The 56,799-nt window shown below is 70.7% G+C and carries 49 protein-coding genes, 2 tRNA genes and 1 pseudogene (1 of these 52 only partly in view); 21 read left to right on the top strand and 31 right to left on the bottom strand.

What is annotated here, in order from left to right; translation table 11 throughout:
* The 6 genes from A9O67_RS03520 to A9O67_RS03545 all read left to right on the top strand — a co-directional run.
* Nucleotides 1-2,285 (top strand): TonB-dependent receptor (locus A9O67_RS03520; protein ID WP_331711350.1); only part of this gene is annotated, 2,285 nt, incomplete at its 5' end.
* An 18-nt stretch (nucleotides 2,286-2,303) separates the two neighbouring features.
* Entirely contained in the window at nucleotides 2,304-2,990 is a 687-nt protein-coding gene (locus A9O67_RS03525; RefSeq protein WP_068607411.1) for a Fe2+-dependent dioxygenase, read from the top strand.
* Nucleotides 2,987-4,057, top strand: coding sequence for an alpha-hydroxy acid oxidase (locus A9O67_RS03530; RefSeq protein WP_068607413.1), 1,071 nt, complete (start codon nucleotides 2,987-2,989; stop codon nucleotides 4,055-4,057). Before A9O67_RS03525 ends, A9O67_RS03530 begins: the two co-directional genes overlap by 4 nt.
* Before the next feature lie 52 nt (nucleotides 4,058-4,109).
* Complete coding sequence (locus A9O67_RS03535; protein WP_231960195.1) at nucleotides 4,110-4,940, top strand: energy transducer TonB; 831 nt, start codon at nucleotides 4,110-4,112, stop codon at nucleotides 4,938-4,940.
* A gap of 6 nt (nucleotides 4,941-4,946) precedes the next feature.
* Nucleotides 4,947-5,696 carry a MotA/TolQ/ExbB proton channel family protein gene (locus A9O67_RS03540; RefSeq protein ID WP_068607415.1) on the top strand — a complete coding sequence of 250 codons (750 nt, stop codon included), beginning with the start codon at nucleotides 4,947-4,949 and terminating at the stop codon, nucleotides 5,694-5,696.
* 24 nt (nucleotides 5,697-5,720) lie between these two features.
* Nucleotides 5,721-6,131, top strand: a complete 411-nt coding sequence (locus A9O67_RS03545; RefSeq protein ID WP_068607417.1) for an ExbD/TolR family protein — start codon at nucleotides 5,721-5,723, stop codon at nucleotides 6,129-6,131.
* Nucleotides 6,132-6,165: 34 nt separating this feature from the next.
* Here the strand turns inward: A9O67_RS03545 and A9O67_RS03550 are convergent, their stop codons facing one another.
* Complete coding sequence (locus A9O67_RS03550; RefSeq protein ID WP_068607419.1) at nucleotides 6,166-6,573, bottom strand: GlcG/HbpS family heme-binding protein; 408 nt, start codon at nucleotides 6,571-6,573, stop codon at nucleotides 6,166-6,168.
* Nucleotides 6,574-6,658: 85 nt separating this feature from the next.
* Between A9O67_RS03550 and A9O67_RS03555 the strand changes: the two genes are divergently transcribed.
* Together A9O67_RS03555 and A9O67_RS13540 are read left to right on the top strand one after the other, a co-directional pair.
* A complete protein-coding gene (locus tag A9O67_RS03555) occupies nucleotides 6,659-7,348 on the top strand; it encodes a Bax inhibitor-1 family protein (protein ID WP_068607420.1) in 690 nt (229 codons plus the stop codon).
* Between the two features lie 187 nt (nucleotides 7,349-7,535).
* On the top strand, nucleotides 7,536-8,051 hold the full coding sequence (locus tag A9O67_RS13540; protein WP_197484422.1) for a hypothetical protein: 516 nt from the start codon (nucleotides 7,536-7,538) through the stop codon (nucleotides 8,049-8,051).
* A 57-nt stretch (nucleotides 8,052-8,108) separates the two neighbouring features.
* Here the strand turns inward: A9O67_RS13540 and rlmD are convergent, their stop codons facing one another.
* The 4 genes from rlmD to surE are packed head-to-tail and all read right to left on the bottom strand — an operon-like array spanning nucleotide 8,109 to nucleotide 12,318.
* Complete coding sequence (gene rlmD / locus A9O67_RS03565; RefSeq protein WP_082955330.1) at nucleotides 8,109-9,617, bottom strand: 23S rRNA (uracil(1939)-C(5))-methyltransferase RlmD; 1,509 nt, start codon at nucleotides 9,615-9,617, stop codon at nucleotides 8,109-8,111.
* Nucleotides 9,617-10,576: a peptidoglycan DD-metalloendopeptidase family protein gene (locus tag A9O67_RS03570; protein WP_068607424.1), complete on the bottom strand. Its 960-nt coding sequence runs from the start codon at nucleotides 10,574-10,576 to the stop codon at nucleotides 9,617-9,619. Before A9O67_RS03570 ends, rlmD begins: the two co-directional genes overlap by 1 nt.
* A gap of 18 nt (nucleotides 10,577-10,594) precedes the next feature.
* Nucleotides 10,595-11,431 carry a protein-L-isoaspartate(D-aspartate) O-methyltransferase gene (locus A9O67_RS03575; protein ID WP_068607427.1) on the bottom strand — a complete coding sequence of 279 codons (837 nt, stop codon included), beginning with the start codon at nucleotides 11,429-11,431 and terminating at the stop codon, nucleotides 10,595-10,597.
* Nucleotides 11,425-12,318, bottom strand: a complete 894-nt coding sequence (surE, locus tag A9O67_RS03580) for a 5'/3'-nucleotidase SurE (protein WP_068607428.1) — start codon at nucleotides 12,316-12,318, stop codon at nucleotides 11,425-11,427. The genes A9O67_RS03575 and surE overlap by 7 nt, the downstream gene beginning before the upstream one ends.
* Before the next feature lie 115 nt (nucleotides 12,319-12,433).
* On the opposite strand from surE, the gene A9O67_RS03585 reads away from it, so the two are divergent.
* Together A9O67_RS03585 and A9O67_RS13930 are read left to right on the top strand one after the other, a co-directional pair.
* Nucleotides 12,434-13,426: an NADPH:quinone oxidoreductase family protein gene (locus A9O67_RS03585; RefSeq protein WP_068607430.1), complete on the top strand. Its 993-nt coding sequence runs from the start codon at nucleotides 12,434-12,436 to the stop codon at nucleotides 13,424-13,426.
* A gap of 142 nt (nucleotides 13,427-13,568) precedes the next feature.
* Complete coding sequence (locus A9O67_RS13930) at nucleotides 13,569-14,969, top strand: sodium:solute symporter family transporter (protein WP_068607432.1); 1,401 nt, start codon at nucleotides 13,569-13,571, stop codon at nucleotides 14,967-14,969.
* Between the two features lie 46 nt (nucleotides 14,970-15,015).
* Here A9O67_RS13930 and A9O67_RS03595 read toward each other — a convergent pair whose 3' ends face one another.
* The 12 genes from A9O67_RS03595 to A9O67_RS03650 form a co-directional block, all read right to left on the bottom strand.
* Nucleotides 15,016-16,107 (bottom strand): sugar phosphate nucleotidyltransferase, encoded by a 1,092-nt coding sequence (locus A9O67_RS03595; protein ID WP_197484423.1) that lies wholly within the window; start codon nucleotides 16,105-16,107, stop codon nucleotides 15,016-15,018.
* 79 nt (nucleotides 16,108-16,186) lie between these two features.
* On the bottom strand, nucleotides 16,187-17,413 hold the full coding sequence (locus A9O67_RS03600) for an efflux RND transporter periplasmic adaptor subunit (RefSeq protein WP_068607435.1): 1,227 nt from the start codon (nucleotides 17,411-17,413) through the stop codon (nucleotides 16,187-16,189).
* Nucleotides 17,410-19,782, bottom strand: coding sequence for an ABC transporter permease (locus A9O67_RS03605; protein ID WP_231960196.1), 2,373 nt, complete (start codon nucleotides 19,780-19,782; stop codon nucleotides 17,410-17,412). Before A9O67_RS03605 ends, A9O67_RS03600 begins: the two co-directional genes overlap by 4 nt.
* Before the next feature lie 9 nt (nucleotides 19,783-19,791).
* Nucleotides 19,792-20,550 carry an ABC transporter ATP-binding protein gene (locus A9O67_RS03610; RefSeq protein ID WP_068607437.1) on the bottom strand — a complete coding sequence of 253 codons (759 nt, stop codon included), beginning with the start codon at nucleotides 20,548-20,550 and terminating at the stop codon, nucleotides 19,792-19,794.
* Nucleotides 20,551-20,640: 90 nt separating this feature from the next.
* Nucleotides 20,641-20,716 (bottom strand) — tRNA-His (locus A9O67_RS03615).
* 54 nt (nucleotides 20,717-20,770) lie between these two features.
* On the bottom strand, nucleotides 20,771-22,672 hold the full coding sequence (locus A9O67_RS03620; protein ID WP_068607439.1) for a SurA N-terminal domain-containing protein: 1,902 nt from the start codon (nucleotides 22,670-22,672) through the stop codon (nucleotides 20,771-20,773).
* A gap of 23 nt (nucleotides 22,673-22,695) precedes the next feature.
* Nucleotides 22,696-22,771, bottom strand: a tRNA-Val gene (locus A9O67_RS03625).
* A gap of 43 nt (nucleotides 22,772-22,814) precedes the next feature.
* Nucleotides 22,815-23,090, bottom strand: coding sequence for an HU family DNA-binding protein (locus A9O67_RS03630; RefSeq protein ID WP_068607441.1), 276 nt, complete (start codon nucleotides 23,088-23,090; stop codon nucleotides 22,815-22,817).
* Between the two features lie 77 nt (nucleotides 23,091-23,167).
* Complete coding sequence (locus tag A9O67_RS03635; protein ID WP_068607442.1) at nucleotides 23,168-24,298, bottom strand: tartrate dehydrogenase; 1,131 nt, start codon at nucleotides 24,296-24,298, stop codon at nucleotides 23,168-23,170.
* A gap of 38 nt (nucleotides 24,299-24,336) precedes the next feature.
* Nucleotides 24,337-25,230, bottom strand: a complete 894-nt coding sequence (locus A9O67_RS03640; RefSeq protein ID WP_068607444.1) for a DMT family transporter — start codon at nucleotides 25,228-25,230, stop codon at nucleotides 24,337-24,339.
* Nucleotides 25,227-25,793 (bottom strand): CDP-diacylglycerol--glycerol-3-phosphate 3-phosphatidyltransferase, encoded by a 567-nt coding sequence (gene pgsA / locus A9O67_RS03645; RefSeq protein ID WP_068607446.1) that lies wholly within the window; start codon nucleotides 25,791-25,793, stop codon nucleotides 25,227-25,229. The genes A9O67_RS03640 and pgsA overlap by 4 nt, the downstream gene beginning before the upstream one ends.
* Before the next feature lie 19 nt (nucleotides 25,794-25,812).
* Complete coding sequence (locus tag A9O67_RS03650) at nucleotides 25,813-27,819, bottom strand: excinuclease ABC subunit UvrC (RefSeq protein ID WP_068607448.1); 2,007 nt, start codon at nucleotides 27,817-27,819, stop codon at nucleotides 25,813-25,815.
* Between A9O67_RS03650 and earP the strand changes: the two genes are divergently transcribed.
* The 3 genes from earP to A9O67_RS03665 all read left to right on the top strand — a co-directional run bounded on the left by earP (nucleotide 27,818) and on the right by A9O67_RS03665 (nucleotide 30,627).
* Entirely contained in the window at nucleotides 27,818-29,008 is a 1,191-nt protein-coding gene (earP, locus tag A9O67_RS03655) for an elongation factor P maturation arginine rhamnosyltransferase EarP (protein WP_082955331.1), read from the top strand. The two genes, A9O67_RS03650 and earP, sit on opposite strands and share 2 nt — an antisense overlap.
* A 38-nt stretch (nucleotides 29,009-29,046) precedes the next feature.
* Entirely contained in the window at nucleotides 29,047-29,601 is a 555-nt protein-coding gene (gene efp, locus A9O67_RS03660; RefSeq protein ID WP_068607450.1) for an elongation factor P, read from the top strand.
* 96 nt (nucleotides 29,602-29,697) lie between these two features.
* On the top strand, nucleotides 29,698-30,627 hold the full coding sequence (locus tag A9O67_RS03665; RefSeq protein WP_068607452.1) for an LOG family protein: 930 nt from the start codon (nucleotides 29,698-29,700) through the stop codon (nucleotides 30,625-30,627).
* A 30-nt stretch (nucleotides 30,628-30,657) separates the two neighbouring features.
* On the opposite strand, the gene A9O67_RS03670 is transcribed toward A9O67_RS03665, so the two are convergent.
* The 12 genes and pseudogenes from A9O67_RS03670 to A9O67_RS03720 all read right to left on the bottom strand — a co-directional run bounded on the left by A9O67_RS03670 (nucleotide 30,658) and on the right by A9O67_RS03720 (nucleotide 41,772).
* Nucleotides 30,658-31,005, bottom strand: coding sequence for a Na+/H+ antiporter subunit G (locus A9O67_RS03670; RefSeq protein WP_068607454.1), 348 nt, complete (start codon nucleotides 31,003-31,005; stop codon nucleotides 30,658-30,660).
* Nucleotides 31,006-31,018: 13 nt separating this feature from the next.
* Entirely contained in the window at nucleotides 31,019-31,300 is a 282-nt protein-coding gene (locus A9O67_RS03675; protein ID WP_082955332.1) for a K+/H+ antiporter subunit F, read from the bottom strand.
* Nucleotides 31,297-31,875: a Na+/H+ antiporter subunit E gene (locus A9O67_RS03680; RefSeq protein WP_082955333.1), complete on the bottom strand. Its 579-nt coding sequence runs from the start codon at nucleotides 31,873-31,875 to the stop codon at nucleotides 31,297-31,299. Before A9O67_RS03680 ends, A9O67_RS03675 begins: the two co-directional genes overlap by 4 nt.
* Entirely contained in the window at nucleotides 31,872-33,542 is a 1,671-nt protein-coding gene (locus A9O67_RS03685; protein WP_068607456.1) for a monovalent cation/H+ antiporter subunit D, read from the bottom strand. The genes A9O67_RS03680 and A9O67_RS03685 overlap by 4 nt, the downstream gene beginning before the upstream one ends.
* Nucleotides 33,542-33,913, bottom strand: a complete 372-nt coding sequence (locus tag A9O67_RS03690) for a Na+/H+ antiporter subunit C (RefSeq protein ID WP_197484428.1) — start codon at nucleotides 33,911-33,913, stop codon at nucleotides 33,542-33,544. Before A9O67_RS03690 ends, A9O67_RS03685 begins: the two co-directional genes overlap by 1 nt.
* Before the next feature lie 2 nt (nucleotides 33,914-33,915).
* Complete coding sequence (locus tag A9O67_RS03695) at nucleotides 33,916-36,747, bottom strand: monovalent cation/H+ antiporter subunit A (RefSeq protein ID WP_068607460.1); 2,832 nt, start codon at nucleotides 36,745-36,747, stop codon at nucleotides 33,916-33,918.
* Complete coding sequence (locus A9O67_RS03700; RefSeq protein WP_068607462.1) at nucleotides 36,735-38,057, bottom strand: proton-conducting transporter transmembrane domain-containing protein; 1,323 nt, start codon at nucleotides 38,055-38,057, stop codon at nucleotides 36,735-36,737. The genes A9O67_RS03695 and A9O67_RS03700 overlap by 13 nt, the downstream gene beginning before the upstream one ends.
* 52 nt (nucleotides 38,058-38,109) lie before the next feature.
* Nucleotides 38,110-38,388, bottom strand: a pseudogene (locus tag A9O67_RS14030) (hypothetical protein); the annotation flags it as partial.
* Between the two features lie 170 nt (nucleotides 38,389-38,558).
* Entirely contained in the window at nucleotides 38,559-39,560 is a 1,002-nt protein-coding gene (locus A9O67_RS03705; protein ID WP_068607464.1) for a 2-hydroxyacid dehydrogenase, read from the bottom strand.
* Between the two features lie 24 nt (nucleotides 39,561-39,584).
* Nucleotides 39,585-40,349 (bottom strand): nitroreductase, encoded by a 765-nt coding sequence (locus A9O67_RS03710; protein ID WP_082955336.1) that lies wholly within the window; start codon nucleotides 40,347-40,349, stop codon nucleotides 39,585-39,587.
* Nucleotides 40,346-40,801, bottom strand: coding sequence for an acyl-CoA thioesterase (locus A9O67_RS03715; RefSeq protein WP_068607466.1), 456 nt, complete (start codon nucleotides 40,799-40,801; stop codon nucleotides 40,346-40,348). The genes A9O67_RS03710 and A9O67_RS03715 overlap by 4 nt, the downstream gene beginning before the upstream one ends.
* On the bottom strand, nucleotides 40,798-41,772 hold the full coding sequence (locus A9O67_RS03720) for a histone deacetylase family protein (RefSeq protein ID WP_068607634.1): 975 nt from the start codon (nucleotides 41,770-41,772) through the stop codon (nucleotides 40,798-40,800). Before A9O67_RS03720 ends, A9O67_RS03715 begins: the two co-directional genes overlap by 4 nt.
* A gap of 201 nt (nucleotides 41,773-41,973) precedes the next feature.
* Between A9O67_RS03720 and phaP the strand changes: the two genes are divergently transcribed.
* Nucleotides 41,974-42,552, top strand: a complete 579-nt coding sequence (gene phaP / locus A9O67_RS03725; protein ID WP_068607468.1) for a TIGR01841 family phasin — start codon at nucleotides 41,974-41,976, stop codon at nucleotides 42,550-42,552.
* 107 nt (nucleotides 42,553-42,659) lie between these two features.
* On the opposite strand, the gene A9O67_RS03730 is transcribed toward phaP, so the two are convergent.
* Nucleotides 42,660-43,679: a patatin-like phospholipase family protein gene (locus A9O67_RS03730; RefSeq protein WP_082955338.1), complete on the bottom strand. Its 1,020-nt coding sequence runs from the start codon at nucleotides 43,677-43,679 to the stop codon at nucleotides 42,660-42,662.
* A 181-nt stretch (nucleotides 43,680-43,860) separates the two neighbouring features.
* Here A9O67_RS03730 and A9O67_RS03735 point away from each other — a divergent pair, with 181 nt between their 5' ends.
* From A9O67_RS03735 to rpoD, 7 genes are all read left to right on the top strand, one after another.
* On the top strand, nucleotides 43,861-44,865 hold the full coding sequence (locus tag A9O67_RS03735) for an extracellular solute-binding protein (RefSeq protein ID WP_156682245.1): 1,005 nt from the start codon (nucleotides 43,861-43,863) through the stop codon (nucleotides 44,863-44,865).
* Between the two features lie 144 nt (nucleotides 44,866-45,009).
* Nucleotides 45,010-45,768, top strand: coding sequence for a 3-hydroxyacyl-CoA dehydrogenase (locus A9O67_RS03740; RefSeq protein WP_068607475.1), 759 nt, complete (start codon nucleotides 45,010-45,012; stop codon nucleotides 45,766-45,768).
* 88 nt (nucleotides 45,769-45,856) lie between these two features.
* On the top strand, nucleotides 45,857-47,422 hold the full coding sequence (locus tag A9O67_RS03745; protein ID WP_068607477.1) for a GGDEF domain-containing protein: 1,566 nt from the start codon (nucleotides 45,857-45,859) through the stop codon (nucleotides 47,420-47,422).
* Nucleotides 47,419-48,408, top strand: a complete 990-nt coding sequence (locus tag A9O67_RS03750; RefSeq protein ID WP_068607479.1) for an ABC transporter substrate-binding protein — start codon at nucleotides 47,419-47,421, stop codon at nucleotides 48,406-48,408. Before A9O67_RS03745 ends, A9O67_RS03750 begins: the two co-directional genes overlap by 4 nt.
* Nucleotides 48,408-51,185 (top strand): EAL domain-containing protein, encoded by a 2,778-nt coding sequence (locus A9O67_RS12955; RefSeq protein WP_231960202.1) that lies wholly within the window; start codon nucleotides 48,408-48,410, stop codon nucleotides 51,183-51,185. The genes A9O67_RS03750 and A9O67_RS12955 overlap by 1 nt, the downstream gene beginning before the upstream one ends.
* A 73-nt stretch (nucleotides 51,186-51,258) precedes the next feature.
* Complete coding sequence (gene dnaG, locus A9O67_RS03760) at nucleotides 51,259-53,211, top strand: DNA primase (RefSeq protein ID WP_068607638.1); 1,953 nt, start codon at nucleotides 51,259-51,261, stop codon at nucleotides 53,209-53,211.
* 358 nt (nucleotides 53,212-53,569) lie between these two features.
* Nucleotides 53,570-55,876 carry an RNA polymerase sigma factor RpoD gene (gene rpoD, locus A9O67_RS03765; protein ID WP_231960197.1) on the top strand — a complete coding sequence of 769 codons (2,307 nt, stop codon included), beginning with the start codon at nucleotides 53,570-53,572 and terminating at the stop codon, nucleotides 55,874-55,876.
* 2 nt (nucleotides 55,877-55,878) lie between these two features.
* Here the strand turns inward: rpoD and A9O67_RS03770 are convergent, their stop codons facing one another.
* On the bottom strand, nucleotides 55,879-56,799 hold the 3' portion of the coding sequence (locus A9O67_RS03770; protein WP_068607483.1) for a methyl-accepting chemotaxis protein. 663 nt of this gene lie beyond the right edge of the window; only the last 921 of its 1,584 coding nucleotides appear in the window; the start codon falls outside the window, past its right edge; the stop codon is at nucleotides 55,879-55,881.

Consider the following 56,799-nt stretch of genomic DNA (forward strand, 5'->3'; position numbering starts at 1 on the left):
GCCCCACCCACCCCTCGCCCGCTCCCCGCCGCGCCACCCCGCCCACCCCTGCGCGCAGCACGGCCGCGCTGCCGCTGGGGGCGCTGCTGCTCGCCAGCGGTCTGCAGGCCGCCGCCCAGACCGCCATGCCCGCCGGCGAAGGCGTGGCTGGCAGCCTGGACACCGTCACCGTGCGCGACGCGGGCGACCCGACCGAAATCCGCGCCAAAAGCACCCTGCGCGCCACCGACACCCGGCTGGGCAAAGGCCAGCAGGCCCTGCGCGACATCCCTCAGCATGTGACGGTGATGACCGAGCAACTGCTGGACGACCGCAACCTCGACGACTTTCGCGAGGTGCTCAAGGCGACCGCCGGCGTGACCTTCCTGGCCGGCGAAACCGGCGAGGAGGATATGCGCCTGCGCGGCTTCTCGCTCGGACAAGCGGGCGACATCTACCGCGACGGCCTGCGCGAGGGCCAGCTCATCACCCGCGACACCTTCGCGACCGAACGGGTCGAGGTGCTCAAAGGGTCGGCGTCGATGCTGTTCGGCAAGGGCTCGACCGGCGGCGTCGTCAACCAAGTCACCAAGCAGCCGTTCCTGATGGACCGGTACGAGGCAGAACTCACGCTCGGCAGCGGCGGCCACCGCCGCGTGCAGGCCGATCTGAACCGGCCCCTCGGCCCCGACAGCGCGGTGCGCCTGAATGCCATGGCCCAAAACAACGACAACTGGGGGGCGAAGGACGACCGCCGCGGCCTTGCCGCCAGTTGGCGCACTGGCATCGGCGGACGCGACGAGTTCCAGATCGACCTGTACCACCTGCAGACCGAGGGTCGCCCCAACTACAACCACCCCTGGCTGCTGACGGGCAGCGCCACCGACCCCACCCGAACCATCGTGCCGGTGCTGCCCGCCAAGAACTACTATGGCTTGGCCAGCGACTACCAAAATACCGAACAAACGGCGCTCACCCTGACCCACACCCACCGCTTCGGCCCGCAGGAGGAGCTGCGCACCACCGTGCGCCATGGCCGCTACGAGCGCGACCTGTGGGTAAGCGCCATCGTCTTCGCCCCCGCCGCGCAGCAGCCAGGGGGACAGGCGGTCTCGCTTGCCAACCCGCCCACGGACGCCACGCGGCTCAACCGCAATCCCAAAGGGCGCTATGGCCTAAGCGACATCACCCAGATCCAAAGCGACTACAGCCACCGCTTCCAGGCTGGGGGGCTGGCCCACCACCTGACGGCCGGGGTCGATCTGACCGTCGAGGACGCGCGGCGCAACAACAGCTTTGGCGGTGCCGCCTCCGGCCTGGGCACCACGGTGGGCACGCCCAACGACGGCGCCTGGCGGGCCGACACCCGGGGGGCGCCCCCGCTCAACACCTTCGACGCCGACAGCCTGGGTCTGTATGTCCAGGATGTGGTGGCCTTGACGCCGCACTGGAAGCTGGTGGGCGGGCTGCGCTTCGACCGCTTCCGCGCGACCTACCGCGACACCGCGGGCAACACCGGATCGGTCACCGAAAACCTGTGGAGCCCGCGCATCGGCGCGCTGTACCAACCGAGCGAGACGGCGTCCTACTACGTGTCGCTGGGCCAGTCGTACAACACCTCGGGGGACACCTACCAGTTTGCCCTGGGCACCTTCGCCCCGGGTGGCAGCAACGCCAAGCTGGCCAACACCCCGCCCGAAAAGAGCCGCAACGCCGAAATCGGCGCCAAGTGGGAGCTCTTCCAGCAGCGCGCCAGCCTGGGCGTCGCGCTGTTCCGCGCCGAAAAGTTCAACGAGCGCAACACCGACCCCGACAGCGCCGCCCAGCAAATGCTGCTGTCGGGCAAACGCCACGCCACCGGGGTGGAAATCAGCGCGGCGGGGCGCCTGACCCCGAAGTGGGAGGTGTTCTACAACCACACCTGGATTCCGAGCGCGCGCATCGACCGCAGCAACCAGGCCTTGTCGGCCAACGGCACCGGCGCCCAGGTCGAGGGCGACCGCCCCGCCCTCACCCCCCGGCACAGCCTGAGCGCCTGGACCACCTATCGCCTCGCCCCCCAATGGCGCGTCGGCATCGGGTGGACGCACCGGGGCGCCCAAAACCCCGAGGGCCAGCGCACCTATGTGGCGCCGTCCTTCACCGTCTGGGACGGCATGGTGGAGTACACGGTCGACGAGCGGACCACGGTCAAGCTCAACGTCACCAACCTGACCGACAAGCGGTATGCCGATGCGCTGTACCGCGGGTTCTACACCCCCGGGGCGCCGCGCAAGGTCATGCTGAGCGTCAAAACGGTGTTCTGAGTCCGCCGGAGCCCTGCCATGCTGCTGCACCTGAAAGGCGTGCTGACGCCCGAGGAGCTGGCCACCGCGCGCGGGCTGCTGGCCGACGAAGCCCTCTGGCTCGACGGCCGCACCAGCGCCGGCGCCCAGGCCTCGGCGGTCAAACGCAACGAGCAACTGGCGCAGGACAGCGAGGCCGCCCGCCGTCTGCAGGCCCTGGTGCGGGCGGCGGTCGGGCGCGATCCGCTGTTCTTCTCGGCGGCGCTGCCGCGGCGCCTGTACAACCCGCTGTTCAACCGCTACCGTCCCGACGCCCCTGCCTACGGCCCCCATGTGGACGGCGCGGTGCTGCATTCGCACGCCGACGACGCCTGGGTGCGGACCGACCTGTCGTGCACGCTGTTCCTCAGCGATCCGCAGGACTACGACGGCGGAGAGCTGACCATCCACGACACCTACGGCACGCACCGCATCAAGCTACCGGCCGGCGACGCCGTGCTCTACCCCGGCACCAGCGTGCACGAGGTGACGCCAGTGACGCGCGGCGCACGCCTGGCCAGTTTTTTCTGGATCGAGAGCATGGTGCGCAGCGACGAACAACGCCGTTTGCTCTTCGAGCTGGACATGAACCTGCTGCGGCTGCGCCAGCAGTTGGGCGAAACGCGCGAGACCCTGGCGCTCAGCGGGGTTTATCACAACCTGCTGCGACTCTGGGCCACGCCATGACCGCCAGCCCCCCCGACACCACACCCGCCGCGCCGCTGGCAGCGGCCGCCATCCGCGCCTACTTCGAGGGCGGCGCGGGCGACGAGGTGACGCTGCGCGCCAACGCCGCGGCCTGGCGCGCGATCGGCCTGCGTCCACGGGTGCTCGCCACCCCCCGGCAGGTGGACACCCAGGTCACGCTGCTGGGCCGGCGCTGGCCAACCCCCTGGCTGGCCGCGCCCATGGCCCACCTGGCGCTGGCCCATCCGGACGCCGAACGGGGCCTGGCCCTCGCCTGCGCCGCCCAAGGGGCGGGGCTGGTGCTGTCCACCCAGGCGAGCACGGCGCTGGAGTCGGTGGCCCGGGCGGTGTTGCCCGAGCCGCAGCGCGGGCCGTTGTGGTTCCAGCTCTACCCGTACGGCGAACGGGAGGACTGGCTGCGCCTCGTGCAACGGGCCCACCGCGCGGGCTACGAGGCGGTCGTGCTCACCGTGGACGCCCCGGTGCAGTGGGCGGGCGAGCGCGAGCGCGCCAGCGGCTTTGCGCTGCCCGCGGACTGGCCGCAACCCAACCTGCCCGCCCGCCCCGAAACCGGCACGCTGGAAGCCCTGCTGGCGCGTGCGCCCGACTGGGACGACGTCGCCTGGCTGCGGTCGCACAGCCCGCTGCCACTGCTGCTCAAGGGCATCACCCACCCGGCCGACGCGGACCGCGCGGCCGATCTGTGCGACGGGCTCGTCGTGTCCAACCACGGCGGGCGCGTGCTCGACGGCCTGCCCCCGACCGCCGCGCTGCTGCCGGCCGTGGTGGAGGCCGTGCAGGGCCGCTGCCCCGTGCTGGTCGATGGCGGCCTGCGCCGGGCGACGGATGTCCTGAAGGCCCTCGCCCTGGGTGCCAACGCCGTGCTGGTCGGCCGGCCGCTGGTGGCCGCCCTGGCCCAGGGTGGCGCCCCTGGCGTGGCCGCGTTGTGGCGGCGCTGGCACGACGAACTGCGCGGCGCCATGGCGCTGTGCGGGGCGGCGACCATCGACGCGCTGACGCCGGCCCTGCTGTGCCACGGCGCTTTCCACCCGTTGGAGTGTCTATGATCCCGATTGCGGTCCTCTTGGCCAGCCTGGTCCTCGTGCTGCTGGCGACGACATGGATTCTGAAGGCATGATGCGCGCCGCATTCGTCCCCCCGGCCCCTGCGCCGGCCCCCCCAACGCCGGGCCGCGCGACGATCCACCGTGCCCGGCTGCCGGGCACGGTGGCGGGGGTGCTGGCCGCGCATGCCGCGGCCTTGTGGGCCTTGCACGGGGCCTGGAGCGCACGCTCCCCGTCCCCACCCGCGCCCACCGTGGTGCAGGCCACTCTGCTGCCCGCGTCTTCTGCCGTGGCCCCCGCGCCGCCAGCCCCCTCGGTCGAGGCCCCAGCCCCGCCGCAGGCGCAGCGGCCCCGCCCTCTGGCCGCCGCCAAGCGCCCACCCAGCGCGCCGGCCCCTGCGCCCAGCGCAATGCCCGCCCCGAACGCGCCGCCGCCATCCGTTGTGCCGGCAGCATCCCCGCCCGGGCCGGCCGATCCGGCGCCCGCAACGGCGGCCGCCCCCACGCCTTCCTCGGTGGCGTCGGTGCCGTCCGCCGGCACCGCGTCCACCGCGCCGGCAACCGACGGGTCAACGGCCCCGGCGGCCGCCGCGCCCCCCGCCCGGATCGATCTGCCCTCGGCCAGCGCGGCCTACCTGAGCAATCCGCCCCCACCCTATCCGCCGCTGAGCCGGCGCCTGGGCGAACAGGGCAAGGTGGTCGTGCGCGTGCGCATCGAAGCCGACGGCACGGCATCGGCCGCCGAGGTCCGCACCTCCAGCGGCTTCGAGCGGCTGGACCAGGCCGCGCTGCAAACCGTCCTGCGCTGGAAGTATGTCCCCGGCAAACGCAACGGCGTGCCGGAAGCCATGTGGTATCTGATCCCGATTCAATTCGTCCTGGAGTGACCCCCGATGGAAACCAACCCCACCCCCGCCGCCTTTGGCCTGGCCCACCTGTGGGCCCAGGGCGATGGCGTCATCCGCACCATTGCGGTGCTGCTGTTGCTGATGTCCGTGGCCTCCTGGGTCGTCATCGTGCTCAAGGCGCTGGACCTGCGCCGGCACCGCGCCCAGGCCCGGCAGGTCGAGGCCTTCTGGCACAGCCGCGACTTCGCCGACGGCCTGGCCCGGCTGGGCGATGGCGGCGACAACCCGTTTTATCTGCTGGCCACGCAGGGCCGTGAGGCGGCAGCACACATCCGCGGGCTGGACGGCGAGCGCGCCCCGCAACTGCATGACGGCTTCGACGTCAGCGAGTGGGTCACGCGCGCCCTGCGCCACGCCATCGACGACTTCGTCGCCCGGCTGCAGGCGGGCCTGTGGATTCTGGCGTCGGTGGGCTCGACCGCCCCGTTCGTGGGGCTGTTCGGGACCGTCTGGGGCATCTACCACGCACTGATCGGCATCGGCACCAGCGGCTCGGCGGCCCTGGACCAGGTGGCCGGCCCCATCGGCGAGGCGCTTATCATGACCGCGCTGGGCCTGGCCGTGGCCATCCCCGCCGTGCTCGGCTACAACGCGCTCGTGCGCGGCCACAAGGCCTTGGTGCACCGGGTCAACCGCTTCGCGCATGAGCTGCACGCCTACTTCGTGACGGGGGCGCGGGTCGGGGGCGCGGCGGACGATGGCAAGGTGCGCCCCCTGCGCAGCGACGGCCGCTGACCGCCCCCACGACGGAGACCGACCATGGCGTTTTCGATCAACGACCCGGACGACGGCGAGCTGCTCAGCGAAATCAACATGATTCCGCTGATCGATGTGATGCTGGTGCTGCTGATCGTGTTTCTGATCACGATCCCGGTGATGAAGCATGCGGTACAGGTGGACCTGCCGAAAGCGGCGGCGCAGCAGCAGGCCCCGGTCCCCGAAGCCGTGAGGCTGACCATCGACGCCGACGGCCGCTACCTGTGGAACGATGCGCCGGTGAGCGACGCGGAACTGGCGACGCGGCTGGCCGAAGCCGCCGCCCAGGACCCGCAGCCCCCGCTGCAACTGCACGGGGACCGCGCGGTGCGCTACGAGCGGGTGGCGCAGGCGCTGGCAGCGGCCCAGCGCGCCGGGCTGCACAGCATCGGCTTCGTCACCGAGCAGCCGTGAACGCGGCGCCCGCCGCGCGCGCCACGGCGCGGGGTCACAGCCCGAGCGCGGCGATCCCGGCGCGGGCGATCTGGGCGTCCTCGCTCGACTTGACCCCGCTGACGCCGACGGCGCCGATCACCTCGCCCTCGTGGATGATGGGCACGCCGCCTTCCAGCAGGCCCTCCAGCGTGGGCGCAGACAAAAACGACGTGCGCCCCTGGTTGATGACGTCCTCGTAGACTTTGCTTTCACGCCGCCCCAGGGCCGCCGTGCGGGCCTTGGCCGGTGCGATGTGCGCCGAAATGGGCGCCGCACCATCCAGGCGCTGCAGCCACAGCAAATGGCCGCCCTCGTCCACGATGGCGATGGTGACCGCCCAGTGGTTTTTCAGGGCCTCCGCTTCGGCGGCGGCAGCGATGGCCTTGACGTCGGCGAGTTCGAGCACGGCGCGGGATTTCATGAACTTCTCTTAAGCAAAAGATTCGAAAGGCTGGCAAGCTTACCGCATTGCCCCTTGTCCCTCTCACCACAGGAGTGATCGATCCATGAGTCTGACCACCGTCTCCACGCGCCCGGGCACCGCCGTCGCCGGCGGCGAGCGCCAGCGCGTGCTGCGCAACACCTACTGGCTGCTGGCGCTGAGCCTGGTGCCCACGGTGCTGGGCGCCTGGATCGGGGTGAGTACCGGCATCACGGCAGCCCTGTCCGGCGGCGTCGGCGTGCTGGTGTTCCTGGCGGGCGCCTTCGGCTTCATGTTCGCCATCGAACGCACCAAACATTCGGCCACGGGCGTGGCTGTGCTGTTGGCCTTCACTTTCTTCATGGGGCTGATGCTGTCGCGCCTGCTGGCTGCGGTGCTGGGCTTCGGCAACGGGGCACAGCTCATCATGACAGCCTTCGGTGGCACGGCCGGGGTGTTTTTCGTGATGGCCAACCTGGCCTCGATCGTCAAGCGCGACCTCGACGGCCTGGCCAAATGGCTGTTCTTCGGCGCCATCGTGCTGTTGATCGGCGGGCTCGTCAACGTCTTCGTCGGCAGCACGGCGTTCATGGCGGCCCTGTCGATCATGGCCATCGGCATCTTCAGCGCCTTTTTACTGGTGGACCTCAAGCGCATCGTCGATGGCGGCGAGACCAACTACATCACCGCGACGCTCGCGCTGTACCTGAGCCTGTTCAATATCTTCCAAAGCCTGCTCGCCCTGCTGGGCATCTTTGGCGGCGAACGGGACTGATCGACGGAACGGATCGGCCCGGGGCCGGGCCGCCTCCACCGCGCCAAGCGGGCCAAGCGGGCCAAGCGGGCCAAGCGGGCCAAGCGGGCCAAGCGGGCCAAGCGGGTCAAAAGCGACGGCTTTGGCCCGCTTTTTGGTGCATGGATGGGGGTAGCCAGCCACTCCCCGGTGGCCGACAATCCCCACCATGCGCTTGCTCACCGTCGCGTCCACGCCGCCCGTGCCGCCCCCAGCGCCACCCGCCCGGTCCGGGCGGGTGCGGGCCGTGGCGGCCTTGCTCGCCTGTTCGGCCCTGCTGGGGGGGTGCGACATGCTGGGCATCGACACCCCCGCCAAGCAGGCGGCGCGCCGCGAGGCCGACGGACGCGCGATCGGCGCGGGCTGCCGCCACACCCAGCGCAGCCTGGAAGACTGTTACGCCGCCAACCCGCGGGCGGCCAAGGCGGCGATCTTTGCCGGCTGGCGCGAGATGGACGAGTACATGCGGGAAAACAACATCCCCGCGATGCCCTCCGCACCGGCGGCCCCGGTCAAACCGGCCGAATCCACCGGCCCGAGCGAGGAGGTCGTCGCCCCCTCTGCCGCCAAACCGTCGGCACCAACCGCGACCCCGCCCACCGGCAGCATCGTGCCGCGCATCGCACCCCCCGCTCCGGCCACCGCGCCACCCTCCGCCCCCGCTGCCCCTGCCGCCAATCGCTGACCGGCTGACCGGGCGCGTGGCCCGCATGTGGCCGCGCATGGCCACAGCGATCCATCCTCAGCACTCGTCCGGCCGGTCAAAGACCGCGATGCTTTCGACGTGCGCCGTGTGGGGGAACATGTTGACCACGCCCGCCGCCGTGCACCGATAACCCGCCTGATGCACGAGCAACCCCGCATCGCGGGCCAGGGTGGCGGGATTGCAACTGACGTACACGATGCGCCGCGGGGGACGCCACGGCTCACCGGTCGGGGTGGGGGTCACCTGCGCTCCGGCCAGCGCGGCCTGGTGCAGATCGGCCAGCGCCTTGGCCAGCGCAAACGCGCCTTCGCGCGGCGGGTCCACCAGCCAGCGATCGGCCACGCCGTCGGCCACCAGTTGCGCCGGCGTCATCTCGAACAGGTTGCGCGCGACGAACGTGGTCGGCGCCAGCCCCCCGCGCCGGGCCTGGTTGCGCTGCCAGTTTTCGCGCGAGCGCGCCACCAGGGCCTCGCTGCCCTCGATGCCCAGCACCGCGCCCGCCTGGGTCGCCAGCGGCAGCGTAAAGTTGCCCAGCCCGCAGAACCAGTCGATGACGCGCTCGTCTCGGCCCGCCTGCAGCAGCCGCAGCGCACGCGCGACCAGCACGCGGTTGATGTGCGGATTGACCTGGGTGAAATCGGTGGGCCGAAACGGCATGACCAGACCGAACTCCGGCAGACCATACGACAGCTCGGGCGTGCCGTCGTCCGCGTCCAGCCGGTGCACACTGTCCGGTCCCTTGGGCTGCAGCCACCATTGCACGGCAGCATCGGCGTGCTCGCGGGCAAAGTCGCGCAGGCGCTGCCGGTCCGCATCGGACAGGGGCTCCAGGTGGCGCAGCACCAGCGCGGTCACGCCGTCCCCGCAGGCCAGCTCGATTTGCGGACAGGTCTCGCGCGCGTCCATGCCCATGAGCAGGCCGCGCAGGGGCCGCAGCAAGGCGCTCACATGCGGGGGCAGGACGGCGCACGAGTCCATGTCCGCCACGTAGCGGCTCTTGCGCTCGTGAAAACCGATCAGCACCTCGCCCTTTTTGGCGACATAGCGCACCGACAGGCGGGCACGCCAACGGTACCCCCAGGCGGGCCCGGCAATCGGGCGCAGCACCTGCTGCGGCCGCACCTTGCCCAGCCGCCACAGGTTGTCTTCCAGCACGCGCTGCTTGATGGCCACCTGCGCCAGCGGCTCCAGATGCTGCATCTTGCAGCCGCCGCAGGCCCCAGCGTGCAGGCCAAAGTGCGGGCACCGCGGGACGACGCGCAGGGGCGAGGCGCGATGCAGGGTGCGCAGCTCGGCGGCTTCCCACTGGTTCTTGCGGCGGGTGACCTGCACCTCCACCCATTCGCCGGGCAGCGCGCCCTCGACGAAAACCACCTTGCCATCGGGCCGGCGCGCAATGCCTTGGGCCTCCAGGTCCAGCGCCTGGATGCCCAGCGCGTCGGCCGGTATGCCCGGGGGGCGCGGGGAGTCGGTCGCGGGCGTGGCGGCGGTGGCGGAGGCGTCGCCGGGCAGGCTGCCGGCGCTCCAATCGGGGGCCTGGCTCATCAGCGGCTCGGCAGCAGGCTCAGCGGATCGATGGGCTTGCCCTGCCGCCGCACCTCGAAGTGCAGCTTCACCCGGTCGGCGTCGCTGCTGCCCATTTCGGCGATCTTCTGCCCTTGCCTAACCGTCTGGTCCTCGCGCACCAGCAGGGTCTGGTTGTGGGCATAGGCCGTCAGATAGGTGTTGTTGTGCTTCAAGATGATCAGGTTGCCGTAGCCGCGCAGATCCGAGCCGGCATAGACCACGCGCCCGTCGGCTGCGGCCAGCACGGGGTCCCCGGCTCGGCCACCGATGCCGACCCCCTTGCTGCGGGTTTCGTCGAATGAGTAGAGCACCGGGCCGCGCGCCGGCCAGACCAGGGCGATCGCATCGCCATTGGCCGCGGGGGCCGGCGTGGGCGCAGCCGCCGGGGCGGCCGCGGTAGCAGGGGCGCTCGCGGTCGCCGGCCGCGATCCGGCCGCCGCGCCCGGCGCAGCCGCGGGAGCGCTGGCGGTGTTGGCGCTGTTGGCGGCATCGAGCGGCCGCGCCTGGACGCTGGCCCCGGTGACGGGCTGGGTGGTGACGGCGGCCGTGGCGGGAGTCGCGCCCGGGGGCACGACGCGCAACACCTGGCCCACCTCGATCAGGTGGGGATTGGTCAGACCGTTCCAGGCCGCGATGTCGCGCCAGCTCTGCCCCTGCTCGAGGCCGATGCGGTAGAGCGTGTCGCCGGGGCGAACCGTGTAGTAGCCCGGCTTGCCGGCATTTTCGCTGCCGGGCGGGGCGGCGACGGGGGCAGCCGGCGCAGAAACGCTGCGGGACATTGGTGTGGGTGCAGGCGAGCGATCGACGACCGGCGCCTGCCGCGCGGGCTGCTTGGGGGCAGCGCAGCCGGCCAACACCAGGGCGGCGCCCAGCAGCACCCCCCACAGTCGGGTCGCATGGGTGGTCGAGGCCAGGATCCCGTGTCGTTGGCGATTCATGGGTGCGTACGTCCTCCGTCAAGCAACCCCGGATTTTAGGGGGACGAACCACACGCCCTCGAGCACCTGGCGCTCGAACCCCTTTGGCGTGCGCTCCACCACCACCAGGCTTTGCCGGCCGGGCTGGAGTTCGGCCGGGGCCACCAGCCGCGCACCCACCGCCAGCTGCTCCAGCCACGCCGTTGGAATGTCCTCGCCGCCGGCCGCGGCGATGATCCCGGCATACGGCCCCCCTTGCGCAAACCCTGGCATGCCGTCGCCAAAAATCAGATGGATGTTTGGAATGCGCAGCGGCCGCAGGTTCTCGCGCGCCTTTTCGTGCAGCGCCCGCAGGCGCTCCATGCTGTAGACCTCGTGGCACAGATGGGACAACAGGGCCGCCTGGTAGCCGCAGCCGGTGCCGATCTCCAGCACGCGGCCCAGCGGCAACGACCGCCCCGCGCACAGCAGCTCCAGCATGCGCCCGACGACGCTCGGCTTGGAAATCGTCTGCCCCCAGCCGATCGGCAGGCTGGTGTCCTCGTAGGCCTGGGCCGCCAGCGCGGAATCGACGAAACGGTGGCGCTCCACCCGCTCGAAGGCCTGCAGCACGGCGGGGTGTGTCAGACCCAAATCGGCCAGCCGCCCCACCATCGCGCGCCGCACGGCCGCGGAATCCAGCCCCACGCCCGCCACCGGCGGTGGCGCGGGCGCGGTTGCCCGCCCCGACGGGCGTGTTGCTGCGCTGCCCGGACCACCGGGGCGCCCACCGGCCGCCGCGGGCGCCACCCGGTCCAGCGTCGCCGGGAAGCGCGGCCGCGCACCCGCCGCCGCGGGCGCGGCCGCAGGGGGGGCGTCGGGCCGCGGCTTTACCATGGGCGCTGGTCTGAATGGCCTGCCTGGGAGGGATCGGAGGTATGGGGAGCGTGGGCCCCAGCCGGCACCCCCCGCCCCCCGGCGCCGGCCACGGCGGACAAAGCGGCGGCGGTCTGCGCCCAGTAGGCCAGCCGGCCGTGGTCGGTCAGATCGATCTGCAGCGGCGTGATCGACGCATAGCCCTGGCGCGTCGCATGAAAATCGGTGCCCTCGGCATCGTCCTTGGCGGGCCCGGCTGCGCCGATCCAGTACATGGTCTCGCCGCGCGGATTGACCTGGGTGATCACCGGCTCCGCCGCATGGCGGCGCCCCAGGCGCGCGACCTTGAAGCCGCGGATGGCCTCGCGCGGCAGGCTGGGGATGTTGACGTTGAGCAGCCACGGGCCGGGATGGGCGGCATCGGGCGCCGCATCGGCCATGGCGCGGCGATGCGCCTCGGCGGCCGGCTGCAAGGCCCGCACCAGCTCCGCGGCCAGGGCGGCGGCGGTATCCAGATGGGCCCAGCCCTTTTCCGTCAGAGAAAACGCAATGCCCGGGATGCCGAACAGATAGCCCTCCATGGCCGCGCCCACCGTCCCGGAGTAGATCGTGTCGTCACCCATGTTGGCCCCGTTGTTGATACCGGAGACGACCAGATCGGGCCGGTAGTCGAGCAGCCCCGTGAGCGCGATGTGCACGCAGTCGGCCGGGGTACCGTTGACATAACGCACCCCGGGGGAAGCGCGATGCACATACAGCGGGGCGTTGAGCGTGAGCGCGTTGGACTTGGCGCTGTTGTTGTGCTCGGGCGCCACGACCTCGACGTCGGCAAACGCGGACAGCGCGCGGGCCAGCGCCACGATGCCCGGCGCCTGGTAGCCGTCGTCGTTGGAGAGCAGGATCCTCATGGCGAGGCATTGTAGGCGGCCCGACCGCAACGCCGGTGACACCCCTGGGGGGCGCCCGCCCCTATGATGCCGCGACTCCCCGCGCAAACCACACATCACCCCAAGGAGACACCGGATGCACGCCTGGCTGTGCGAAAACCCTGTGGGCGTCGACGCCCTGACCTGGAAGGAACTGCCGACCCCGACCCCCGGCCCGGGCGAGGTGCTGGTCGAGATTGCGGCCGCGAGCCTCAACTTCCCCGATCTGCTGATCATTCAGAACAAATACCAGTTCAAGCCCCCGCTGCCGTTCGTGCCGGGATCGGAGTACGCCGGGACCGTCCGCGCCGTCGGCCCGGGCGTGACGAACCTGCAGCCGGGCCAGCCGATCGCCTGCCTCAGCGGCACCGGGGGGTTTGGCACCCACACCCTGGCGCCGGCCGAACGGTGCATCCCGCTGCCCGCGGCGTTCGACCTGACGGACGCCGCGGCGTTCATCATGACCTATGCCACGTCCTACCACGCCCTGATCGACCGGGCAGCGCTGCAGCCGGGCGAGACGGTACTGGTGCTCGGCGCGGCGGGTGGCGTGGGCACTGCGGCCATCCAGATCGCCAAACACCACGGCGCCCGGGTCATCGCCGCCGCCTCCAGCGCCGACAAATGCGCCCTGGCGCAACGCCTGGGGGCCGATGCGACGCTGGACTACTCGGTGCACACGGCCGGCGGGAGCTTTCGCGACGAGATCAAGCGGCTGACCGAAGGCCGGGGGCCGGATGTGATCTACGACCCGGTGGGCGGTGAGCTGGCCGAGCCCGCCTTCCGCTCGATCGCCTGGCGGGGCCGCTATCTGGTGGTCGGCTTCGCGGCGGGCCCCATTCCGCAACTGCCGCTGAACCTGCCGCTGCTCAAGGGCGCGTCGCTGGTGGGCGTGTTCTGGGGCGACTTCGCCCGCCGCGAGCCTCAGGCCAACGCCGCGATGCTGCAGACGCTGGCGCAGTGGTATCTGCAGGGCCACATCAAGCCCGTGATCGACCGCGTGCTGCCCATGGAACAGCTGCCCCAAGCCTACGCCTTGATGGCATCGCGCCGGGTGATGGGCAAGGTGGTGTTGCGCAACGCGCACTAGAATCGCGGTTCTCGAACGTCGCCAGGGGAGCCCTGAGCCGCCGTGACCGGCGCGCAACGGGCTGAGAGTGGGCGTGGGCCATGGGGGCCGACGACCAGACCCTGGAACCTGATCCGGTTCGTACCGGCGGAGGAAGTGCGACATGAATGCGTTGCCGATCGCTACGGTGGGTGGGGCCTTGCTCGCCTTTTTGTGGGTGGGTCTGCGGGCCCGCTCGGCGGACACCACCCTCGATGAATACCTGACCGCCCGCGGCTCGCAGTCCGCGACCACCCTGGGCCTGTCCTTTCTGGCCTCGGGGCTGGGGGCGTGGATTTTGTTCGTGCCGCCGGAAATCGGCGCCTTCGTCGGCCCGGTGGCACTGGCCGGCTATGCCATCGGGGCGGCGTTGCCCTTCTTGGTGCTGGCGTGGTGCGGCCCGGCCATCCGGCGCCGAATGCCCGCCGGGCGCAGCCTGACCGAGTATGCCGGTGAGCGGTTCGGGGGCGCTGTGCGCGGCTGGGTGCTGCTGCTGTCGCTGCTGTACATGCTGTGCTTTCTGACCGCGGAGCTGACCGCCATCGGCGGCATCGTGGCGTTGCTGACCGGGCAGGACGGGCGCTGGGCGGTGCTGGCCGTGGCGGCCGTCACGCTGATCTACACCGCCTGGGGCGGGCTGCGCGCCAGTCTGGCCACCGACCGCTGGCAGGCGTGGTTGCTGCTGGCGCTGCTGGCCTGGGTGGGTGCGGTGGTCGTCCAGGCGCCGGCACCCCCACCGGCGTCCACGGCAGCTGCGCCATCGGCGCCGGCCGCCGCTCCCCTGCCCGTGGGCCTGTCGGTGGCGCTCACCCTGGTGATTGCCGTCACGGCGGCCAACCTGTTCCACCAGGGCTACTGGCAGCGCATCTGGGCAGCCCACAGCGAGCGCGCGCTGCAACGCGGCGCGTGGCTGGGCGCCGTGACGACCGCGGCCGCCATCGCGCTGGTCGGGGGATTGGGGATGCTGGCGGCCCAGCAGGGCCTGCCCTTGGGGACGCCACCGGTGCCGTTTTTTGCGCTGGTGCAGCATGCGCCGGACTGGGTTGTCGCGCCGGTGTTGGTGCTGGCCGTGGCCCTGGTGGCGTCGTCGGTGGACACGCTGCAAAGCGGCATCGCGGCCCTGCTGGTGACGCAGCGCCGCCAAGCATCGCTGGCCGGCGCACGCTGGGCCACCGTGCTGCTGATGGTGCCGGTGGTCGCCGTGGCGTGGCAGGGCCTGTCGGTGCTGCGGCTGTTCCTGGTGGCCGACCTGCTGTGCGCCACCGCCGCGGTGCCGCTGCTGCTGGGGCTGTGGCGGCGCACGCCGCGCCACGCGGCGCTGATCGGCATGGCGGCCGGGCTGGTCGGCGCCGTGCTGCCGGACGCCTGGGCCGCCGGCAACCTGTGGCAGGGGCTGGTGGCCGCCACCTTCCCGGCCAACGTGCCGACGCTGGCGCCGTTCGCCGGGGCGCTGATCGCCTCCACCGCCGCGACGCTGACGCTGGCGTGGCTGGCGCCCGCGCGCGAGCCGGCCGCCGGGCGCTGACCAACCTCCCGTCGGACTGGACGGCCTGCCGTGGCGGAGGCCGCCGTCAGGCGCGCGCGTCGCCCCAGCGCAGCGGGCAGCGGTCGTCGCCGACGTAGGTGGCGCGGCCGTGGCGGTCGACGCAGTAGCTCGGCGAGACGATCATGTCCTGGAACAGCATGCCGGCGCCGATGCGCGTGTACTCGAACAGCACGCTGCGCTCCACGCGCGAGCCGGCGCGCAGGTGGCTGCCGTGGCCGATCCACGCCGGCCCGACGATCGAGCAGCCCTCCTCCAGCCGCACGCTGGAGCCGATGTAAACCGGCCCGGTGACCTGCACGCGGTCGAAGTCGATGCGGGTGTTGAGCCCCACCCACACGCCCGGGCGCACCTCGGTGCCGGGCATGCACAGGTCGGCGATCTCGCCGCTGATCACGCGCTGCAGCACCGACCAGTAATCGCTGACGCGCCCGATGTCGATCCAGTGGAACGGCCGGCTCTGCGCGTAGAACGGCAGGCCGCGCTCCACCAGCAGCGGAAACAGCTCCGCGCCGATGTCGAACACCCGCCCCGACGGCACCAGGTCCAGCACCGCCGGCTCGAAGATGTAGATGCCGGTGCTGGCCAGATTTGAGCGCGCCTCCTCCGGCCGGGGCTTTTCCTGGAACGAGACCACGCGCCCGTCCTCGTCGGCCACCACGATGCCGTAGTTGCCGACCTGCTCGCGCGGCACCGGCAGCGTCACCACGCTGGCCAGCGCCCCCTTGGCGCGGTGCTCTGCCAGCGCGGCGGTGATGTCCAGGTCGACGAGCGCGTCGCCGCACAGGACGATGGTAGTCTCGTCGAAGAAGCCGCTCATGTCCTGGATGCGCTTCATGCCGCCCGCGGAGCCCAGCGGCCGCGGCAGGATGTCGCCGTGCTCGTAGACGCCCTCGTAGGAGTAGCCGATCTCCACGCCCCAGCGGCGCCCGTCGCGGAAGTACTGCTCGATCTTGTGGTGGTTCCAGGCCACGTTGACCATGATCTGGCGCACGCCGTGCGCGGCCAGCCGCTCCACCAGGTACTCCATCACCGGCTTGTCCAGGATGGGCACCATCGGTTTGGGCAGGTCTTTGGTCAGCGGACGCACGCGGGTGCCCTGCCCCGCGGCGAGGATCATGCCTTTGGCCATTCGATGTCTTGACAGCAATCAGGGTGCGTGAATTGTGCCAGCCCGGGGTGGGGGGGCAGCAGCGCACTCAGCCCGATACTTGCCCCGGCGCCGCGCGGGGACGGAGCCGTTGCCCATCGCGCACCAGTTGTCCCGGATACAACACCACGGTGTCGCCGGCGCGTACACCGTCCGTGATCCAGGCCACGTCGGCGTTGCGATCGCGCAACGCCACTTGGCGCGCGACGGCGCGCCCGCCTTCCACGACCAGCACCTGCCAGCCCGCGCCGTCGCGCACCAGCGCCCCGGTGGGGACCAGCGTGACCCGCTCCTGCGCCGAGACGACGATGCGTGCCTCGACCCGGTAGCCATCCCCCAGAATCGCCTCGGCGGGCGGGCCCTCCAAAGCCAGGACGACCGGCACGCGCTGCTCCTCCACGCCCAGCGCGGACACTTTGGTGAAGGCCGTCGGATCGATCCGGGCGACCCGGGCGGTCAACGGGGGTACGGCGGGCCCCACCGACACCGTGGCGGGCGCCCCCACCGCAATGCGCAGGGCGTCGGCGGACAGCACATCGACCACCGCCTCCAGTTGTGCCAGATCGGCGATCTCGAACAGCGCCTGACCGACATTGACCGGCACCGCGCTGTCCACATGCCGCTTGAGGATGCGCCCGCCCACGGGGCTGCGCACCGGCCAAGGGCGCCCCGGCGCGCCGCCGTCCGCCTGGGCCAGCGCGGCCCGCGCCTCGGCCACGGCGTAGCGCGCGCGCTGGCGCTCCGCCTCGGCGGCGGCCAAGGCCTGGGCGGCCGCGCGCTCGCTCCGCTCGGCCTGCTCCGCAGCCGATGGCGCGACGAAGCGCTGCTGCGCCAGATCGCGCGTGCGCTGCAGGTCGGCGCGCGCCTGATCGTGGGTCAGCCGCGCCCGCTGCCCCTGCGCGTCGGCCGCAGCCAGCGCAGCCTCGCTCGCGCCCACGCGCTGCTGCAGCACGGCGCGCGTGCGCGCATCGATCAGCGCCGGCGCCGCCGGATGCAGCACTGCCAGCACGTCCCCGGCGCGCACGTCCGCGCCCACGTCCAGCGTCGGGCGCTCCAGGCGCCCCTGCAAGGGCGCCGCGACGGTGTAGCGCTGTACGGGCCGCAGCCGGCCGTCCTCCTGCACCGTCTGCTCGAAGCGGCCCTCGTGCACGGCGGCCACATCGACCACCAGCGGGCGCGGCTGCAGCACCCACGCCCCCAGCACAGCCACCCCCAGCACCCCAGCCGCGATGGCTGCGCGTCGCCCCCAGGGCGACCGTGTCGGTGTCTCGTTCATTCCCTCACCTTCAAAACCGCGACCAGATCCAGCCGGTCGATGTGCCGGCGCACCAGCCAGGCGCTGACCACACCCGCGGCCAGCACCACCAGCGCCGCCCCGGCATACGTCGCCGGCGCGATCACGACCGGAAAATCGATGGCGTCCGACGACATCAGCCGCATCAGCAGATGCGCCAGCGCCCAGCCGAGCGCCGCCCCCACCGGCAGGGCGAGCAGCAGCTCCACCGCCAGTTCGGCCAGCAGCAGCACCGACACCTCCCGCCGCGTCATGCCCAGCACGCGCAGGCTGGCCAGCTCCCACGCCCGCTCCGACAGCGCGATGCGCGCGGCGTTGTAGATGATGCCCACCGCCATCGCCACGGCAAACGCGGTCAGGATGCCGCTGAAGACACCCATGTTGCGCTCGGTGCGGGCGTTGAAGGCGCGCACCACGGCATCCTTGTCCACCACCGCGCTGATGAAGGGGGCCGATTTGACCGCCTGCCACAGGGCCTCGCGCTGCGCCAGATCGGCGTGCAGGGCGGCATGGGTGACGCCGTCGCCGTCACGTGCCAGCCGGTTGAGCGCCGCCAGCTCCATGTACAGGGCCTTGCCGAACTGGGTGTGCACGATGTCGACGATTTCCACCTCCACGACACGCCGGTTCCACAGCCGAAACGCCACCGTGACCCGGTCGCCCGGGCGCAAGCCCAGCTCGCGCGCCAGCAAGGCCGAGGCCACCGCCCCCTGCGCGGGCAGGGTCAGCGGCCCGCGTGCCTCGTCGACCACGCGCAGCAGCCGGCCATGCGCGGGCAGGGCGGACAGCACCGTATCGACGCGCCGCGCACCCGCCTGCAGGCGCACCGGCTCGTTGCGATAGCCCTCGGCATCGATCACACCGGGCAGCCGGCGCAGATCGTTCACCACGGTCGCCGGCATGGGCCGATCGAAGTCCACCCACACGTCCCCCTGCTGCACCTGCCGAAACTGCACATCCACGATGTGCGCGATCGCATCCAGCCAGAACGCCCCGGAAATCTGCAGCGCCACCGCCGCGGCAATGCCCAGTACCGTCAGGCCGGCACGCAGGGGCCGGCGCTCCACGTTGCGCACCACCATGCGCGCCGCCGCCGTGACATGGCGGCCATAGCCCAGGCGCTCGATCAGGGTCGGGCGATAGCCCGCCGGCACGGGGGGCTGCATGGCCTGAGCCGGCTGCAGCCGCACCACGGCACGGATCGCCGTCCACGCCCCCAGGGTCGCGCACAGCACCGCGATCAGCGCGGCCGTCACGATCAACCACGGGGCCGTCGCATACGCCAGGCGGCCAAAGCGGAACACCTCGGCATACACCCACAGCATCAGCCGGCCGATGGCCTGGCTGCCCAGCAGCCCCAGCGCCACGCCCAGCAGCGCGATCACCAGCGCAAAGCGCACATAGTGCCGGGCGATGGCGGCGTTGGCGTACCCCAAGGCCTTGAGCGACGCGATCTGCGCCCGCTGGGTGGTGACCTGCCGGTGCAGCACGACGTTCAGAATGAACATCGCCACCGCCAGAAAGATGCCCGGCAGCACCGTCCCCATCACACGCAGCTGCGACAGCTCGTCGGTGACGATCTTGTGCGACATCTGCAAGTCGCGGCCCGTGGCGCCGAGCGCACCAAACCGCGCCAGCAGATGATCGACCTGCGCAATCACCGGGGCCGGCGCCGCGCCGGGGTGCAGCCGAAGCGCGACGCGATTGAACGCGCCCGTCATGTCGAACGCCCGCGCCATGCGCTCGTCGTCGATCCACCAGACCCCGAACGACTCGTCATCCGGCATGTCGCCGCGCATCGCAAACACATACTCCGGCGTCGCCACCGTGCCGACGATGCGCACCGCCTCGCGGCGGCCGGCCAGGATGGCATGGGCCACGTCGCCGGGGCGCAAGCCGCGCGCCACAGCAAACCGGTCGGTCACCACGGCCTCCAGCGGACCGCCCGCCTCGGGCCAGCGGCCGGACAGCAACGTCAGCGCATTGAGCCCCTGGCGCCCCTGCTGGGCACGCGCCAGATCCAGCCCCACGAAGCGCCCGGACACCGGCGTCGCGACCCCGGGCAGATCCACCTGGGCATCGAACACCACCTCGGTCTTCACCTCGGCCACCCCGGGCACGGCGGCCAGCCGGTCGCGCACCGCCAGCGGCGCGCGCTTGACCGCGACGAACACATCGGCAAAGCGGTTGTCGCGGTAGAAGGCGTCCCGCGAGGACAACAGCGAGTCGTAGACGGCAAACATGCCCACGAAGCCCGCCACCCCGATCGCCACGACGACGGCAATCGTCAACACCTGGGCCCAGAGCTGCCGCAGATCGCGCCAGAGCTTGATGTCCAGGGCCCGCACCATCCCCCCCGACTACCAGCGCAGGTCGCGCGCCGGCACCTTGTGCGGATTGGGCTGCACGTCCACGATGCACCCGTCCACCAGCCGCAGCACCCGGTCGGCCATCGCGGCGATGGGGGCGTTGTGGGTGATCACCACCGTGGTGGTGCCCACGGATCGGTTGACGGTTTCGATGGCCTCCAGCACGCGCACACCGGTGGCGCAGTCCAGCGCACCCGTGGGCTCGTCGCACAGCAGCACGGCCGGGCGCTTGGCAATCGCGCGGGCGATCGCCACCCGCTGCTGCTCGCCTCCGGACAATTGCGAGACGAAGTGGTCCAGCCGGTGACCCAACCCCACCCGCGCGAGGGCCTCGGCGGGGTCCATGGGATGGGGCACCAGATCCGTCACCAATTGCACGTTCTCCCGCGCGGTCAGGCTGGGGATCAGGTTGTAGAACTGGAAGACGAAGCCGACGTGATCGCGCCGGTAGGCCGTCAGGGCCGCGTCGTCGGCCTGCGCCAGGTCGTGCGCCTGCCCGGCATGGAACCAGGTGGCTTGCCCCGCGGTGGGGGTGTCCAGCCCACCCAGGATGTTGAGCAGCGTCGATTTGCCGCTGCCCGAGGCCCCCAGCAGCACGACGAACTCGCCCTGCCGGATGTCCAGATCCACGCCGCGCAGAGCATGCACCGCGGCCTCGCCGCTGCCATAGACCTTGGACAGTCCGCGCGCGACGAAAACCGCCTTGGGATCGACGTCAGAACAGGGGGATGGAGACGCGGGCAGCTGCATGGTCGATGGTCATCATCTCATGCTGCCCGGTGCGCACGCGGAACGGCTGTCGTTTCACCGCGTGGGCATTTGACGATCGTCAAATGGGGGTGGGGTGGCTGATGGGACTCGAACCCACGACAACCAGAATCACAATCTGGGACTCTACCAACTGAGCTACAGCCACCGCAGAAGCCGACATTATATCGCCGTTTTTTTGGGGGGTTCCCCCTCGCGCCACTCACTTGACCAGGATCTCGGCCTTGTAGCGCTGCCGCAAGGCCCCCAGGTAGGCCTGGGCCTCGCCCTCGCCCCACAGCCGGGCGAGTTCTTGTCGTTCGTTGAGCAGACGCACCGCATCGGGGGCCTCGCGCGGGGGGCCGCGCCGCACGCGCAGCACGGCCGCACCGTCGGCCCCCAGATCGACCACCACCCACGCGGGGGCGTCGCCTTCCAGCCGGGCGCTCATGGCCGCGCGCACGGCCGCCGGCGGCAGGCCCTGGGCGTCCTGGCGCGACACCAGCACCGGCGTGCGCAGTGCCGATGCGGCCGGGGTCTGGGCGGACCATTGGGCCTGGGCGGCACGGGCGGCCTCCAGCGCCGCCGCGCGGGCGCGTTGCTGAACCAGCCGCTGGCGCACCTCGGACGCCACGGCCTCGAACGGCCGCCGCTCGGACGGCCGGTGCGCCAACACGCGCACGGACAGCAACCGGTTGCCGCCCAATTCGATCGCCGCGCTGTTGCGCTTCTGGCCCAGGGCCTCTTCGTTGAAGACGGCGCGCAGCAGAGCGGGCTCGCGCAGCAGCGCATCGGCCGCAGCCCCGACCGGGCCGGTGCGCTCGACCGTCGCCCGGTGCACCGTCAGACCCAGGGCCTGGGCGGCCGGTGCCAGGGTGTCGGACTGTTCGTACACCAGATTGCTGAAGCGCTCCGCGTCCTCGGCAAACCGCCGCTGCGCGAGCTGGCGGCGCACCTCGGCCTCGATGCGGGGGCGGGCCTTCTCGAACGGCTCGGCCTCGGGCTGGCGCACGTCGGTGAGCTGGATGATGTGCAGACCGAACTCGCTCTCCACGATGTCGGAGATCTGCCCCTTCTGCAGCGCAAAGACCGCATCTTCGAAGGGCTTGACCATCGCGCCACGGCCAAACCAATCCAGGTCGCCACCCTTCGCAGCCGAACCCGGGTCTTGCGAGCGGGTGCGGGCCAGCTCGGCAAACCGCTTGGGATCGCGGCGCACCTCGGCCAGAATCTGCTCGGCCTCGGCACGGACACGGGCCTTTTCGTCGGCAGAGGCGCCGGGTGGGAGCAGCAGCAGGATGTGGGACGCGCGACGCTGCTCGGCGCGCGAGGTGTCGGCCACGTTTTGCCGGTAGTAGTCGCGCAGTTCGGCTTCGCTGGGGGTAATGCGCGCGGCGACGGCCTGGGGATCCAGGACCACGTATTCGATGTCCGCCTGCTCGGGCGTGCGGAATTCATCCGCATGTTCGTCGTAGAACGCCTTGAGGTCGGCATCCGACACCTGGATGGCCGACGCGTGATCCGCCGGCCGGAAGAACGCCGGCGCGACTTCGCGCCGCTCGAAAAACGCCTGTGCGGCCCATTCGGCCGAGGCTTTGGGCATGACGGCGCTGTCCGCCACCGCCTGGGTGACCGCGCGGCGCGCGAGGTCGGCACGCACGCCCGCCTCGAACTGCTCGGCCGTCATGCCTTGGGCGCGCAGCAGGTCCTGGTAGCGTTGCACATCCAGGGTGCCATCGGGTTTGCGCAGGCCGGCGATCGTCGGGTCGCGCAGCAGCTCGGCCGCCAGCCGGCGGTCGGTGGCCACCAGCCGCATGTCCTGGGCGGCGCGCGCCAGCACCCGTTCGGTGACCAGACGCTCCAAGGTCGCGCGCCGGCTGTCCTCGCCCTCCAGCAGGGCACGGTCCACCCCGGGCATCGACGCCGCCAGGCGCTCGACCTCGCGCCGGTGGGCGGCGTCCCATTCGGTGCGGGTGATGCGTTCGCCGCCCACCCGGGCCACGGGCTCGGACTGGTCGCGAAACCGGGTGTAGCCCTCGATGCCGAAGAAGACGAACGAGGGGATGATCAACAACATGAGCAGGGCCATGAGCACCTTCATGTTGTTGCGAAAGACGTCGAACATGACCTGCGCGCTTCGGGAAGGGTTGGTGGGTGCTGACGGGATCGAACCGCCGACCTACGCCTTGTAAGGGCGCCGCTCTACCAGCTGAGCTAAGCACCCGATCCGGTGACTGCCAGGACCACGGGGCCGGCAGCCGGAGCGGTCATCCGTTGACGGCGTCTTTGAGCGCCTTGCCCGGACGGAATTTCGGCATTTTAGCCGCAGCGATATCGACCACTTCCCCCGTCTTGGGGTTGCGCCCCTTGCGGGCCGCGCGTTCATCCACCTGGAAGGTGCCAAACCCCACCAGCGTGACGTCGCCGCCGCGGGCCAGCGTGTCCGAGACCGTGGCCAGGAAGGCGTCGAGCGCGCGCGCGGCCTCCTGCTTGGTCAATTCCGCCCGCTCCGCGATGTGATCGATCAGTTGTGCTTTGTTCATGTGCAAGACTCTCTCCAAATCCGGCGGACGCGACGGCCCACCGGCGCGAAAAAGGGGCGTATTCTACCCACGCCGTTTCATGCCCCGGCGCACAGCGCCTCGGCCCGCAGCGCCTCGGCGATGGCGCGGCCGAGGTCGGCGGTGCCGGCGCGCCCGCCCAGGTCCGGCGTGCGCGGCGCGCCGCTGCCGGGCGCCAGCGCCGCCTCGATCGCGCGCACGATGGCGTCGTGCGCGTCGCGGTGGCCAAGGAAGTCCAGCATCAGCGCGCCGGACCAGATCTGCCCGATCGGGTTGGCGATGCCGCGGCCGGCGATGTCCGGCGCCGAGCCATGCACCGGCTCGAACAGCGACGGAAAGCGCCGCTCCGGGTTCAGGTTGGCCGACGGCGCGATGCCGATCGTGCCGGTGCAGGCCGGCGCCAGGTCGCTCAGGATGTCGCCGAACAGGTTGCTGGCCACGACGACGTCGAAGCGGTCGGGCCGCTGCACGAAGTGCGCGGTCAGGATGTCGATGTGGTACTGGTCCACCGCCACGTCCGGGTAGCCCGCCGCCATCGCGCGCACGCGCTCGTCCCAGTACGGCATGGTGATGGCGATGCCGTTGGACTTGGTGGCGCTGGTCAGGCGGCCGCGGCGGCGGCGCGCCCGTTCGAACGCGAAGCGCAGCACGCGGTCCACGCCGTGGCGCGTCATCACCGTCTCCTGCACCACCAGCTCGCGCTCGGTGCCCTCGAACATGCGCCCGCCAATGCTGCAGTACTCGCCCTCGGTGTTCTCGCGCACGATCAGCATGTCGATCTCGCCGGGCGCGTACGGCGTGCCGTCGGCGCGCACCAGCGGCGAGCGCACCCCCGGCATCAGCCGCGCCGGGCGCAGGTTGACATACTGGTCGAACGCGCGGCGAAACTGCAGCAGCGAGCCCCACAGCGAGACGTGGTCGGGAATCTTCTCGGGCCAGCCGACCGCGCCGAAGTAGATCGCGTCGAACCCGCCGAGGAGGTCCTGCCAGTCGGGCGGCAGCATGGCGCCGTGGCGCTCGTAGTACGGCCAGCAGGCGAAGTCGAAGGTCTCGAAGCGCAGGTCGAGGCCGAAGCGGCTGGCCGCGGCCTCCAGCACACGCAGGCCCTCGGGCATGACCTCGGTGCCGATGCCGTCGCCGGGGATGACGGCGATGCGGTGCACCGGGGCGGGGATGGGCGAGGCGGTCATCAAGCGGTCTCCTTGGTCGATGGTCTCGGCGCGACGGTTCAGCGCGGCGGACCGCCGCGCACCACCAGCGCCACGCCCAGGGCAGTCAGCGCCGTGCCGGTCAGCGTCGTGGCGGTGATCGGCTCGCCGAACAGCACCCAGGCGATCAGCGCCGTGCACGGCGGCACCAGGTACATGAGGCTCGCCACCGATGCGGCCGCGCCGCGCTGGATCAGCAGGTACAACAGCGAGCTGCCGCCCAGCGTCAGGCCGAGCACCGACCACGCCATGGCGCCGGCGGACTCCAGGTTCCAGTGCATCGGCTCGCGCTCCAGCCACGCCAGCGGCAGCGTCACCACGAGCGCCGCGGCCAGCTGCACGGTGTTGGCGGTGCGCACGTCGCAGGGGGCCAGAAAGCGCTTCTGGTACAGCGTGCCGGCGGTGATGGACAGCAGCGCCGCCACCGCGAACGCCACGTTCACCGGCGTGGCGCTGTCGCCGGGGCCGCCGTGGCCGAACTTGTGCCAAACCACCAGCACCAGCCCCGCCAAGCCCAGCGTCAGCCCCAGCCACTGGCGCGCCGTCACGCGCCCGCCGGTGGCGGACAGCCACACCGCCGTCAGCACCGGCTGCAGCCCGACGATCAGGGCTGAGAGCCCCGCCCCCATGCCGGCCTTGACGGCCGCCCACACGCCGCCCAGGTAGCCGGCGTGCATCAGCACGCCGGTGACGGCCAGGTGCCCCCATTGCGCCGGCGCGCGCGGCCACGCCACGCGGGCCCACGCGATCCACACGCCGAAGCAGGCGATCGACAGCGCGTAGCGCCACGCCAGGAAGGTCATCGGCGGCGCGTGCGGCATGCCGAAGCGCGCGACGATGAAGCCCGTGCTCCAGATCAGCACGAACACCGCGGGCATGGCGCGGATCCAGGCGGAGTCGTCGGCGGCAGTCATCGGGCGCGGGCGCGAATCTCGGGGACGGCCTTGTTCAGGTAGTACACCATGGACCACACCGTCAGCACCGCGGCGGCCCAGATCAGCACCGTGCCCCACCAGCGCGTGTCGATGCCCATCAGCACCCCGTCGTACAGCAAAAACGGAATGGCCACCATCTGCGTGGCCGTCTTGGCCTTGCCCACCATGTGCACGGCCACGCTGCGCACCGCGCCGATGGTGGCCATCCATTCCCGCAGGGCGGAGATGGCGATCTCGCGCCCGATGATGATGAGCGCGACGAACACATGGACGCGGTCCAGGCTGACCAGCTCCAGCACGCAGGCGCAGACCAAAAACTTGTCCGCCACCGGGTCCAAAAAGGCACCGAAGGCCGACGTTTGGTTGAGCCGCCGCGCCAGATAGCCGTCGGCCCAGTCGGTCAGCGCAAACACCACGAACAGCACCGTGGCCAGGGCGTTTTGCGCCGGCAGCGTCAACCCGGGCCAGTGGAACACCGCGACGATCAGCGGGATCGCGGCGATGCGGGCCCAGGTCAGCAGCGTCGGCAGGTTGAAAAACATGGCGTCCGATTATGCGTCCTTATCCGTGCAGGGCCCGGTAGATGGTCTCGGCCAGTTCGGCGGAAATCCCCTCCACCGCGGCCAAATCCTCCACACTGGCCGCCGCAACCCCCCGCACCCCGCCAAACCGCGCCAGCAGGCGGGCACGCTTCTTGGGCCCGACGCCGGGGATGTCCTCCAGCCGGCTGCCCCCCGTGCGGGCCTTGGCGCGGCGCGCCCGCATGCCGGTGATCGCAAAGCGGTGCGCTTCGTCGCGAATCTGCGCCACCAGCATCAGCGCGGCGGAGTCGGCACCCAGGTAGATCTTCTCCCGCCCGTCGGCAAACACCAGCTCCTCCAGCCCGACCTTGCGGCCCTCGCCCTTTTCCACGCCGACCAAGCGCCCCAGGTCCAGACCCAGGGCGCCAAACACCTCGCGCGCGGCGTTGACCTGGCCCACACCGCCGTCGATGAGCACGACGTCGGGCAGACGGACCTGGGCCTCGCTGCGGGGGCGGGTCGTTCCCTGCGCATCCGACTCCGCCGCAGCCACGCCCGCGTCCCCGCCGGCGTCCGCCAGCGCGGCGGCCAGCTTGCCATAGCGGCGCTGCAGCACCTGGCGCATGGCGGCATAGTCGTCGCCCGGGTTGATGCCCTCGATGGCGTAGCGCCGGTATTGCGAGGGCTGCATCTGGTGGCCCTCGAACACCACGCACGATGCCATGGTCGCCTCGCCCGCGGTGTGCGAGATGTCGAAGCACTCGATGCGCAGGCGCGCCAGGGCCTCGGGCGACTCGGCGGGCAGGCCCAATGCCTCGGCCAGGGCGCGGGTGCGCGCCTGCTGCGAGCCTTCTTCCGCGAGCAGGCGCGCCAGTTGCAAATCGGCGTTTTTCTGCGCCATCTCCAGCCACAGCCGGCGCTGCTCGCGCGGGTGGAACACGGGCCGCAGCCGCACCCCGGTCTGCTCGGACAGGGCCGCCAGCAGCGCCTCGTCCACCGGCGCCCCCAGCACCAGCACGGGCGGGGGCGGCACCTGCGTGTAGTGCTGGGCCAAAAAGGCCTCCAGCACGCGCTGCTCCACCGTGCCCGGCTGGTCCGGATCGGCCAACGCCGCGCCGTCCTCCACATGCGCCGGAAAAGCGGGCCGGTCCCCCAGGTGGCGGCCGCCGCGCACCATCGCCAGGTTGACGCACGCCCGCCCCCCCTGCACCCGGACGGCCAGAATGTCCACGTCCTGGTCGTCCAGACTTTCCATGCTCTGCTGATGCAGCACGCGCGACAGGGCCGCGATCTGGTTGCGCACCTCGGCCGCCTGCTCGAACGCCAGCCGCTCGGCGTGGGCAAACATGCGCGCCTCCAGCTCCGCCAGCACGGCCTGGCTCTCGCCGTTCAGAAAGGCGCTGGCCGCGCGCACATCGGCCGCGTAGTCCGCGGGCGACACCAAGCCCACGCACGGGCCGCTGCAGCGCTTGATCTGGTAGAGCAGGCAGGGCCGGGTCCGGTGCGCAAACACCGTGTCCTCGCAGGTGCGCAGGCGAAACACCTTTTGCAGGAGTTGGATCGTCTCCTTCACCGCCCAGGCGCTGGGATAGGGGCCAAAGTATTGGTGGCGCCGATCCACCGCCCCGCGGTAGTACGACATGCGCGGATAATGGTCGGGGTTGGCGGCGCCTGGGGTGCGCCCTGCCTGGGGCGCATCGGGCACCCAGGTGCTCGCGCTCAGGCGCAGGTAGGGGTAGCTCTTGTCGTCGCGAAACAGAATGTTGTAGCGCGGCTGCTGGGTCTTGATCAGGTTGTTTTCCAGCAGCAGCGCCTCCGCCTCGGAGCGCACCACCGTGGTCTCCAGCCGGGCGATCTTGCCGACCATGTGGCCGATGCGCGTGCCGTCATGGGTTTTCTGGAAGTAGCTGCTGACGCGCTTTTTCAGATCGCGCGCCTTGCCCACGTAGAGCAGCGTGCCGGCCTCGTCGAAATACCGGTACACGCCCGGCAGCGACGGCAAGGCCGCCACCGCGCGCAACAACTCGTCCGAATGCACTGCTGACATGTCCGATCCCGTCTTGCACTCCACCGCGCCGGCCACCGGGGGCCGCGACAGCGCGCACTGTACCGCGCCCGCCGCCCCGCGTTCGCTGAACGCGGCCCCTCCCCCACTGACCTGGGACGTGTTTTGCCATGTCATCGACAACTGGGGCGATGTGGGCGTCTGCTGGCGCCTGTGCCAGCAACTCGCCACGGCGGGTCAGCGGGTGCGGCTGTGGATCGACGACGCCGCCGCGCTGGACTGGATGGCCCCCGGCGCGCGCGCCGGGCACGTGCCCGGTGTGCAGATCCACCCGTGGCCGCGCGGCCGGGCTGACTGCCCGCCCCCGTCCCTGCCCCCGGCAGACGTGCTGGTGGAGGCCTTTGGGTGCCATGTGCCCGACGCCTGGGTGGCGGCGCTGCTGCCGCCCGTGGGCCGCGACGGACGGCCCACCGTCTGGCTGAATCTGGAGTACCTCAGCGCCGAACCGTGGGTCGCGCGCAGCCACGGCCTGCCCTCGCCCGTGCTCAGTGGCCCCTTGGCGGGGCGCACCAAGTGGTTTTTCTTCCCCGGCTTCACGCCCGACACCGGCGGACTGCTGCGCGAGGCGGACCTGGCGCAACACCAAGCCCGCTTCGACGCCCAGACCTGGCGCGCGGCACTCGGACCCCATGCTGGCCCCTGGGTCAGCCTGTTTTGCTACGAGCCGGGCGCCCTGCCCCGGCTGGTCGTCCAGCCCGCCTTGGCCACCGCACAATGGCTGGTCGCGGCCGGTCGCAGCGCCGCGGCCTGGGCCGCCCTGGCACCGCCCCTGCCGAGCCGCGCCGCCGCGCGCGTACTCGAGAACGTGCCGCAGCCCGGTTTCGACGAACGCCTGTGGGCGTGCGACCTCAACCTGGTGCGCGGGGAGGACTCCCTGGTGCGCGCCCTGTGGGCCGGTCGCGCATTCCTGTGGCAGCTCTACCCGCAGGACGATGGCGCCCACCACGACAAGCTGGAGGCCTTTCTGGCCTGGCTGGACGCCCCGGCGGACTGGCAGGCCTGGCTGCGGGCGTGGAACGGCGTCCCGGGGGTCGACCCCCCCGCGCTGACGACCGAGCGCCTGGCCCAGTGGCAGGCCGCCGCCCGCGCCGCCCGCGACCGCCTGTGGACGCAGGACGACCTGTTGACGCGGCTGCTGGCCTTCGTGTACGGCCGCCGCGGTACAATGTGAGGCTGATCAGTCGAATCACGCCCCCCGCCAGAGGTACCATGAAACTCGCCCAAGAAATCCGCGCCGGCAACGTGATCATGCAGGGCAAGGACCCGATGATCGTCCTCAAAACCGAATACCAGCGCGGCGGCCGCGGCGCCGCCACCGTGCGCATGAAGCTCAAGGCGCTGCTGAACAACAGCGCGACCGAGGTCGTCTTCAAGGCCGACGACAAGATCGACAACATCATTCTCGACAAGAAGGAGTGCACCTACTCCTACTTCGCCGACCCGATGTACGTCTGGATGGACACCGAGTACAACCAGTACGAGGTCGAGGCCGAGAACATGGGCGACGCGCTCAACTACCTGGAGGACGGCATGGCCGCCGAGGTGGTGTTCTACGAGGGCAAGGCCATCTCGGTGGAACTGCCGACGTCGCTGGTGCGCGAAGTCACCTGGACCGAGCCGGCCGTCAAGGGCGACACCTCGGGCAAGGTGCTCAAACCCGCCAAGATCGCCACCGGCTTCGAGGTCATGGTGCCGATCTTCGTCGAGCAAGGCGACAAGATCGAAATCGACACGCGCACCGGTGAATACCGCAAGCGCGTCTGATACCGCCAAGCCGACCGGGCGCCGGAATTTGCCGGCGCCTGCGGAATCCAACAGGCCCCATCCGGGGCCTTTTTCACGCCTGGAGCACCCGCGATCATGCACGACGACGCCACCGCCCCCACGCATCCGGACCACATCCACGACCTGCAAACCCGTCGGCTGGCCGATGCCATCGTCGAGATGCACCTGCTGTCCGAAGACGGCACCCGCCCGCCGCCCGACGCCTACCGGCTGGCATTCGCCGACCCGGAGTTCCTGCTGCGGCGCGAGACACGCGGCATCCGCTTCCAGCTCGAGTTGCTCAAGCCCGATCTGGCGCAAGCCGACGCCGGCATCGAAAACACCATCGTCGTATTTGGCAGCGCCCGCTTTCGCGAACCGGCCGAGGCCGATGCCGCGTGGCACCGGGCGCAGGCCAGTGGTGATACTGAAGCGATCCGCCGCGCCGAGGCGCTGCGGCGCAACGCCCACTTTTACGACGAGGCGCGGCGCTTTGCCCAACTGGTGGCGGCCTACAGCCAATCCTGCCCCAAGGTGGATCAGCTCTACATCGTCACGGGCGGGGGGCCCGGCATCATGGAAGCGGCCAACCGCGGCGCGCACGACCTCGGAGCGCCCAGCGTCGGGCTCAACATCCTGCTGCCGCACGAACAAGCCCCCAACCCCTACATCAGCCGGGAGCTGTGCTTCAAGTTCCACTACTTTGCGCTGCGCAAGATGCACTTTTTGATGCGCGCGAAGGCGCTGGTGGCCTTCCCCGGCGGCTTCGGCACGCTGGATGAGCTGTTCGAGGTGCTGACCCTGGTGCAGACCCGCAAGGCCAAGCCGGTACCGGTGTTCCTGTACGGCAGCGCGTACTGGAAGCGCCTGATCGACTTCGACGCCATGGTCGACGAGGGCGTCATCTCGCCCGAGGACCTGGATCTGTTCACCTATGTGGACACGCCCGAGGCGGCCTGGGAGGGCATTCGCCACTTCTATGGCCTGCCCGAGGCCTGCCCGGTGGACGGCACTCCCGCCGCTTGAGCGGGACGGCTCGCGCGGGACGCCCCTGCGTCAGCGGTCTGCCGCGCGGCGCTCCGGCACGGCGTCGCGCGGGACGGGCGCCTGGGATGCCAGGCGCATGTGCAGCGCAGCCTGGGCCATCAGGTTGGCGGACACCGGCGCCGTCACGAACACGAACAGCGTGATCAGCAGCTCCGCGATGCCGGGCCGGCCATGCGCCAGCGTCACCAGCATGGACGCGATCAACACCCCGCCCACGCCCAGCGTGGAGGCTTTGGTGGGGGCATGCAGCCGCATGTAGAAATCGGGAAAGCGGATCAACCCGATCGCCCCGACGAGCAGAAAAAACGACGCAACCAGGATCAGCACCGCGGCCAGGTTTTCCAGTACGACGCTCACGTTCGGCCCCTTCTCACTCGATCACGTCACCGCGGGTGACATAGCGCGCCAGCGCCACGGTCGAGACGAACCCCAGCATGGCCACGATCAGCGCCGCCTCGAACAGCAGCTCGGTGTCGAAGCGGATGTCGAGCAGGATGATCAAAGCGACCATCCCCATGTAGAGGGTGTCGAGCGCCAGGATACGGTCGGGCAGCTCGGGCCCGCGCAGCAGGCGCCAACTGCACAGCAGCACCGACAGCGCCACGACGACGATACCGATGTTGAGTGCCCACAGCAGCAATGGACTGCTCATGCCTGCCCTCCCGTGCGCACACCGTGCGGGCTGTCGAGATCGACCTGAAAAATCCGCATCAGCGGGGCCTCGTAGCGGGCCTTCATGTCGGCCACCATCGTCTGCGGATCGTCGCAATTGAGGGCGTGGACCAGGATTTCGCGCCGCTCTTCGTCGATGGTCATGGACACGGTCCCCGGTGTGGTGGTGATGATGCTGGCAAACAGCGCATTGACGCGCGGGTGGTCGGTGGCCAACGGCACGCGCAACCACGCAGGGCGCGGCCGCTGCATCGACCCGAGCGTCAGCCGGGCCACCGTGATATTGGACACCACGATGTCCCACAACACCACGAGCAGCAGGCGCACCACCGTGGGCCAGTGCAGGCGGCTCGCATCGCCCAGAAAGGGGGCGAGCAGGCGCGGCACGCCCCAAGCGAGCGCCAGCGCCGACAGCAGATGCACCAGCGCCAGGCTGTGGGACAGCATCAGCCACGTCACGCCGAGCTGCAGCGACAGCACCGGATGGGGAAACAGCACCCGCCAGCCGGTGGGCGGCGTGCCGGGGCGGGTCGGCTCACGGGGGATGGCGCTCATGGCCGGCTCTCCTGTGCATCGGTCGGCGGTACCGCCGGGCTGCTCGGCGCGGCCGGGCGGCGTCCGTCGTAGGGCCGCGTGGTGGGCACGCCCACGCCGCCCTGGCGGGCCAGGACGGCGCTGGCATAGCGGGCCTTGTCGGTCAACTGCTGGGCCAGGGCGTCGGTGTAGTCCTTGATGGGCGCGGCCCAAACGGCCATGGCCACGGTCACGGCCATGAAGGCCCACGGGGCGGCCAGCAAGCGGGCGCTGGTGCCCGACGCCTGTGGTGCCACCGCGGGCTGCACATGCCAGAACATGACGACACCGGCGCGGGCCAGCCCCAACAGGGTCAGAAAGCCCACCCCGATCAGCACGCTCCACACCCAGGGCTGCGCGGGCAGTCCCGCGGTGCTTTGCAGCAGCATCACCTTGCCCAAAAACCCGGGCAGCGGCGGCAGCCCCGCCGCCGACGCTGCGCCAAACAGCATCATGACGCCGAGCAGCACGGGCTCGCGCACCGCGGGGGCCGGCTGCAGCCGGTCGTGCATGGCCCCGCGCTGCGCCGCGGCCAGTTCCACGAACAAAAACAGCCCGGCGATCACGACGGTGCTGTGCAGCAGGTAGTACATCGCCGCGGACAAGGTCTCCGGCGTGAACAGGGCCACCCCCGCAACGATCGTGCCCACCGAGGACACGGTCAGGTACGCGACCAGCCGCCCCAGGGTGTGGGCCGCCAACGCGCCCAACACCCCAAGGACACTCGTCAACAGCGCCACGGGCAGCAACCAGGGCTGTACCGTCAGCGACGCGGCCCCGGCATCGACCCCAAAAATCACCCAATGGACGCGCACGATGCTGTAGACACCCACCTTGGTCATGATGGCGAACAGCGCCGCCACGGGGGCACTGGCCGCGGCGTAGGTCCCCGGCAGCCAGAAGTACAGCGGCACGAGCGCCGCCTTCAGGCCAAACACCACCAGCAGGATCAGCGCGGCAGACTGTGCCAGCCGCAGCGATGCGCCGTCCAGCCGCGCCACGTGCAGGGCGGCGTCGGCCATGTTGAGCGTGCCGGTGACCGAGTAGAACATGGACAACCCGATCAAAAACAGCGCCGATGCCGTCAGGTTGAGCACCACATAGTGCACCCCCATGCGCAAGCGCTCGCGCCCCAGGCCGTGCAGCATCAGCACGTAGGACGCGATCAGCAGCACCTCGAAAAAGACGAACAGGTTGAACAGGTCGCCCGTGAGGAACGCCCCGCTGAGCCCCATGAGCTGCAAATGGAAGATGGCGTGGAAATGCCGGCCGCGCGTGTCCCACCCCCCGCAGGCGTACCACAGCACCGGGACCGCCACCAGGTAGGTCAGCAGCACCATCAGCGCCGACAGGCGGTCCAGCACCAGCACGATGCCAAACGGCGCCGGCCACTCGCCCAGTTCATAGACGGTCAGCTCGCCCCCACTGGCCCGGCCCACCAGGGCCACGGCCAGGGCCAACCCCAGCAGGGCCGACGCCAGGCTGAGGCGCCGCCGCCAAGCGGCCCGCCCGCCTTCGTGCCCGCCCCCTTGCGCGGACATCCCATCGTGATCGCCCAACAACAGCAGGGCCATCCCGGTGAAGGACGGCAGCAGCACCGACAGCACCGGGGCGTGCTGCTCCCAAAAACCCAGCAACGCCGCCCCCATCACGCCGCCCCTCCGTCACGCGCGCCCGGCGCCGCCCCGCGGCTGCCGCCCGGCTCGGCCCCGTCCACATGGTCGCTGCCCCCCTCGTGGTGGCTGCGCAGCGCCAGCTCCACGATGAAGCCGGTGGTGGCAAAGCCGATCACGATCGCCGTCAGCACCAGCGCCTGGGGCAGCGGATCCGCCACGGGCTCGTTGCCGACGAGGATGGGATGCGCATCGGTCCACAGCCGTCCCATGACGAAGATGAACACATTGACCGCGTAGCTGATCAGCGACAGACCCAGCACCACCGGGAAGGTCCGCCCGCGCAGCAGCAGGTAGATGCCGCAGGCGGCCACCAGACCTATGCCCGTGGCCACGAGAAACTCCATGCTCATGGGTGACGTCCTCCGCGGGGTGGGGTGGACGGAGGCGCCTCCACACTGGCCGCCCCCAGAACCGATATGGTCAACAGCGTGGCGCCCACCACCGTCGCATACACCCCCAGGTCGAACAGGGCGGCGCTGGCCAGCGGCAGCTCACCGAGCAGGGGCACCTGCGGATGGCCATGCGCACTGGTGAGGAACGGCCGCCCAAACACAAACGCCCCGGCACCGGTCAGCCCCGCGATGGTTAGCCCCGAGCCGATCCAGCGCACGAACCGCCGCCCGCCCCCGGTGCGCAGCAGCGCCTCGGCGCGGTCCTGGCCCATCGCCATGGATTGCAGCACCAGCGCCACGGCGGTCACCAGCCCGGCGATGAAGCCCCCACCCGGCATGTTGTGGCCGCGCATGAAGATGTAGATCGCCACGACCATCGCCACCGGCAGCACCACCGACGCCGCCACCCGCAGCAGCAGCGGATGCTGCGCGAAGGTCCAGCGCCGGCCCTGCGCATCGACGATCGGGCGGTGGGTGCGCATCCCTTCCATGAGCGCCAGCACCCCGATCGCCGCGATGGCCAGCACCGTGATCTCGCCAAAGGTGTCGTAACCGCGGAAATCGACCAGGATCACGTTCACGACGTTGGCGCCCCCTCCCATGGGCAGCGACTGCTCGAGGAAATACCAGGCAATCGAGGCGTGATCGCGCGTCAGCATCACCCACGCGATCCAGGCGATCCCCGCGCCCCCCGCCAGCGCCAGCGCGGCGTCGCGCAGCCGGCGATTGCTCGACGATTCGCGCGGGGAGTGCTGGGGCAGCAGCGCCAGCCCCATCAGCAGCAGCACCGTCGAGACCAGATCCACCGACAACTGCGTCAGCGCCAGATCGGGCGCCGACAACCCCACGAACACCAGCGAGGTCGCCAACCCCACCACCCCCACCAGCACCACGGCCTGAAAGCGGTGGTGGTGCGTCATCACCAGCGTCACGCAGGTGGCCGCCAGCAGCAGCCAGACCACGACGGCCAGCGGGTTGGCCGGCAACAGCTCGCGCCCGCCGGTGCCGATGTGTTCCCCCATCAGCGGGGCCGCGGCCACGACGATGGCGGCGCCCAGCATCCACGCCACATAGCGCTGCAGCGAACCGTTTTCCAGCGCCACGGACACGCGCCCGGCCAGGGCAAACGTCGCATCGACCGCCGACTCGAAGATCTGCCGCCCCGTCAAAGTCCCAAACCAGGCTTCGGATTGGATGCGGTGCAGGCGCCGGCCCCGGGCCAGCCGGGCGTAGAACAGCCCGCCGCCCACCAATGCCACGACGCTCATGAGCAGCGGCAGATTGGCGCCATGCCAGATCGCGAGGTGATAGTCCGGCAACTCGCGCCCGACCATGGCCGTCGCCGCCACATGCACCAGGGGCCCGAAGGTCGCGGCCGGCAACACCCCGACCGCCAGACAGGCCACCACCAGCAGGATGACCGGCAGCTTCATACCCAACGGCGGCTCGTGGGGATGGCGGTTGGGCACCTCGCCCAGCGGACCGTTGAAGAACGTGTCGTGCACGAAGCGCAGCGAATACGCCACGCTGCAGATGCCCGCGATCGTCACCGCCGCCGGCAGCCATACCCCTGCCGCTGAGGCACCCGCCACGGCTTCGGCAAAGAACATCTCTTTGGACAAAAAGCCGTTGGTCAGCGGCACCCCGGCCATGGAGGCCGCTGCGACCAGGGACAGCGTCGCCGTCCAGGGCATGAACGCCCACAGCCCGCCCAACTGCCGCATGTCGCGCGAATGCGTCTCGTGGTCCACGATGCCGGCCACCATGAACAGCGACGCCTTGAACGTGGCGTGGTTGAGGACGTGAAACACCGCGGCCACGGCGGCCAGCGGCGACCCGAGGCCAACCAGACAGGTCACCAGCCCCAGGTGGCTGACCGTGGAGTAGGCCAGCAAGCCCTTCAGATCGTGCTTGAAGATGGCGATGATGGCGGCAAACACCAAGGTCGCCAACCCCGCCGCGGTGACGATGCCCTCGAACCAGCCTGAGCCGCCAAGCACGGGGTACATGCGCATGAGCAGGAACACGCCGGCCTTGACCATCGTGGCCGAGTGCAGGTAGGCCGACACCGGCGTCGGCGCGGCCATGGCGTCGGGCAGCCAGAAATGGAACGGAAACTGCGCGCTCTTGGTGAACGCCCCCAGCAGGATCAGCAGCAGCGCCGGCACGAACAGCGGGTCCGCCTGGATCTCGGCCGCGCGGCCGGTCATTTCGCTCAGCTCGAAGGTGCCGGCGATCCAGCCCAGCATCACCAAACCCGCCAGCATGGCCAGCCCGCCGCCGCCGGTCACGGCCAGGGCCTGGCGCGCGCCGCTGCGAGCCTCGGGCCGGTGGCTCCAGTACCCCACCAGCAGGAAGGACGACACGCTGGTCAGCTCCCAAAAGACGACCAGCAGCAGCAGGTTGTCCGACAGCACCACGCCCAGCATCGCGGCCATGAAGAGCATCATCACCGCGTAGAACTTGGCCGCCGAATCCTCGGGCGACAGGTAGTAGCTCGCGTACAGAATGATCAACAGCCCGATGACCGTGATCAGGCCCGCGAACAGGAACGACAGGCCATCGAGCCGCAAGCCGATGTTCAGCCCGATGTCATTCACCCAGGGGTGGAATTCGTACACCCCCGCACCGCTCCAAACGGCCGACGCGTGCAGGGCCAGCAAGGCCAGACTGCAGGCGGTGACGGTCGCGGCGGCCACCACCGTCCAGCGGCGCGAACGGCCGCCCAGCCACCCTGTCAAAGTGGTGCCCACGAGCAAGGGCAATAAGACGATCAACAGCAGCACGGCAATCGGTCTGGCATGGGACAGGCGCGCACGGCGCCCGATCCGCCGCAGGGCGGGACGGGTTGAAAACCACCGATTGTAGGGAAGCGCGCCGGGGGCGTTTTCGGCGCGGCGATCAGCCGCGGCCGGGGGGGAAGCGACCCGGGTGCTGCGGGCCCCGCATCACTGCCGACCACCGGGGCGCGGGCAGCGTCGGCCTCCTGCCCGGCTTCGCGCACCGCGGCACGGGCCAGAAGGTTGGAGGCAACGGGCAGCGTCGCCAGCAAAAAACCGATGATCAGCAGCAGGCGCCAGGTCCACGACGACTCCGCCACCGCAAACGCTGCACCCGCGCACACCAGCGCCACCGCCAACGTGCCCGCCTTGGTCGCGGCATGCTGGCGCGACAAGGCATCGGGCAGGGCGACGACGCCCCAGGCGGCGATCACCAGCAGAACCGCCCCGCCCCCCAGCAGCACGGTGCCCAAGGCGGCCGTCAATACCGCGAGCATCGCCACCCCGTAGCCCGGCAGGCGCCCGTGCTGCAGCCAGCGGATCGCGGCCACCGCCGCCACCGCCACGGCGATGGCGCCAAACACGGTGTTGGCCGCCCGCGCGAACGCGAACACCTCATCCCCTCCCTTGGCAGCCAGGATCACGTCCTTGGCGATGTAGCCAAACGACATGGGCATGCCCGCCATGGACGCCCCGGCCAGCAGCGCGGCGGCGGCCGTCCACGGCATGGCATGGCGCAGATTGCCCAGCCGGTCGATGACCCGCGTGCCCGTGCCGTGGTCGATGTTGCCCGCCACGAAGAACAGGGGCGCCTTGTACAGCGCGTGCGCCAGCAGCAGCGCCCCCACGGCGACCGTGGCGCCCTCGCCGCGCAGCCCCACCAGCGTCACCAGCGTCGCCACGGTGGACCACGCCAAGATGCGCTTGAGGTCGCGCTCCCGCAGCGCCAGCACCATGCCCCACGCCGCGGTGAGCGACCCGGCTGCCTTCAGCGCCCACTTCCACAACGTCCATTCGCCAAACCCCGGGTCGAAGCGGGCCAGCAGATACACCCCCAGCGTGACCATCGTGGCCGAATGCAGGTACGCCGACACCGGCGTCGGGGCCGACATGGCGTTGGGCAGCCAGAAATGGAATGGAAACTGCGCGCTCTTGGTAAACGTGCCGACCAGCATCAACACCAGCGCCGCGGTCAGGGTCGGGAATGCGGGCATCTGCGGCAGTTGCGCGACGATGGTGCTGATGCTCGTGGTGCCCATCGCCTGGCCGAGCAGGATGAAGCCCGCGAGCAGCGCCAGACCGCCGGTTCCCGTCACCAGCAATCGCCGCCATGAAGAGGGACAGCAGCCCGTACAGCCGCCCTTGCTGAGGGTGACCGGCCAGATAGCCGCCGGCATAGACGAACACGGCCGTGCCCACGCCCGTGATCATCAGCAGCATCAGCGCCGACAGCCCGTCGATGTAGAAGGCGAGCTCGATCCCCGCGCTCGGCACCCAGGCCCAGCGGGCCTGGATCGGCAAATCGTAGTGGCTCAGCAGCCCCAGCACCCAGGCCAGCGCCGCCACCGGCAGCAGGGTGAACGCCACCCGCGCAGCGAGGCCGAGGCCGGCATCCGGTGCGTGCGGGGTGTGGTGGGCGTGGGCCATGGTCGGTGGGTGGCTATCGATCCGCCAGGCCCCGCCTCCTCAAGGATCCTGCGCGGTGCCGTGCTCGAACGACGGATTCCGCACCGGCGGGAGAGTTCCCGCGCGCAGGGCCGGCCCGCGTGCCCGCACGGCCACCCCCACCCTGCCCTGCGCCCGCGCCGCAGTCCGATTCACGGGCGCGGCTCCCGGGGATGGTTCACCGGTGTCAAGGCGCGGCCTTCGGTCAAGTAGGCGATCAGGTTGTCCACCGCCAGATCGACCATGGCCCGGCGCGTGCGCACGGTGGCGCTGGCGATGTGGGGCGTGAGCACCACATTGGGCACTTCCAGCAGCCCGGGGTGGACGGCCGGCTCGCCCTCGAACACGTCCAACCCCGCGGCGGCGATGCGCCGGTCGCGCAGGGCTTGGGCCAGCGCGGCATCGTCCACGATACCGCCGCGCGCCAGGTTGACCAGCACGGCGGTGGGCTTCATGCGCGCCAGTTCCGCCGCGCCGATGATGTGGTGGTTTTGCGGCGTGTAGGGCAGCACCAGCACCACGTGGTCCGACTCGCGCAGCAGGGTGTCCTTGTCCACCCAGGTCGCACGGCAGTCGGCCTCGATGGCCGCATCGAGCCGGCTGCGGTTGTGGTAGAGCACCCGCATGCCAAAGCCATGCGCGCCGCGCCGGGCAATCGCTTGGCCGATGCGGCCCATGCCCAGGATGCCCAGCGTGGTGCCGTGCACCTCGGCCCCGGCGAACAGGTCGTAGGACCAGCGCGTCCAGCGGCCGGCGCGCAGGTAGTGCTCGCTCTCGGTCACCCGGCGCGCGGCTGCCAGCAGCAACGCAAAACCAAAGTCGGCCGTGGTCTCGGTCAGCACGTCGGGGGTGTTGGTGCCGACCACGCCGTGGGCGTCCATCGCGGCGACGTCGAAGTTGTTGTAGCCCACCGTCATGTTGGCTGCGATGCGCAGCGTGGGGCAGGCGCGCAGCAGCGCGTCGTCGATGCGCTGCGTGCCGGTCAGCAAAGCCCCGGCCTTGCCTTGCAGGCGGCGGATCAGCTCCTCGGCGGACCAGTCTTCGTCGGCCTCGTTGGCTTCGACGTCGAAGTGCGCGCGCAGACGCTGCACCGCCTCGGGGAACACGGCGCGCGCCACCAGGACCGACGGCCGACGGACGGCGGAATCATGCATGGGCCACTCCCAGCGGTAAACGGGTCATTCCAGCCACGTCACGAAGCGCTCGATCGGTTCGCGCGGGGTGACGAAGCGGTTGACCGTCGCCTCGGGGTCGGCGTAGCCGAGCGACAGGCCGCACACCAGCATCTCCTGCTCGGACGCACCGATGTGCGGCAGGATGATGCGCGCATAGTGGTTCCACGCCGCCTGGGGGCAGGTGTCCAGGCCGTGGGCGCGCGCCGCCACCATCAGGTTTTGCAAAAACATCCCCGTATCCAGCAGCGAGCCGCGCCCCATCACGGTATCGATGGTCACCATCAACCCCACCGGCGCGTCAAAGAAGCGGAAGTTGCGCTGGTGCTGGGCATGCATCTTGTCCTTGTCGCCCTTGCCGATGCCCAGCAGCCCGTACAGGCCCCAGCCGTTCTCGCGCCGGCGGTCGATGTAGGGACTCACCCACTGGCTGGGGTAGTAGTCGTAGGCCTCCTGGTACTCCGCCGCCAGCGCCGGGTTGGCGCGGATGGCATCGTGGGCGGCGCACACTTTGTCCACCAGCGTGTCGCGCGCCTGCCCCTGCAGGACGTACACCTTCCAGGGCTGGGTGTTGGTGCCCGACGGCGCACGCGCCGCCACCCGCAGCAGCCGCTCGATCAGGGGCCGGGGCACCGGCCGCGGCAAAAAGGCGCGCACCGAGCGGCGACCGACGATGGCCGCTTCGACCTGCGCCGGATCCAGCGGCTGGGCCCAGGCGCGCAGCGGATCCAGGTCCGCCTCGGCGCCGGCGATGGGCTCGGGTGCGTTCATGTCAGGGCCTCCAGGGTGCGTTGCAGGGCAGCGGGCAGCGCGGCGACCGGCCGCCGGCTGTCGCGATCGACATAGACGTGGACGAAGTGGCCGCGCGCGGCGCAGGTCTGCGCCCCCGCGGCGAAGATGCCCACTTCGTAGCGCACGCTGGAGCGGCCGATGTGGGCGACGCGCAAGCCGGCCTCGACCGGCTGCGGAAAGGCCAGCGGCGCGAAGTAGTGGCACTGCGTCTCGACCACCAGGCCGATGACGTCACCACCGTGGATGTCCAACGCCCCCTGCTCGATCAGGTGGGCATTGACGGCGGTGTCGAACCAGCTGTAGTACACGACGTTGTTGACATGCCCGTAGATGTCGTTGTCCATCCAGCGCGTGCCGATCGGGTGAAAGGCGCGAAAGTGCGTCCTGGGCAAGGGCTGCGGGCGCTGGGGCGCGGGCGCGGCGGGGCTCACGGCGGGGGTCTCCTCGGTGGTTCTGCCGCCGATTCTGCCACCGCCCGCCAGCGTCGCCAGTACGACAGCGCCACCGCATAGGTGGTGCGCTGCACGCGCACCGTGGTGGCGATGTCGCGGCCGTAGCCGCCCGCCATGGTCATGGCCACGGGCAGGCGCCGCTGCCACGCCCAGTCGAATACGCGCCGATCGCGCGCCTCCATCCCATCGTCGGTGAGGCGCAACCGCCCCAGGCGGTCGCCCTCGTGGGGGTCGGCGCCCGCCAGGTAGATCACGAAGTCCGGCTCAAAGCGCCGCTCCAGCTCGCGCAGCGCCCACTCCAGCGCCTGCAGGTACTCGGCATCGCCACAGCCGTCGGGCAACTCCACGTCGCAGTCGCTCGGCTCCTTGCGGAAGGGGAAGTTGCGCGCCCCGTGCAGCGACAGCGTGAACACCGACGGGTCGTCGCGAAAGATGCTGGCCGTTCCATTGCCCTGGTGGACGTCCAGGTCGACGATCGCCACCCGCAAGGGCCGGACGCGTGCCGACGCCCCGCGACGGGCCCATTCGGCCTGCATCAGGCGCGCCGCCACCGCGGCGTCGTTGAAGACGCAAAACCCACCCCCTTTGTGGGCGTAGGCGTGGTGAGTGCCCCCGGCGATGTTGGCGGCCACGCCCTCGCCCGCCAGCGCCACCCGGCTGGCCTGGATGGTGGCGCCGACCGAGCGGCGCGCCCGCTCGGCCATCGCCGGGCTCCAGGGAAAGCCGATCTCCCGCTGCAGCGCCGGGGCGAGCGTCCCGTGGGTGATGGCGTCGATGTAGGCGGGTGTGTGGGCCAGCGCCAGCTCGCCGTCGCTGGCCGGCTCGGCCTGCTGCAGGCGAATGTCCGGCTCGCCGGCCAGGGCGTCGCGCAACAGGGCGTACTTGGCCATGGGGAAGCGGTGGCCCGGGGGCAGCGGCAGCACGAATTGGGTCGCGTAAAACACCTGCATGGCCGCAGTGTGCCAGCGCGGCGCCACGCCCGCCGGCCGGCGCCCTATGCCCCGCATATGCCGTCCTGACGCCCTCCGTCCCACCGCGCACCCGGCACAAATGCTGCGGCGCAACATGGCTTGCAAAATTCAACGGCGTCCGTATAATGAAAGCCATGCTGCAGCGCAGCAAATTCACCACCACGACCAGCGGAGGACGACATGCTGACCCCTGAACAACTGGCCGCCGCCCACAAGGCCAACATCGAAATGCTGTTCGGCCTCACCCGCAAGGCCTTCGAAGGCGTGGAAAAGCTGGTCGAACTCAACCTGCAGGCCACCAAGGCGGCGCTGCGCGACTCTGCGGACAACACCCAGGCCCTGCTGTCGGTCAAAGACGCGCAAGAACTTTTGCAACGTCAGGCCGCCCTGCTGCAGCCGCTGGCCGAAAAGGCCGTCAACTACAGCCGCCAGCTCTACGACATTGCGGCCACGACGGGCAGCGCCTTTGCCCAGGCGGCCGAGCAAAACGCGGCCGACGTTCAGCACAAAGCCATGGCCGTGATGGACAACGTCGCCAAGAACGCTCCGGCCGGCACCGAAGCCGCGGTGGAGGCCATGCGCAACGCCGTCAATGCCGCCACCTCGGCCATGGAAACCGTCCAGCAGGCCGTCAAGCAGGCCGCAGAGCTGGCCGAAGCCAATTTCCACCAGGCGGTGGCCCAGGCGCAGCAAAACCTGCCGTCCGCCGCCGCCCAGGCCCCCAAAACCGCCACCCGGACGCGCCGCAACGCAGGTTGACGGGCGACCCTTTCGCTTCGAGTTGTCTCCTCGGGTCTCTTCGAAATCAGATTCAGGGACCCTTACCAGCCCCGCTTCGGCGGGGCTTTTTTTCGGCGTGGGGCCGTTCAGCGCGCGGCCTGCGGGCCCGCGAGCAGCGGCCGGCGCAGGGCCAGCAGCTGCTCGCGCAGGCGCGGCAACCCCGCCTGCATGGCGGCGCGCCCCGCTGCGATGCTGCGCTCGCGCGAGGCGAAGTCCGCGCTGCCGATGCCGTCCAGCCGGGGGCGGATCACGACGTCCGCACTGCCGAGGACATAACGGTTGATCGTCTGGCCCATGATGGTGAACGTTTGCAGCAGCACCCGCACCGGGTCGGTCTGGCCCAGCGGCTCGGCGGGGCTGGAGATGTCCACCGCAATCACCAGCTCGGCCCCCATCTCGCGCGCCTGCTCGACCGGCACCGGCGCCACCAGGCCGCCATCCACATAGGTCCGCCCCGCGATCGGCACCGGCGAAAACACCCCCGGCACCGCGCTGGAGGCCCGCACGGCGGTCCCCGTGTCCCCGCGGCGAAACAGCACCGGCTGACCGGTGGCCAGATCGGTGGCCAAAATGCCCAGTGGCAAGGGCATGGCCTCGATCAGCCGCCCCTGGACCATGCGGTTGACATAGCGCGCCAGCGCCTCGCCGCGCAACAGCCCCCGGTTGAAGATCGGCACGGTCCAGTCCGCAATCGTCGCTTCTTCCATCTCCAGCGCCGCGCGCTCCAGCGCCGCACCCGACAGTCCATGGGCATACAGGGCCGCCACCAGACTGCCGGCGGATGTACCGACCACCAGATCGGGGCGCACGCCCTCGCGCTCCAGCACCTGGATGACGCCGATGTGGGCAAAACCGCGCGCCGCCCCACCGCCCAGAGCCAGCCCCACCCGCGGCGGCCGCGTCGGCGGCGGCGTGGGTGGGGCGGGCGGCGCAGCCGGGGGCACCGCGGGAACCGGCGGGGACTCGGGCTCGCGGGGCGGCACCGCACATCCCGCCAGGGCCCACGCGGCCACCGCCGCCGCCCCGCCGCCCAGCCATCGGCGACGGGCAAGGTCGGGCGTTTGGGCCCATGGTCGGTTCGTCTTCCGATTCAATCGTTCAAACATAACGATAATGATTCTCGTTTGTGATAATATGCATCCCGTAGCGCATCCTTTCCCTCACCCCCATTCGCCACACCGATTCCGGTCTGAACAAGGAGTTCTCCCCATGTCGAACCTTCCGTCGTCGCTGCGCCGCCGTGTCATGCAAGGGGCTTTGACGCTCCTGTCGCTGACCGCGCCATGGATGCTGGTGCCCACCGCCGCGTCCGCGCAGGACAAGGTGCTCAACCTGTATTCGGCGCGCCACTACCCCGGCGACGAGTTCATGTACGAAGCCTTTACCAAGGCCACGGGCATCAAGATCAACCGCGTGGACAGCGACGACGCGGGCATTGTCGCGCGTTTGCGGGCCGAGGGCCCCGCCTCGCCGGCCGACGTGGTGCTGCTGGTGGACGCGGCCCGCATGGCCGCCGCCGATGCGCAGGGGCTGTTTCGCCCGATCAAATCGGCCAAGCTGGACGCGGCCATTCCGCCCGAGCTGCGCGCCGCGCCAACCCCCGACGGCGTGACGTGGACGGGCTTTTCCACCCGCGCGCGCGTCATCGTGTACGACCCGCTGCGCGTCAAGGCCGAGGACGTGGCCACCTACGAGCAGCTCGCGGATCCCAAGCTCAAGGGCCTGCTGTGCACGCGCAGCGGCTCGCACCCCTACAACCTGTCGCTGTTTGCCACCGTGATCGAGCGGCTGGGTGACGAGAAGGGGCAGGCCTGGCTCAACGGCCTGGTGGCCAACATGGCGCGCGCACCCAAGGGGGGCGACACCGACCAGATCCGCGCCGTGGCCAGCGGCGAGTGCGGGGTGGCGCTGTCCAACACCTACTACATCGCCCGGCTGGTCAAGTCCGACAAGCCGGAAGACCGCAAGGTGATGGAGCGGGTGCGGGTGGTGTTCCCCAACCAGGCCACGACGGGCACCCACGTCAACATCGCGGGGGCGGCCGTGGCGCGCCACGCCAAGAACGTGGATGCCGCGATCGCGTTCATGGAGTTCCTCGCCAGCCCGCTGGCGCAGGAGTATTTCGCCAATGGCAACAACGAGTTCCCTGCGGCGCGCGGCGTGCGGCTGGACAACCCTGCGCTGCGGGCCATCGGGGGCGAGCGCTTCAAGGCCGAAAACATCCCGCTGGCCGTCGTCGCCAAGAACCTGACCAAAGTGCAGCAAATGCTGGACCGCGCCGGCTACAAGTGACCCCCGGCGCCGCCGCCTGGGCGGCGCCCCACCCTCTCCTGGTCGTGTGCACCCGATGGTGCTTGCCGCCCGCCCCACCGGCGGGCGCTTTTTTTGGCCTATGATTGACGTTTACGTCAACGTCAATTCAACAGGAGATCGGCCATGGAAATCGCGGGCAAGGTGTATGTGGTCACGGGCGGCGCCTCGGGCCTGGGCGAAGGCACGGCGCGCATGCTGGCCGCGAACGGCGGCCGCGTGGTCATCGCCGACATGCAGGCCGAACGCGGCGAGGCCGTGGCCCAGGACATCGGCGGCGTCTACGTCCGCTGCGACGTGAGCCAGGAAGCCGACGCCCAGGCCGCGATCGACCGCGCGGTGGCGCTGGGCAAGCTGGCCGGGCTGATCAACTGCGCCGGCATCGCCCCGGCCGAAAAAACCGTGGGCAAGAACGGCCCGCACAGCCTCGCGCTGTTCAACAAGGTCATCCAGGTCAACCTGGTCGGCACCTTCAACATGATCCGCCTGGCCGCACAGGCCATGAGCGCCAACGACCCCGAGCCGACCGGCGAGCGCGGCGTGATCGTCTCCACCGCCTCGGTCGCCGCCTTCGAGGGCCAGATCGGCCAGGCGGCCTACAGCGCCTCCAAGGGCGGCGTGGTCGGCATGACGCTGCCGATCGCGCGCGACCTGGCCCGGCTCGGCATCCGCAACATGACCATCGCGCCGGGCATCTTCGGCACCCCCATGCTGTTTGGCATGCCGCAGGAGGTGCAGGATGCGCTGGCTGCCATGGTGCCCTTCCCGTCGCGCCTGGGCCGCCCGGAGGATTACGCCAAGCTCGTCAAGCACATCATCGAAAACGACATGCTCAACGGCGAGGTGATCCGCCTGGACGGCGCGATCCGCATGCAGCCGCGCTGACGCGACGGGCGGCCAACCGCGCGGCGGCTGATCGGCGTCAAGTCGCCGCACCGGTCCGGCAAGCGGTCCCGCCCTATACTTCGGCGCCATGGGCAGCCCCGCCTCCACCCCCCAGGAAATCGCGCGCGAAGCCGTCAAACTGCTGACGGCGCGGCGCCTGCCACCCACCCCCGACAACTTCCAGGCGGCCTACCACGAGGTGGCCGGCACCCGGCCGCTGCAGCCCTTTCCGCTGGCGCAGTTGCGCCAGATCGCGCAGGCGTTGCCGGAGCGCACCCCGGCCCAGGTGCGCTTCAAGGCCCTGTTCAACAAGGCCGTCTCGCGTCACAGCTGGGACGACCTGGAAAAGCTGCTGACGCAAAACCCGCTGGCGAGCGCCGCACCGGCCGCAGCCCCAGAGCCTGCCGTGCCCCGCGCGCCCAGCGTCCCCCCCGCCTCCGCCGCCGGTAGCGAGGGGGCCCTGCTACCGCCCGACCTGGCCGAACAGACTGCGCGCCTGATCGACGTGGGCCTGCCGCTGGTGGCCGCCGACGACGCCCGCCTGCGCGAAATGGGCGAGGAGCTGGTGCGCTACCTGCGGCTGGAGCAACAGCACGCCCCGACGCTGCGCCGCATGCTGGCGGACTACGCCTACCGGCTCTCGTTCGGCGTGGAGGAGCAGCTGGGCGTGCGGCAGGGGCTGCTGGGGCTGCTCAAGCAGGTGTTCGAGCACATCGACGCCATCAGCCCCGACAACCCGTGGCTGCGCCAGCAGATGCAGGCGCTGGTGCAGGCCGCCCAGCCGCCGCTGTCGCAGCGCCGGCTGGAGGACCTGCAATCGCGGCTGAAAGACGTCATCGTCAAGCAGGCCGAGGCGCGCGAGCAAACCGTGCGCGCGCAGGCCCTGATGCGCGAAACGCTGGCCACCTTTTTGGAACGGCTGGCGCAGACCGCCACCAGCACCGGCCAGTACCAGGCCAAGTTCGAAGCCTGCGCGCAGGCGCTGGAGCGCGCCGACAGCCTGGCCGACATGGCCCCCGTGGTGCAGGATGCCATCCAGACCGCACGCGCCTTTGCGGTGGACACCCAGCGCGTGGCCGAGGAGCTGACCGAGCTGCGCGACCGCGCCGACCGCGCCGAGGCCGAGGTGCAGCGCCTGCGCGCCGAGCTGGATCAGATGGCCGAGCTGGTCACGCACGACCTGCTGACCGGCGTGCTCAACCGCAAGGGACTGGCCAGCGCCATCGACCGCGAGACGCGCCGCGCCGAGCGCACCTGCACGCGCGTGTGCATCGCGCTGCTGGACGTGGACGATTTCAAGCGCCTCAACGACACGCTGGGCCACCTGGCCGGAGACGCGGCGCTGAAGCACCTGGCCGACGTCGCGCGCCGCAGCCTGCGCCCGCAGGACACCATCGGCCGCTACGGCGGCGAGGAATTCATCATCGTGCTGCCCGACACCACGCCGGAGGAGGCCGCCGGCGTCGTACAGCGGTTGCAGCGCGACCTGAGCGCCCACCTGTTTCTGCAGGGCGAGCAAAAGGTGCTGATCACCTTCAGCGCCGGCATCACCGAACTGCGGCACGACGAGTCGGTGGAGGCCGCCATCGCGCGCGCGGACGCCGCGATGTACCGCGCCAAGCGCGCGGGCAAAAACCGGGTGATGACCGGATGAATCACCAGCGTCGTGCTTGGCTGCAACGCACCGCCGTGCTGGGCGCGGGGGCGGCGCTGGCGCCAGGACTGCTGGGCTGTAACGATGAGCCCCCGCTGACCGTCGCCTACCACCCCTGGCCGGGCTACGCACCGCTCAAGCTGGCGGACAGCCTGGGCTGGTGGGACGACGGGCGCCTGCGCGGCCTGCCCACGGGTTCCGCCAGCGCCTCGCGTGTGGCGCTGGCCGAGGGCCGGGCCCAGGCCGCCGCGCTCACGCTAGACGAGACGCTACTGGCCGTGGCCGACGGCTTGCCGCTGCATGTGGTGGCACTGTTCAACCTGTCGCATGGGGCCGATGTGGTGTTGGCCAAGCCGGGCTTTACTGACCGCACGCGCTGGGTCGGCGCCCGGCTGGGGCACGAGACGGGCGCCGTCGGCGAGCTGATGACGGCCAGTTGGCTGGAATACGCCGGCTTGCGTGCCGAGGACGTGACGGGGGTGCATCTCACGGCCGACGAACACCTGTCGGCCTGGAAGGACGGGCGGGTGGATCTGCTGGTCACCTTCGAGCCCACGGCCTCGCGGCTGGAGTCGCTGGGCGCGAAACGGCTGTTCGACAGCAGCCAACTGCCCCCGGAACGGCCGATCGCCGATGTCCTGGCCATCCGCGCGGATGCCTGGCCCAGCCGGCGCGCGGCCCTGCGGACGCTGGTGCGCCAGATTTTTGCGGCCCAGCGGCACCTGATGACGCTGCCCGTGGACGCCGCCTACCGGCTGGCACCCTGGCTGGACGTGCCCCACGCGGCGGCGATGCGCACCTTCAGCGGCCTGCGGCTGACCAACTGGGCGGACAACCGCGAATGGCTAATCGGCCAACCCGCCCCGCTGCAGCGCGCCGCCGAAGGCCTGGCGTCGTTCATGGGCCGCGTCAACATACTGCGGCCGCTGCGCTTGCCCGAGGATCTGGTCGTCGGCAGTGCCCTGCCCGCGGAGGAACCGCGGTGATGGTGCGGCGTCTGTATGCTGCCGTGTTGCACGCCGCCATCCTGGCGGCGATGGCGGTGGTGGCGCTCCTGTCCAGCCCTGGGATTGCGCGCGCCGACCACACCGAACTGCGAGTGGGGATCCTGGCCTATCGCCCGATGGACGTGGAGGAGCGCGACTGGGCCCCCGTCATCGATGCCATGCAGCACCGGCTGCCCAGCGTGCGGCTGCATGTGCGCCTGCTGCACTACACGGCGCTGGACAATGCTGTGCGCGCCCGCGAGCTGGATGTCGTCATCACCAACCCCGGCCACTATGTGGCGCTGCGCTACAGCGATGGGCTCAGCACCGTGTTGGCGGCCGTGGCGCGCCGTCGCCTCGGCATCGAGACCGAGGCCTTTGGCGGTACGGTGCTGGTGCGGACCGACAGCCCGCTGCAACACTGGCAAGACCTGCGCGGCAAGCGGGTGGGCGTCCCGCACGAGGAGTCACTCGGCGGCTGGCACCTGCAGCGCTACGAGCTGCTCCGCCGCGGCGTGCGCGACGACGAGGTCACTTGGGTGCGCGTGGGCATGCCCCACGACAATGTGGTTCAGGCCGTGCTGGATGGCCGGGTGGACGCGGGTTTCGTGCGCGATGGGGTGCTGGAGGCGATGCTGGCCACGGGCCGCGTCGCCCCGGATCGCCTGCGCGTGTTGCAACGGCAGGATTTGCCGGGGTATCCGATCGCCGTCAGCACCCCCCTGGTGCCCGAATGGCCGGTGGCCGCCCTGCCCCATGTGGACAGCCAGACGCGACGGGCGCTGCTGCTGGCGCTGCTGGACGTCCGCGACGATCCCGCCCTGCGAACCGGCGGACTGGCAGGCTTCGTGTTGCCCCAGGGCTATGTCGCCGTGGAAGACCTCCTGCGCGAGCTGCGCGTGCGCCCCTTCGGCGTGCCACAACTGACCTGGCGCGAGACGGTACAACTCAACGCCGCTCCCTTGGCCGCCGTCGGCGGGGCCGTGCTGGTGCTGCTGGCCCTGCTGGCCCTGCTGGAGCACCAGCGCCGCCGCCTGCGCCAGGCGCTGCGTGACAAATCCGCGCTGCTCCACGAACTGGCGCTGACCGCCAAGACCTTCGACAGCACGCAAGGCGTGCTGATCACGGACGCCAAGGGACGCATCGTGCGCGTCAACCGCGCCTTCCAGGCCATCACCGGATACACCGCCGAGGACGCCCACGGCCGCACACCGGGCGAGCTGCTGCGCTCGGGCCGCCACGATGCGGCCTTCTACCGGGCGATGTGGGAGGCCCTCAGCGAACGCGGCCATTGGGAAGGCGAGGTCTGGAACCGCCGCAAGAGTGGTGACATCTTCCCCGAGTGGCTGACGATCAGCGCAGTCACGGATGCGGTGGGCAAGGTGCGCCACTACGTGGCCATCTTCCACGACATCAGCTGGCGCAAGCAGGCCGAGGCGCAGATCGAAAACCTGGCCTTCTTCGACCCGCTGACGGGACTCGCCAACCGCCGCCTGTTGCTGGATCGGCTGCAGCAGTCCATCCGCCAGGCGCGGCGCAACGCGCGCTGGGGCGCGGTGCTGTTTCTGGACCTGGATTTTTTCAAGAGCATCAACGACACCTTCGGCCACGATGCCGGCGACGCCGTGCTGCGCACCATCGGCGAGCGCATCCGCACCACGCTCCGGGAGCAAGACACCCCCGGCCGGCTGGGGGGTGACGAATTCCTGGTGTTGCTGCCCGCCACCTTCGAGCGCCGCGACGACGCGGCGCTGGCCGCCCAGACGGTGGCCGACAAGCTCGGCGCGGCCCTGCGCCAACCCATCCCGCACCAGGACCAAGCCATCACGCTGACGCTGAGCATCGGCATCGCCTTGTACGGCGACCAAGACGACGACGACCACGCCACCGAACTGCTCAAGGCCGCCGACCTGGCCATGTACAGCGTCAAGCAGGCCGGCCGCAACGGCGTGGCCTTCTTCGACCCCGAGATGGAGGCTGCGATCCGCCAGCGCCACCAGCTTCAGCACGACCTGGCCCGCGCCATCGAGGCCGGCGAGCTGCGCGTCTATCTGCAGCCGCAGGTGAATGCGGCCGGCCGCATCGTCGGCGCCGAAGCGTTGGTGCGCTGGCTGCGCGCCGACGGCACGCTGGTGCCGCCCGGCGAGTTCATCCCGCTGGCGGAGGAAACCGGCCTGATCCTGCCGCTGGGCGACTGGGTGCTGCAACAGGCCGCCGCGCTGCTGCGGCGCTGGCAAGACGACCCCGTGCTCGCCGGCCTCCACTTGTCGGTCAACGTCAGCGCCAAGCAGTTCCGCGACCCGGCGTTTGGCCAGCGGGTGCAGCAGGCGCTGGCGCAGCACGGCATCCCCGCCCGGCTGCTGGAGCTGGAAATCACCGAGTCGGTGTTTCTGGAAGATCTGGAGTCCGCGCGCACCACGTTGGGGGCGCTCGACGCGCAGGGGGTATCGCTGGCGCTGGACGACTTTGGCACCGGCTACTCGTCGCTGGCGTATTTGGCCGAGCTGCCGTTCGACATCATCAAGATCGACCAGCGCTTCGTCGCCCGCCTGGGCCAGCACAGCCGGCAGGACGATGCCATCATCACCACCATCATCGCGCTGGGCCGCAAGCTGCGCATGCAGGTGCTGGCCGAGGGCGTGGAGACCGAGCGGCAGGAGACCTACCTGCTCAGCCACGGCTGCCACTTGCTGCAGGGCTACCGTTACGGGCGGCCGATGCCGGTGGAGCAGTTCGAGACGCAGGCGCGCACGCAACCGCGCGAGCCGACGGCCTGACGCGCCACCCCGCCTGCATATCATCGTCACGCGCCCGGCGGTGACCGGGCGCCCGATGCCCGACAATGCGTGCGTGAGCATCCCTTCCGCCTTTTTGCAGGACCTGCTGGCGCGCGCCGACCTCGTCGAGGTGGTCGGCCGCCACGTGGCGCTGCGCAAGAGCGGCGCCAACTACCTGGGCCTGTGCCCGTTCCACGCCGAGAAGTCGCCCTCCTTCACCGTCAGCCCGGCCAAGCAGTTCTACCACTGTTTCGGCTGCGGCGCGCACGGCAACGCGATCGACTTTCTGATGGCGCACACCGGCGCGGGCTTCCGCGAGGCGGTGCACGATCTGGCTGCGCAGGTGGGCCTGACGGTGCCGGAGGAGGAACGCTCGCCGGAGCAGCGCGCGCGCGAGGCGGCGCAGCGCCGCGCGCAGCAGACGCTTGCCGAACTGATGGCACAGGCCGCGCGCGCCTACCGCGCGCAGCTGAAGGCCAGCCCGCGCGCGATCGACTACCTGAAGGGCCGCGGCCTGACCGGCGGGATCGCCAAGACCTACGGTCTGGGCTACGCGCCGGCGCAGCGGCGCTTCCTGTCGACCGTGTTCGGCGACTACCAGGACGCGCGGCTGGTGGAGTGCGGGCTGGTCGTCGAGGGGGACGGCGACGAGGCGCGCCGCCACGACCGCTTCCGCGACCGCATCATGTTCCCGATCCGCAACGTCAAGGGCGAGGTGATCGGCTTTGGCGGCCGGGTGCTGGACGGCGGCGAGCCCAAATACCTGAACTCGCCGGAGACGCCGCTGTTCCACAAGGGCGAGGAGCTCTACGGCCTGTACGAGGCGCGCAGCGCCATCCGCCAAGCCGGCTGCGCGCTGGTGGTGGAAGGCTACATGGACGTGGTGGCGCTGGCGCAGCTGGGCTTCGGCCACGCGGTGGCGACGCTGGGCACCGCCTGCACGCCGGAGCACGTGCGCAAGCTCCTGCGCTTCACCGACGACGTGGTGTTCGCCTTCGACGGCGATGCGGCCGGGCGGCGCGCGGCGCAGCGGGCGCTCGCCGCCGCACTGCCGTGGGCCGGCGACACGCGGCGCTTTCGCTTCTTGTTCCTGCCGCCGGAGCACGACCCGGACAGCTACATCCGCACCCACGGCGCCGAGGCGTTCGCCGCGGCGCTGGCGCAGGCCACGCCGCTGAGCCGCTTCGTGCTGGAGGTGGCCGCCGACGGCTGCGACCTCGCCACCGCCGAGGGCCGCGCGCGCGCCACCGCGCAGGCGCGCCCGCTGTGGCAGGCGCTGCCGGATGGGGCGCTGAAGCGCCAGCTGCTGCACGAGCTGGCCGACCTGGCCGCGCTGGAGGTGCGCGACCTGCAGCAGCTCTGGCAGGACGCCGCCCCCCCGGCGCGCGGCCCGGCCCACGCCAGCCGCCCCGCCGCCGCGCCGCCGGGGCGCACGGTGCGATCCTCCCCGCACGCCACGGCCCCGACGCCGCAGACCCCGCCCCCCGCGGCGGCGCCGCGCACGCGCTGGCCAGCGCGGCCGGATGCGGCGGCGCTGCAGGCGCGCCGCGCCGCGCGCGGGCTGCTCGGCCGCGGCGACCGCATCGCGCGCATCGTGCTGACCACGCCGGAGGCCTGGGACTGGCTGACCGCCGACGACCATGCCCTGCTGGCGCAGGAGCCGCCGCCGCACGGGCCGCTGTTTGCCTGGCTGGAAGCGCAGTGGCTGGAGCACGGCCCGCAGCCCTGGGCGGCGCTGCGCGAGGGGCTGCGCGGCCAGCCGTTCGAGGCGCTGGCGGTGGCGCTGCACGACAGCGGCCTCGGGCTCGCTCGGATGGACGACGGCGCGGCAGACGATGCCCCGACCGACGCCGCCGAGATGCGGCGCGAGCTGCGCGAGCTGTTGCGGCGTATGCGGATCGAGGCGCTCAAACAGCTGGAAACGGCGCTGCTCGCCCGCGCCGGCTCCGACCCCGATGCGCAAGCCCGCTACCGCGAGGTGGTGGCGGAACGCGCCCTGTTGCAACAGGGAGACGATTCGATATAATATAAAGCTTCGCAAGTGCGACAGCAGCACCTCCGGACAGGGCCATAAGTCGGACTGGTGGCGCGGGCCCATCCCGCCGACCGCCAGCCGCGCACACGGGACGACACCCCGTTGGCCAGGGCGCACCAGGCGCCCGCCCCGCAAGGACTGCACACCAAATGTTCGCCCACCCCGCTTGCGAAGCCGGCCGGCCATCCCCATGTGGGCGTGGCCGTGCGTCGATGTCGTAGTCTGCGTGCCTGGGTGTGCGTGTCGCCACCCAGGGTAGCCCACGCGCGACGGCATCGTCCCCGCCGGTCGTGTTCCGCTCGTCCGTCCCCGTCAGGCCCGGCCCCGAACCGGGCAGAAAGCGTTTGCCGTGAGCACCCGTTCCAAGAAAACTGCTGCCAGCCCCGCCGAAACCCCCGAAGCCGCGCCCGCGCCCGCCGCCCCGGCACGCAAGCGCACGAGCAAAGCGGCCGCCGCCTCGGCCGACGCGGCCGTGACGCCGGAGGCGACCACGGACGCTGCCGCCGAAACGGTAGCCACCGCATCCCCGGCCGAGAAGCCCGCGCGCAAGACCGCCGCCAAAACCGCCAAGGCCGGCGCGGCGTCCAAAGGGGGCGCCAAGCGCGGCCGCAAGCCGGCCAAGAAGGCCGAGGAGGATGTGTTCGACGACGCCGAGCTGGGCGACCTCGACGACGATCTGGTCGACGAGGAAGTCGAGGCCGTTGCCGACGAGACGGCGGAGGCCGAGCCGGCCGAGAAGGCCAAACCGCTGCGCATGAAGCTGTCCAAGGCCAAGGAACGCGCCCTGATGAAGGAGTTTGGCCTGGACGACACGGTGCTGACCGAGGAAGAAGCCAAGCTGCGCCGCGAAAAGCTCAAGCAGCTCATCAAGCTGGGCAAGACCCGCGGCTACCTGACCCATGGCGAAATCAACGACCACCTGCCGGACAAGCTGGTCGAGCAGGAGACGCTGGAAGTGGTCGTCTCGCTGCTCAACGACATGGGGGTGGCGGTCTATGACCAGACGCCGGACGCCGAAACCCTGCTGCTGACCGGCGCGCCCACCGCCGTGACCACCGAGGAGGAGGCCGAGGAGGAAGCCGAGGCCGCCCTGTCCACCGTGGACAGCGAATTCGGCCGCACCACCGACCCGGTGCGCATGTACATGCGCGAAATGGGCACCGTGGAGCTGCTCACCCGCGAGGGCGAGATCGAGATCGCCAAGCGCATCGAAAGCGGGCTGCACGAGATGATGGCCGCGATCTCCGAGTCGCCGGCGATCATCCACGACATCCTCTCGATGGCGGAGGAAATCCGCGAAGGCAAGACGATCATCTCGGCCGTCGTGGACGGTTTTGCCGATGCCGACGAGGCCGACGACTACGTCGCGGAAGAGGACTTCGACGACTACGAGGACGACGACGATGGCAAGGGCGGCTCCAAGGCGCTGACGCGCAAGATGGAGGAGCTCAAGCGCGAGGCGCTGGAGCGCTTCGACGCCATCCGCGCGCTGTTCGACGAGCTGCGCCAAGTCTACGAGCAGGACGGCTGGGGCTCGCCGCGCTATCAGGCCGTGCAGGCGCGCATCACCGAGACGCTGATGACCATCCGCTTCACCGCCAAGGCCATCGAGACGCTGTGCGACAAGGTGCGCCAGCAGGTGGACATGGTGCGCAAGGTCGAGCGCGAGCTGCGCCGCATCATCGTCGACAAGTGCGGCATGCCGCAGGAAAAATTCATCGCCGACTTCCCGCCCAACCTGCTCAACCTGCAGTGGGTGGAGCGGCAGGCCGCGGCCGGCAAACCCTGGAGCGCGGTGCTCGGGCGCAACATCCCCGCCATCCAGGAGCTGCAGCAGCGCCTGATCGACCTGCAAACCCAGGTGGTGATTCCGCTGGATCAGCTCAAGGCGATCCACAAGCGCATGAACGAAGGCGAGGCCACCTCCCGCGACGCCAAGCGCGAGATGATCGAGGCCAACCTGCGCCTAGTCATCTCGATCGCCAAGAAGTACACCAACCGCGGGCTGCAGTTCCTGGACCTGATCCAGGAGGGCAACATCGGCCTGATGAAGGCGGTGGACAAGTTCGAATACCGGCGCGGCTACAAGTTCTCCACCTACGCCACGTGGTGGATCCGGCAGGCCATCACGCGCTCGATCGCCGACCAGGCACGCACCATCCGCATCCCGGTGCACATGATCGAGACGATCAACAAGATGAACCGCATCAGCCGCCAGCACCTGCAGGAGTTCGGCGTCGAGCCGGACGCCTCGATCCTGGCGGAAAAGATGGACATGCCGGAGGACAAGATCCGCAAGATCATGAAGATCGCCAAGGAGCCGATCTCGATGGAGACGCCCATCGGGGACGACGACGACAGCCACCTGGGCGACTTCATCGAGGACACGGCCAACGTGGCGCCGATGGACGCGGCGATGCAGGCCGGTCTGCGCGACGTGGTCAAGGAGATCCTGGACACCCTGACCCCGCGTGAGGCCAAGGTGCTGCGCATGCGCTACGGCATCGAAATGTCCACCGACCACACGCTGGAGGAGGTCGGCAAGCAGTTCGACGTCACGCGCGAGCGCATCCGCCAGATCGAAGCCAAAGCGATCCGCAAGCTCAAGCACCCGAGCCGGTCGGAGAAGCTGCGCAGTTTCCTGGACAACCTGTAAGCTCAGGACACGCGAAAGCGCGACACGGCGGCCACCAGCTCATTGGCCTGTTGGCGCAGGCTCGAGGCCGCCGCGGCGATTTCTTCGACCAGGGCGGCATTTTGCTGCGTCCCCTGGTCGATCTGCCCCACCGCCGCGCCCACCTGATCGATGCTGGCCGCCTGGGCGCGGCTGGCGGCATTCATCTCCGCCACCAGCCCGCCCAGGCGCTGGACGCCCTCGACCATGTCGCGGATGGCCACGCCCGCGTCGTGCACGAGTGCCGTGCCCTGCGACACCCGCTCCACGCTGGCGGTGATCAGTTCCTTGATCTGCCGCGCCGCATCCGCGCTGCGTTGGGCCAGTGACCGGACCTCCGCCGCCACCACGGCGAACCCACGCCCGGCCTCGCCCGCCCGCGCCGCCTCGACCGCCGCGTTGAGGGCCAGGATGTTGGTCTGGAAGGCGATGCCATCGATCAGACCCGTGATCTCGGCGATGCGGCGGCTCGACGTCTCGATGTCGGCCATGGTGGCGACGACCCGCTCGACCGTCTCGCCCCCGCGCTGCGCGCCGGCCATGGCCTCCTGGGCCACCGCATGGGCCGCCCCCGACGCCTCGGCATTGCGCTGCACGGTCCCCGACACGTCCTGCATGCTGGCCGCAGTTTGCTCCAGGGCACTGGCCTGCGATTCGGTCCGGGCAGACAAGTCGCGATTGCCTTGCTCGATCTCCGATGCCCCGTGCGCGACGGCCTCCGCCCCGTCGCGAACCTGTCCCACCACGGTCCGCAGGTTGTCGCGCATGTCGGACAGCGCCGCCAGCAACAGACCGAGTTCGTCCCGCCGCTGCGTGGGGACGCTCACCGTCAGGTCACCCGCCGCGATGGCACGCGCCACCGCGACCGCCTGCTCCACCGGTCGGGTCACCGTGGTGGGCACCCA

It is taken from the genome of Tepidimonas fonticaldi (assembly GCF_001675355.1).
Lineage (GTDB): Bacteria > Pseudomonadota > Gammaproteobacteria > Burkholderiales > Burkholderiaceae_C > Tepidimonas > Tepidimonas fonticaldi.

Excerpts from the sequence above, each read along its gene's own strand:
- A9O67_RS03600 (WP_068607435.1), bottom strand. The coding sequence starts at position 17,413 with ATGAACGAGACACCGACACGGTCGCCCTGGGGGCGACGCGCAGCCATC.
- A9O67_RS03690 (WP_197484428.1), bottom strand. The coding sequence starts at position 33,913 with ATGGAGTTTCTCGTGGCCACGGGCATAGGTCTGGTGGCCGCCTGCGGC.
- surE (WP_068607428.1), bottom strand. The coding sequence starts at position 12,318 with ATGAGGATCCTGCTCTCCAACGACGACGGCTACCAGGCGCCGGGCATC.
- A9O67_RS03735 (WP_156682245.1), top strand. The coding sequence starts at position 43,861 with ATGCTGGTGCCCACCGCCGCGTCCGCGCAGGACAAGGTGCTCAACCTG.
- A9O67_RS03540 (WP_068607415.1), top strand. The coding sequence starts at position 4,947 with ATGGAAACCAACCCCACCCCCGCCGCCTTTGGCCTGGCCCACCTGTGG.
- A9O67_RS03550 (WP_068607419.1), bottom strand. The coding sequence starts at position 6,573 with ATGAAATCCCGCGCCGTGCTCGAACTCGCCGACGTCAAGGCCATCGCT.
- A9O67_RS03705 (WP_068607464.1), bottom strand. The coding sequence starts at position 39,560 with ATGCATGATTCCGCCGTCCGTCGGCCGTCGGTCCTGGTGGCGCGCGCC.
- A9O67_RS03680 (WP_082955333.1), bottom strand. The coding sequence starts at position 31,875 with ATGAGCGCCATCCCCCGTGAGCCGACCCGCCCCGGCACGCCGCCCACC.
- A9O67_RS03630 (WP_068607441.1), bottom strand. The coding sequence starts at position 23,090 with ATGAACAAAGCACAACTGATCGATCACATCGCGGAGCGGGCGGAATTG.
- A9O67_RS03605 (WP_231960196.1), bottom strand. The coding sequence starts at position 19,782 with ATGGTGCGGGCCCTGGACATCAAGCTCTGGCGCGATCTGCGGCAGCTC.
- A9O67_RS03665 (WP_068607452.1), top strand. The coding sequence starts at position 29,698 with ATGCACGACGACGCCACCGCCCCCACGCATCCGGACCACATCCACGAC.
- A9O67_RS03585 (WP_068607430.1), top strand. The coding sequence starts at position 12,434 with ATGCACGCCTGGCTGTGCGAAAACCCTGTGGGCGTCGACGCCCTGACC.
- A9O67_RS12955 (WP_231960202.1), top strand. The coding sequence starts at position 48,408 with ATGGTGCGGCGTCTGTATGCTGCCGTGTTGCACGCCGCCATCCTGGCG.
- A9O67_RS03745 (WP_068607477.1), top strand. The coding sequence starts at position 45,857 with ATGGGCAGCCCCGCCTCCACCCCCCAGGAAATCGCGCGCGAAGCCGTC.
- A9O67_RS03610 (WP_068607437.1), bottom strand. The coding sequence starts at position 20,550 with ATGCAGCTGCCCGCGTCTCCATCCCCCTGTTCTGACGTCGATCCCAAG.
- A9O67_RS03750 (WP_068607479.1), top strand. The coding sequence starts at position 47,419 with ATGAATCACCAGCGTCGTGCTTGGCTGCAACGCACCGCCGTGCTGGGC.
- A9O67_RS03650 (WP_068607448.1), bottom strand. The coding sequence starts at position 27,819 with ATGTCAGCAGTGCATTCGGACGAGTTGTTGCGCGCGGTGGCGGCCTTG.
- pgsA (WP_068607446.1), bottom strand. The coding sequence starts at position 25,793 with ATGTTTTTCAACCTGCCGACGCTGCTGACCTGGGCCCGCATCGCCGCG.
- A9O67_RS03720 (WP_068607634.1), bottom strand. The coding sequence starts at position 41,772 with ATGCAGGTGTTTTACGCGACCCAATTCGTGCTGCCGCTGCCCCCGGGC.
- A9O67_RS03635 (WP_068607442.1), bottom strand. The coding sequence starts at position 24,298 with ATGACCGCCTCGCCCATCCCCGCCCCGGTGCACCGCATCGCCGTCATC.
- rlmD (WP_082955330.1), bottom strand. The coding sequence starts at position 9,617 with ATGAGCCAGGCCCCCGATTGGAGCGCCGGCAGCCTGCCCGGCGACGCC.
- A9O67_RS03570 (WP_068607424.1), bottom strand. The coding sequence starts at position 10,576 with ATGAATCGCCAACGACACGGGATCCTGGCCTCGACCACCCATGCGACC.
- A9O67_RS13540 (WP_197484422.1), top strand. The coding sequence starts at position 7,536 with ATGCGCTTGCTCACCGTCGCGTCCACGCCGCCCGTGCCGCCCCCAGCG.
- earP (WP_082955331.1), top strand. The coding sequence starts at position 27,818 with ATGTCCGATCCCGTCTTGCACTCCACCGCGCCGGCCACCGGGGGCCGC.
- A9O67_RS03740 (WP_068607475.1), top strand. The coding sequence starts at position 45,010 with ATGGAAATCGCGGGCAAGGTGTATGTGGTCACGGGCGGCGCCTCGGGC.
- phaP (WP_068607468.1), top strand. The coding sequence starts at position 41,974 with ATGCTGACCCCTGAACAACTGGCCGCCGCCCACAAGGCCAACATCGAA.
- A9O67_RS03545 (WP_068607417.1), top strand. The coding sequence starts at position 5,721 with ATGGCGTTTTCGATCAACGACCCGGACGACGGCGAGCTGCTCAGCGAA.
- A9O67_RS03575 (WP_068607427.1), bottom strand. The coding sequence starts at position 11,431 with ATGGTAAAGCCGCGGCCCGACGCCCCCCCTGCGGCCGCGCCCGCGGCG.
- A9O67_RS03710 (WP_082955336.1), bottom strand. The coding sequence starts at position 40,349 with ATGAACGCACCCGAGCCCATCGCCGGCGCCGAGGCGGACCTGGATCCG.
- A9O67_RS03675 (WP_082955332.1), bottom strand. The coding sequence starts at position 31,300 with ATGAGCAGTCCATTGCTGCTGTGGGCACTCAACATCGGTATCGTCGTC.
- efp (WP_068607450.1), top strand. The coding sequence starts at position 29,047 with ATGAAACTCGCCCAAGAAATCCGCGCCGGCAACGTGATCATGCAGGGC.
- A9O67_RS03620 (WP_068607439.1), bottom strand. The coding sequence starts at position 22,672 with ATGTTCGACGTCTTTCGCAACAACATGAAGGTGCTCATGGCCCTGCTC.
- A9O67_RS03595 (WP_197484423.1), bottom strand. The coding sequence starts at position 16,107 with ATGATCCTCGCCGCGGGGCAGGGCACCCGCGTGCGTCCGCTGACCAAA.
- A9O67_RS03525 (WP_068607411.1), top strand. The coding sequence starts at position 2,304 with ATGCTGCTGCACCTGAAAGGCGTGCTGACGCCCGAGGAGCTGGCCACC.
- A9O67_RS03555 (WP_068607420.1), top strand. The coding sequence starts at position 6,659 with ATGAGTCTGACCACCGTCTCCACGCGCCCGGGCACCGCCGTCGCCGGC.
- A9O67_RS03530 (WP_068607413.1), top strand. The coding sequence starts at position 2,987 with ATGACCGCCAGCCCCCCCGACACCACACCCGCCGCGCCGCTGGCAGCG.
- A9O67_RS03730 (WP_082955338.1), bottom strand. The coding sequence starts at position 43,679 with ATGTTTGAACGATTGAATCGGAAGACGAACCGACCATGGGCCCAAACG.
- A9O67_RS03685 (WP_068607456.1), bottom strand. The coding sequence starts at position 33,542 with ATGGGGGCGGCGTTGCTGGGTTTTTGGGAGCAGCACGCCCCGGTGCTG.
- A9O67_RS03535 (WP_231960195.1), top strand. The coding sequence starts at position 4,110 with ATGGATTCTGAAGGCATGATGCGCGCCGCATTCGTCCCCCCGGCCCCT.
- A9O67_RS13930 (WP_068607432.1), top strand. The coding sequence starts at position 13,569 with ATGAATGCGTTGCCGATCGCTACGGTGGGTGGGGCCTTGCTCGCCTTT.
- A9O67_RS03640 (WP_068607444.1), bottom strand. The coding sequence starts at position 25,230 with ATGACTGCCGCCGACGACTCCGCCTGGATCCGCGCCATGCCCGCGGTG.